The following is a 57671-nucleotide window of genomic DNA, read 5'->3' on the forward strand; positions in this document are numbered from 1 at the left end:
TTTTTTATGTATGACTGTACTTTAAGCCTTGGATAGCTTTCCTCGCCACTCACCCCAAAAAACTGTCCGGACTGTTGTAATTAGTTATTTGTTACCAATTACCAATGACTAATGACTACTGACTAATGACTAATGACTCTTTTTAAGCTCTTAGCTGAACAGGCATCACCAAGAATGTAGCATTGACTCCGCCCAAAGGCTGGAAAATTACGGGGGCCAAAGCACCGTTTAATTGCAGTTGAATTTCTGGGGATTGAGCCGTTTTTAAGATATCAACTAAGTATTTCACGTTGAAAGCAATATCTATGCTGTCTCCTGAAATCTGGGCCGGCATTGACTCTTTGCCGGAGCCGACATCTTTAGCATCTACCGACAAAGTGATTTCCTGATTCTCCTCGTCGATGCTGCATTTGAGAATATTATTTTTTTGGTCTGCAAACACGGCAATTCTTTCTACTGCTGCTAAGAGCGATCGCCTTTCTAAGGTAATTTGCCGCTCAAAGGAAGGCGGAATCAACTGCCTGTATGCGGGATATTGCCCTTCCAAGGTACGAGTTGTCAGCCGCTGGTCTGCCCATTCAAACACTACTTGACCGTGTTCAAAATGCAGGGTGACAGGTTCAGTCCACTGCCGCATCACCAGCATTCTTTCTACTTCGCGCAATGCTTTAGCGGGGACTGTCACCTCAAATTCTTCTTGGGTTTCTTCGCCTTCAGCTTTTTCATTGGCAGTTTGAACTACTGCCAATCTGTGGCCGTCTGTAGCTGCAAATTCCAAGCAATCTTGCAATACCTTTAAATGCACGCCTGCAAGTACCTGTTTTGCCTCGTCGGGGCTAGTAGCAAATAAAGTTCCTTTGAGTCCTTCTATCAAGGCTTCCGGCGGCAATTTGAGGATTGTTCCTGCTTCTATTGCGGGCAATTCTGGGAATTCTTCCGGGCCCATGCCTCTAACTTGGTAGCTGCCAGAACTGCAAGTGAGATATGCTACGGTGTCCCCCGCTTCGTCTTCTAAAGTAATCTCTCCATCTGGGAGTCTCGAAACAATATCGTTAAGTAATTTAGCGGGTATTGTAAAACTTCCGCCGCCAGTTACTTCTGCTGCGAAGCTGGTACGAATGCCCAAACTGAGATCGAAAGCTGTCAAGCTAACCCGCTGATTTTCCTCATCCGCTACTAAGAGCACGTTGGCGAGTACCGGATGTGTCGGGCGGGAGGGAACGGCCCGACTCACCAACGAGAGGTTGGCGTTGAGGTCACTTTGGGTGCAAACCAATTTCATGGTAGGAAGGTTAATTAACCGGATTTGAAACAGAAACAAATCGTATCACAGAAAGCCGGCGGGTCAGTTTTTCTGTGTGTAGGGCTTAAGCATGGGGCTAGAAACCGGGTTTCTAAGCAAAATTTTGCCTGTAAAAACGAGAAATCTTCGTAGAAACCGGGTTTCTGAGGTCAGCGCGCGTCGCGAACTATTTGTGTAGGGTGTGCAGAGATTGCCTGTTTTTTTTATTTATTGAATTATTTTTGTGTCGATCGCCCTGTGGAAACTGTGGAAAAAAAAGCTAACGGCTGGCTGGGCGTAACTTGTAGGTAATAAATACCTGTGGAAAACTTGTGGAAAAGCTGTCGAGGTCGATCGCCCATTTTTGTGCAAAAACTGTTTCGGGCGATCGAGTAAAGTTTTCCACAAACGGAGGGCAACTTTTCCACAGGTTTTTCCACAGGCAAGCTGCTACGCATAGAGATTTTCTGTTATCGGAGAGTTACCCCTTAGATGATGGGGATCTTGAAATCGCTGCATAGAGTCATTGGTGTGACAACTGACAACTGACAACTGACTAATGACTTCTTCTCAAGTTTTGCGGCTGACAACATTAATTCGATCGCTCAACTGACGCAAAGTTTGGGCCAAATTCGGGTCAGTGTTCCGCAACTGAGCAATTTTGTCACAACTGTAAAGCACAGTCGTGTGATCTTTGCCACCGAACACTTCGCCAACTTTCGGCAAACTCAAACCAGTATGCTGCCGAATTAAATACATCCCTATTTGACGGGCGAGACTAATTTCTCGCCTGCGGGAAATACCTTTCAAATCTTCAACAGAAACATCAAACGCCTCGGCCACAACTGCAATTACTGCATCTGGCGTCGCCTCTACGCTTTCAGTTTGCGGGTTCAAAACCGGGGTGATATTCTCCACAGTCATCGGCAAACCGGTAATTGAAAGATATGCTACCGCCCGAATCAAAGCACCTTCTAATTCCCGAACGTTGGAAGTGTAACTAGAAGCAATGTATTCAATGACATCTCGCGGCAGCCGCATATTTTCATACTCGGCTTTTTTCTGCAAAATGGCCATCCGAGTTTCCAAGTCTGGCAATTGAATGTCGGCAATTAATCCCATCGAAAATCGGGAACACAAACGCTCTTGCAGGCGGGGGATTTGCTGCGGCGGACGGTCAGAAGCTAAAACTACTTGATTTCCGGATTCGTGCAAAGTATTAAAAGTGTGAAAAAATTCTTCTTGAGTGTATTCTTTGCCTTCAAGAAATTGGATGTCATCTATTAATAAAACATCGGCTGCTCGATAATGATCGCGGAAAGTTTGCATACTATCTTTCCTAATTGCGGCGATTAAATCGTTAGTAAATTTCTCAGTAGAAACGTAAAAAATCTTGGCGTTGGGGTCAATTTCCAAGCGATAATGACCGATCGCCTGCATCAAATGAGTTTTGCCCAAACCGACGCCACCGCACAAAAATAGGGGATTGAATTCTCGGCCCGGAGACTCGGCTACCGCGAGGGAAGCCGCGTGAGCCATGCGGTTGTTGGAACCGACGACAAAGCGGGAAAATAGGTATTTGGGGTTTAAATTGGCGGGTTTGGGGGGGTGAAGCGAGTGGCTTTCGGGGACATCGGCGGCGATGGGGGACGGCCAAATCATGGCGGAGTCGCTGCTGCCGCCTGTTTCGTTTCCTCCGGCAATTGTCAAGTAAATGTCTACGGGATAGCCGAGAATTTCGTAGACTGCATCGGCAATGGTTTTGACGTAATATTTTTGCAACCAATTGCGAGCAAAGGGGTTGGGGGCGCTGACGATCAAACAGTTATTTTCGAGTTGTTCGGCCCTGGCAGTTTTGATCCACGTCTCAAAGCTAGGTCTGCTCAGTTGTACCTGGAGACGTTCAAGTATCTGATTCCACAGACTTTCGAGGGGAATGTCCACTGCTCACCTCTGCCGATCGGCATTCAAGATATTAATTCTACAGTCTAGAGAGTTTAGTCCTCAGATGCTAAAGTTTAAGGGAGTCTGCCGATCGCCCACAAATTTGGCGGCTCTGCAGTCCAAACCAGGTATCGGGGAGCTGCTCAGCAAATATTTAGATTTGGCAGGAAAGCCTTAAAACATGGCCATGAAGAGTTCTACTGGCAAATTTTGGAAGCAACCGGCAATTTACATATTGCTGCTGGTAACGGGAGCCGGGGCCGCCATGTTGGGCGATCGTCTGACGGTTTCTCAATTTCGTGGAAATTCTGGCGATTCGGGACAAAAGGCGCTGGAACCGAAATTGCAACTGCCTCCTAATACAAAGGATCGAGTTAGCAAAGTCTTGCCGCCGGCTTCGTTGTCGGGCGACGCGGCTAATGTGAATTTTATTGTGGCTGCGGTGGCAAAAGTTGGCCCGGCAGTGGTTCGGATCGATGCTTCGCGCCGGGTGAAACCGGGAAATAGAGGGCTGTCGCCGGAAGATTTTTTTGGCATAGAACCGAATTCGGGCGGCAGGGGCGGGATCGAACGGGGCACTGGTTCGGGTTTTGTCATTGGTGCCGACGGCGTGATTCTCACTAACGCTCACGTTGTAGAGGGAGCCGATACGGTAAATGTAACTCTCAAGGACGGCCGCAGCTTTCAGGGGCGGGTGTTGGGGGCGGATAAGGTGACGGATGTGGCTGTGGTGAAGATTGAGGCGAATAATCTGCCTGTGGTGCCGATCGGCAATTCGGATAAGCTGTTGTCTGGGGAATGGGCGATCGCGATCGGCAATCCTTTGGGTTTGGACAATTCCGTGACTGCGGGGATTATTAGCGCTACGGGGCGATCGAGCTCTGATGTGGGCGTGCCCGACAAGCGGATCGGTTTTATTCAAACAGACGCTGCAATTAATCCGGGGAATTCCGGCGGCCCGCTGCTGAATGCTTCGGGCCAAGTTATTGGCATGAATACGGCGATTATTCAAGGTGCTCAAGGATTGGGGTTTGCGATTCCCATTCAGGCGGCCCAACAGGTGGCGAAGGAACTGATTACGACGGGGAAAGTCGAACACGCTTATTTAGGCATTGAAATGGCGACGCTGAATCCAGAGGTTAAGCAGCAAATTAACAGCAATGCTAACAGCAGTCTGCGAGTTGCAGTCGATCGGGGTGTGGCTATTGTTAGCGTTGTTCCTAATTCTCCCGCAGCAGCAGCCGGTTTGCGCGCTGGAGATGTGATTCAAAAAATTAATAATCAGCCGATTATTCAGTCGGAAGCTGTTCAGGATTTCGTGCAAAATGCTAAGGTTGGCGGTCTGTTGCAAATGGAAATCAACCGCAACGGGCAAATAGTTAAATTGACTGTTAAACCGGGGAGTTTACCGGTTCAAAAAGTTGGATAAGAAGGAAGAAGGAAGAAGGAAGAAGGAAGAAGGAAGAAGGAAGAAGGAAGAAGGAAGAAGGAAGAAGGAAGAAGGAAGAAAAAAATGGTTATTTTTCAGTAGTTAACCACTAACAAATAACCACTAGCCAATAACGACTAACCAATAACTATGGCAGAAATATTACAAATCTCACAATTAGGAAATCCTGTGCTGCGCCGCCCGTCGCAAGTTGTCGAGAATATTCAGGACGATCGCATTCAGCAGTTGATTGACAGCTTAATCAGTACAGTACAGCAGGCAAACGGAGTGGGGATTGCCGCCCCTCAAGTGGCTCAGTCCGATCGCCTGTTCATCGTCGCATCCCGCCCCAACCTGCGGTATCCCCAAGCACCCAACATGGAACCCACAGCGATGATTAATCCCCGGATTGTGGCTGCATCAACAGAGACAGTCAAAGACTGGGAAGGCTGTTTGAGCATTCCGGGGATTCGGGGATGGGTGCCGAGAAGTAGGGCGATCGAGATAGAATACACCAGTAGAGACGGCAAACTCCACCGACAAGAATTGACAGACTTTGTGGCCCGAATTTTTCAACACGAACACGACCATTTAGATGGAATCGTGTTTTTAGACAGAGTGGAAAATACCCACGAACTGATGACTGAAGATGAGTACCAAAAGCAATTTGTCAACCTGCTGTAGCCGCAAGCATTCAGGGTACAAAGCCCCCGGATTCATTCGCAGGGTCAATTCTTCAATTATCCAATCTAAAATCTCAAATCTCAAATCTCAAATCGATAGATGAGTACCAGCAGCAATTTGTCAAGCTACTTTAACTAAAAGCATCCAGCGTACAAGCCCCCGGATTCATCCGCAGGGTCAATTCTTCAATTATCCAATCTAAAATCCAAAATCTCAAATCTCAAATCGATTGACCGAAAACGAGTATCAGCAGCAATTTGTCAAGCTGCTCTGACAGTTTGTATAATTGTTATCAGTAATATTACAGATTTTGCACGCAGGAGGGCGAATGTCTATCAATTTGGAAAAAGGCGGGAGAATCAATCTATCTAAAGAAGCACCCGGGTTGAAAAATGCCGGGATTGGTTTGGGATGGGATATCAACGCTACAGACACGGGCGCAGCGTTTGACTTAGATGCTTCCGTGTTTATGTTGGGGGCTACTGGCAAAATTCCCGGCGAAAAATACTTTGTTTTCTACAACAACAAGGAGTCGCCGGACACTGCTGTAATACATCTGGGAGATAGCAGAACCGGAGAAGGAGTTGGCGATGATGAAACCGTTACAGTCGATTTAGCCAAAGTCGATCCGGCGGTGCAAGAAATTGTGTTTGTGGTAACAATCGACCAAGCAGAATCGAGAAGGCAAAACTTCGGTCAAGTGCGGAATGCTTTTATCAGGATTTACGATACCACTACTAACACAGAAGTCATGAAGTACGATTTGGATGAGGATTTTTCTCGGGAAACTGCGATCGAATTTGGCAGACTCTACAAAAAAGACGGCGAGTGGAGGTTCCAAGCTGTAGGACAAGGCTACAATTCTGGCTTGCAAAGCTTTGTAGACAAGTATGCCGGATAAAAGGTCGATCGCTCCCAGCTAATTAAATCGAGGGGAAATTCGGAAGCAGGAATGTTTCCCTCGATTTTAAACAATCAGACTCATGAGGTGATAAACCAGATGGGAATTCAATTAAAGAAGGGCGAAAGATTTAATCTTTCTAAAACATCTCCAAGTTTAACAAAAGTTGCGATCGCCCTAGGTTGGGAAATAGCAACTGAACTAAATTTATCGAACTCAAACCAGCAAAGCTGCGATATCGATGCCTCGGTTTTTGCGTTAGGTGCGGACGGCAAGATTCCCGATGAAAGATACTTTGTATTTTACAATAACTCGCAGTCGCCGGACGGATCGATCGCCCATTCGGGAGATAATCAAACTGGTCAAACTCAAGGGGATGACGAGACAATTGATGTAGACTTAGAAAAGGTAACGGCTGCTGTTGAGGAAATGGTTTTTGTGGTCACGATTCACGACGCACAAGCTAAACATCAAAATTTTAGCCAAATCAGAAATGCTTTTATCAGATTGTACGATCGAACAACCGGCAGCGAATTAGCGCGGTACGATTTAACAGAGGCTTTTTCTGAAGAAACCGCGATCGAGTTTGGGCGGCTGTATAAAAAAGATGGAAACTGGAGATTTCAAGAAGCCGGACAGGGATACAAAGCAGGATTGCAGAGTTTTGTTGACAAATATCATTCGGAAATCAAAAACTCAAAAAATTCCGGAGAAATGCCACAAATAAAGCAAGTCACCCTGCCTAAAATAGAGAGGAATGAAGCCAGCAAAAAAACTCCAAAAGCTAGAGCAATCAAACTCGAAAAAACAGGCGATTCGCACAAAATAAACCTCAGTAAATTAGGGAGTTCGGAGTTGCTGGTAGTTCATGCCAATCTCGACTGGGAAGAACTAGAAAATAGGAGTGAATTTTGGGGAAAACAGCAGGGAGGAAATGGCACTCCAGATCTCGATCTTGGTTGTATGTACGAGATGGCTAACGGCGAAAAAGGAGTAATTCAAGCATTAGGAAAAAACTTCGGCTCAAAAACGTCTTCACCATACATTTTTCTCGATCAAGATGACCGCACCGGTGCAACAGAGGGAGAAAATATGTATATTCTTAGACCGGATTTGATTAAACGGGTGCTGTTTTTTGGTTTCATCTACTCAGGGGTTGGCGATTTTGAAACTGTGCGGGGACGAATGTTCTTCAAAATTAGCAACGGCGAAGAAGTACATATCGAACTCGACAACCCAAATAGAAATAGAAGTTTTTGTGGGGCGGCAATGATTCAGAATACAGGTTCCCAGATTGTAATTGTCAAAAAGGAAAGATACTTTAAGGGGCATGAAGAAGCCGATCGCTACTACGGATTTGGATTTAATTGGCATAGAGGTACTAAGTAGAGGTGGCAGTCGAGGAGAACTCATGGTGTTAAATAAAATGCTAGATTGGGAGTAAGCTTTGATCTCGAACGTCAACCTTAGAAAATCACAAAACTATGGCTATCAACTTGACAAAAGGACAATCGATCGTTCTCAGCAAAAGCGAATACGACTTGTCCAGACTAACAATGGCTTTGGGCTGGGATGTTGCACAAGCTAAAAAAGGTCTTTTCGGCAGAAGCAGCGGTGCCAATTTTGACTTAGATTCCTACGCTCTGCTGCTGGGAGAAAATGGCAAAATAAAGAACTACAAAGAGGATGTAATTTATTACTCTCATTTGGAGTCCAAGGACAAAACAGTTGTTCACTCAGGCGACAATCTCACCGGGGCGGGAGACGGAGACGACGAACAAATATTGGTGAAATTGAGCTCTTTGCCAGCACAATATCACAAAATTATTTTGGGAGTTAATATTTACGATGGGAAAGAGAGAAAACAGCATTTTGGTCTGGTAGAAAATGCTTTCGTAAGAGCTGTAGATGCCGCCGGGAAAGAAATAGCTCGCTATCGCTTGTCAAATGACCCATCTTATGAAGGAAAATTAAATATGTTGATGGGAGAAGTCTATCGAGAAGGCGGCGAGTGGAAGTTTAAGGCTTTGGGAAATCCTTTGGCTGAAGATTTGAACGGTGTTGTCGGTTCATTTATGCGGTGATATCAAAAATGTTTTTTTAACCGCAGATAAAGGCAGATAAACGCAGATGAAATTGCATCTGCGTTTATCTGTATTAATCCGCTGATATCTGCGGTTAAAAAATCCCCATGTACTTATTAGACCTCAGCAAAAAAGCTACTCCATTCAATCTTTGATCGGCCGCATTGTCGGGAACATCACCGCATCTCGGATGCTTTGGGTATTAGTTAAAAGCATCACCAATCTGTCTACGCCGATACCCATTCCCGCACAATTAGGCATTCCCAAAGATAGCGCTTGAATAAAGTCTTCATCCATTGGATGCGCTTCGTCATCGCCGGCATTTTTCTGCGCCAACTGTTCCTCAAACCGCTTTCTTTGCTCTTTCGGATCGTTCAATTCTGAGAATCCGTTCGAGTATTCTGTACCGTTGATAAAGAGCTCGAAACGTTCTACAAATCCCGGCTTGCTGCGATGTCCTTTTGCTAAAGGACTGACTTCGACGGGATAGTCGATGATGAATGTAGGTTGAATTAGTTTGGGAACAACTAATTTGTCAAAAACCGCAAACAGCACGTAGCCTAAACTCTGTTGTTCTAACTTAGACAGGTGCAATTCTAGCTTGGTTGCAGAGGCGATCGCACTTTCCAAGTCCAAACTGTCAAAATCCAGCCCAAACTCGTCTCTGACAGCTTCTACCATCGTTTTCACTTGCCAGTGTTTGCCCTTGAAACCGGGATACTTTTCGCTGTAGTCGAACTTGCGTTCTAAACTAATCGTTTCCCCCTGATTTTCAATTTCTTTGACATCCCCAAATACCGCGGCCGCTGCGAAACATATCACGTCTTCGACAACTGTTAAAATGTCGAAAACATCAGCATAAGCTTGATAAACTTCTAAAGAGGTAAATTCGGGATTGTGGGTGCTATCAATTCCCTCATTTCTAAAGGCTTTTCCTAGTTCAAACACTCGCTCGAAACCGCCGCAAATTGCTCTTTTCAAGAACAGTTCGGGAGCCACTCGCAAATACAAATCCACTTCCAAAGCATTGTGGTGAGTGATGAATGGCTTAGCAGCAGCACCGCCGTAAATAGCTTGCAGTGTCGGCGTTTCTATTTCGTAAAAATCGGCTTCCCAGAGATAGGAACGGATGCTTTGAACGATGCGGCTGCGGAGCATAAAACGGTTGAGCGCATCTTGGTTGCTTGCCAAATCCATTTCGCGGTGACGGCGGCAAACTTCGGGGTCGTTAATTCCGTAATAAGAATCGGGAAATTGAATGGTAGCTTTTGATAAAAGCTTTAATTCCCTCACTAAAATAGAAAGTTCTCCCCTGGGGGTGCGGCAGCCGATACCTTCGACGCCGACAAAATCGCCGACATCGAGCAATTTTTTAATTTGTTCAAAGCTCAAACCGACTTCGCCTGTGACGATTGCTTTCTCGATTTTGAGTTGAATTTTGTCTGTGGCGTCTTTTAAATCGATGAAACCAATTTTGCCGCTGTCTCGCTTGGAAGTGATGCGGCCGGCTAATCGCAGGGAAATTTCTTCGGGGTCACTTTCTCCGTTTGCGAGTTCTTTTCCCGGCTGACTAAATATTTCGCGAACTTGCTTGGCTGTGTACGATCGCGCGTAAGATTCACTGGGATACGGTTCTATGCCTTGCGATCGCAGTTCGTCTACTTTTTGACTGCGGACTTCGGCTTCACTGAGAGTCATTAGTTATTGCCTGATTAAAATTACAAATATCTGACATCTTGCACTATTCTGGCGCTCGTGCGATCGGGCGTTGCTTTGAGCAACACCTCACAAGAAAATTCACTCTTTGTGGAACAGGCATCTTGGCTGTTCGTGACAAAGCTGCAAGATGTCAGAAACACCAAACTCTATCATAACTGGGCGGCTTTGAGAGCCAATTTGCCAAATAATTAAGTTACACCCTATCGTAGCCGGATCGCAGAGATCCGCACTCGCCCCAGAAATATCTCCGATCGCAATTTACGATCGACTGCACAAAGCGACCGAAACATTAAAAAATTAAGTTGTCTGTCGATCGCAACTGGTGAGATGATATGTAGTGCAGCCTCACGGCAGTTCCACAGAAACTGAACAGCAGAAACGCGAGCGATCGAACTCGGCTGATCGCACCTCTGTCAGAATCGACCACACACACTCTCTCTTAACATATAAAAACCAGAATTATGGCTGTTGCAACTCAATCACTCGAAGAACTCTGCATCAACTCTATCCGCTTTTTGGCCATCGATGCGGTAGAAAAAGCAAAATCAGGACACCCGGGACTGCCGATGGGCGCTGCCCCTATGGCCTTCGTGCTGTGGGATCGGTTCATGCGGTTCAACCCCAAAAACCCCAAGTGGTTTAATCGCGATCGTTTCGTCCTCTCCGCCGGCCACGGCTGTATGCTACAGTACGCTCTCCTGTACTTGACCGGCTACGATAGCGTCACCCTCGACGACATCAAGCAATTTCGCCAGTGGGAATCCAGAACCCCCGGACACCCCGAAAACTTCATGACCGAAGGCGTAGAAGTTACCACCGGCCCCTTGGGACAAGGAATTGCTAATGCCGTCGGTTTGGCAATGGCAGAAGCTCACCTCGCTGCTAAGTATAACAAGCCAGACCACACAATTGTTGACCACTACACCTATGTCATCATGGGTGACGGCTGCCACATGGAAGGCGTTTCTGGCGAAGCTTGTTCTTTGGCCGGACACCTCGGACTCGGCAAATTAATTGCCTTGTACGATGACAATCACATTTCTATTGAAGGCGACACCAGCTTGGCCTTTACTGAAGATGTCGGCAAGCGTTTTGAAGCTTACAATTGGCACGTTATTACAGTAGACAATACCGCTCTAGACGAAGATACTAACCTAGAAGCAGTTCACAAAGCTATTGAAGAAGCCAAAAAAGTCACGGACAAACCGTCCATGATTAAAGTCCGCACCATCATTGGTTACGGTTCTCCCAACAAGCGCAATTCTTACAGCGCTCACGGTGCTGCTTTGGGTGGCGATGAAGTGAAAGCAACTCGCGATTTCTTGAAGTGGGACCACGCACCGTTTGAGATTCCTGATGATGCTTTGTCACACTTCCGCAAAGCAGTCGAACGTGGCGCTCAATCTGAGCAAGAATGGCAGAAAGCTTTTGATGCTTATAAAGCAGCATATCCTGCAGAAGCAGCAGAATACGAGCGCACGGTTGCTGGCAAACTTCCCGAAGGTTGGGATCAAGTTTTGCCGACATACAAGCCGGAAGATAAGGCAGATTCGACTCGGAATCATTCTGGAAAATGTTTGAATGCTTTGGCAGGTGTCTTACCTGAATTGATCGGCGGTTCCGCTGACTTGGCATCTTCTAACATGACTTTGCTCAAGGGTGAAAAAGACTTCCAAAAAGGTCAATACGAAGGACGTAACCTGCGCTTTGGTGTGCGGGAACACGGCATGGGTGCGATCGCCAACGGTATGGTCCTCCACGGCGGTTTAATTCCTTACTGCGCAACGTTCTTGGTGTTTGCTGACTATATGCGGGGAGCAATTCGCCTCTCTGCACTCTCGGAAGCTGGAGTTATTTATGTAATGACTCACGACTCCGTAGCCTTGGGCGAAGATGGCCCGACTCACCAACCAGTTGAAACTTTAGCTTCTCTGCGCGTAATTCCCGATTTGTTGGTAATGCGCCCTGCGGATGGTAATGAAACATCCGGCGCTTACAAAGTGGCAGTTGAAAGCCGCACCCGCCCAACTTTAATGGCTCTGTCGCGCCAAAACTTGCCTAACTTGGCTGGAAGTTCGATCGAAGGAACGGCCAAAGGCGCTTACATTTTGTCTGACGACGGCGGCAGTCCCGACATCATTTTAATCGGCACCGGCGGCGAAACATACCTCTGCGTTGATGCCGCTGAAAAATTGCGCGCCGCAGGCAATAAAGTGCGGGTAGTTTCGATGCCTTGCTGGGAATTGTTCGACTTACAAGATGCCGCTTACCGCGAATCTGTACTGCCAAAAGCTGTTACTAAACGCTTGGCAGTTGAAGCGGCTGCTAGCTTCGGCTGGGGACGTTATTTGGGCTCCGAAGGCGACAGCATCAGCATCGACCGATTCGGCGCTTCTGCACCGGGCCCCGTTGCTTTAGAAAAGTTTGGCTACACCGTTGAGAATGTAGTAGCTAAGGCTCAGGCGCTGTTGGGTTAATAGCACCAGCATAATTTTGGTGGGGCGGGCTTCTGGCTCGCCCCATTTTTTATAAAATTAAACCGGTTTAAAAAAGAATGCAACAGTAGACAAGCTCCAAATCCATACAAAATCAGTCATTCCCATTTATTTAATCTAAAATCTCAAATCTAAAATGGTATTAGTCCTAGACGCACGCTTTCTGAGGAAACCCGGTTTTGCCAACGAGGTATCTACGAAGAAACCTGGTTTGTAGCCCCCCGTGCGTCCAGCACTGTATATTTCAGAAATTTGAGATAAGTTATAAGTTATTGGGTTAAATTTCCCATTACCACTTCCACATTCCCAATTCTATTTATGATTTGGAACATTTTAAATAAGCTGTTATTCACCGGAAATTATATTCCTCACGGCCACTGTTACCTTTGGCAGCGAGAGTTAGTCGCGCTCCACATAGTGTCAGACTTTATAATTGCCCTGGCTTACTATTCAATACCGCTATCGCTAATTTATATTATCACTCAGGGAAAAGACTTGCCCTTTCGCAACGTCTTTTGGCTGTTCGCAGCCTTTATTATCTCCTGTGGCACTACTCATCTAATGGAAATTTGGACGCTTTGGCATCCTGTTTATTGGGTTTCTGGCAGTCTGAAAATTATTACCGCCGCGATTTCTGCTTACACAGCTTTTTCATTAATTCCTTTAGTTCCCCAAGCATTAACTCTCGTCACTCCAACTCAGTTAGAGATGCTCGCTCGAATACTGCAAAAAGAAATCATTGAACGCCGAAAAACAGAAGCTTGCTATCAAACTTTAACTGAAGCTTCGCCGGTAGGAATATTTTATGCAAACGCTTTAGGAGACTGCTTGTATGTCAACGAGCGCTGGTGTCAAATTTCGGGAATAGCCTGCGATGAAGCTTTGGGTAAAGGGTGGTTGCAAGCCATTCATCCAGAGGACCGCCAGCGGGTTTTTGCTGAATGGTATAGCGCCGCGCAGGAGAAATTGCCGTTTAAATGTGAGTACCGCTTTCAAGGCATTAATCACGCTAAAATCAGTTGGGTATTCGGTCAAGCAGTCGGTATAATCGGAGAAAATGGGGAGGTTAAAAGTTATGTTGGTACTATTACTGATATTACAGAACGCAAGCAGGTAGAAGCAGAAAATCGACTGCTCCATGAAACTCTGGAACATCGAGTTGCTGAGCGCATTGCTCAAATCGAAATTTCTCACCACTCATTGCCAGAAGAAATAGCCTACCGACAAAGAATTGCGATTACTTTGTTGGAATTGACGCAACTGCAAAATGCAATTCTTAACAGCGCTCACTACACAATTATTTCTACAGAGCCCGACGGTACAATTAAAACATTTAATCGCGCAGCACAGAAACTTTTAGGCTATTCCCCCGAAGAAGTGGTGGGGAAAGTCACGCTAGCAATAATTCACGATCCTGTGGAGCTCGGTAAAAGAGCTGAAATTCTTTCTCAAGAATTGGGAGTAAAAATAGAGCCGGGAATGGAAGTTTTGGTTGCTTTGCCGCGCCGGGGAATAGCTGACGAAAATGAATGGACTTACATTCGCAAAGATGGTTCGCGGTTTCCGGTGCAATTGTCGGTGACTGCCTTATTTAATCCTGAAGGAAATATCACTGGTTTTTTGGGTATCGCTCAGGATATTAGCGATCGCAAACAAGCTGAAAAAGAGCTGCGCGACCTCACCAATGCCATGCAAAATACTGTGGAAGGCATTTCACGGCTAGATATTGAGGGACGCTACGTGAATGTTAACCGAGCTTACGCTCATAGATGCGGTTACGAACCAGAAGAAATGCTCGGCATGAGATGGCAGCTCACCGTACATCCGGGCGATGTTGAGATGATGCTCTCAGCTTATCAGGAAATGGTAATTTCTGGTAAAGTAGAAGTTGAAACTAGAGGTGTGCGGAAAAATGGCTCGTTTTTTTACAAACAAGTAACAATGGTAAAAGCTTGCGACGAACAAGGGATATTTAACGGCAACCACTGTTTTATGAAAGATATCACCGAGCGCAAACTAACGGAAAGAGCGTTGCAGGAAAGCGAATTTAAGTACAGACAAATAGTTGAATTAGCAGAAGAAGGTATTTGGGTAATTGACAGCAATTCCCTCACTACTTACGTGAACCACGCAATGGCGCGAATGCTCGGCTATACTGAATTAGAAATGTTCGGGCGGTCGCTTTTTGATTTCATGGACGAACAGGAAAAACCACAAGCTATTGGTAATGTCGAGCGGCGCAAGCAAGGTATTGGTGAACAACACGAATTTAAATTCAAAAGCAAGGACGGCAAAGATATTTGGACTGATATGTCTACCAGTCCAGTCATGGACTCCCAGGGTAATCTGCTGTCTTGTTGCGCCTTGGTTTACAACATTACAAGCCGCAAAGAAGCCGAGCAGCAAATGCTGCAACTTACAGAAGATTTGAAGCGTTCCAACGAGGAATTAGAACAATTTGCTTATGTGGCTTCCCACGATTTGCAAGAACCGCTCCGAGCCGTTACCAGTTACACTCAATTGCTGGCCCAGCGCTATCAAGGAAATTTGGACGATCGCGCAAATAAATATATTAATTATATTGTCGATGGCGCTACCAGAATGCAACAGTTAATTAACGATTTGTTGGCGTATTCGCGCCTGGGAACGAGCGGTCAGGAGTTTGAGGAGGCGGACTGCAACGCTGCTGTGAAGCAAAGTTTGTCTAATTTGCAAATTGCGATCGCGGAAAAGAAAGCGGTCATCACTTGGGACGCGATGCCAACCGTGATGGCGGATGAATTTCAACTGGTGCAATTATTCCAAAATTTGATCGCTAACGGTATCAAATTTTGCCGCCAAGATACCCCGTTGATTCATATCGCTGCTGGTAGGCAAGAGAGCGAATGGCTGTTTAGCGTCCGCGATAACGGCATTGGCATCGATCCGCAGTATGCCGATCGCATTTTTATCATTTTTGGGCGCCTGCACTCCCGCCGCGAATATTCCGGTACAGGCATAGGTTTGGCGATGTGCAAGCGAATTGTTGAACGCCACGGCGGGCGCATCTGGGTGGAATCTCAGGAGGGAAAAGGAGCGACTTTTTACTTCACTATTCCTATAATTAGTACCTGAAGACTAAAAATTCAATTTTTTTTATAATCAATAAGGATACCCCGGTTATGAGCGATCGAAGCAGTGTTAAACCCATAGAGATTCTGCTGATTGAGGATTCTCCCAGCGATGCCGATTTGGCAATAGAAGCTCTCGGCCAGGGTAAAATATTGAATAACTTGCATTTTGTCGAAGATGGAGTCGAAGCAATGAAGTTTTTGCGCAGAAAAGAACCCTATCTCAGGGTACCCCGTCCCGACTTAATTTTGCTTGATTTGAATTTGCCCAAAAAAAGTGGCGTAGAAGTGCTAACAGAAATTAAAACAGACCAAAGTTTAAAACTAATTCCAGTAGTGATTCTCAGCACTTCAGCAGCCCAAGAGGACATTATCAAGTCCTACTCGCTGCACGCCAACTGTTATATTACCAAGCCAGTAGATTTCCTACAATTTACTAAAGTAATCAGGTTAATTGAGGAATTCTGGCTGGCAGTCGTCCAACTTCCTTTAAATTAAACGAAGAGATACTTTGCCGACCGGCGATATAAAATTTTTTAAAGGTCTTGACATTCTGCCGATGAAATATCCGCCCAGCGATGCTGATACCAGTAAAAAAAAATGCCACTGTATGCCCACGATCCCAACCCTGGTTGCGATCACTCATTTCCCAATCTAAAATCCTTCAACTGAGCCCTCATGCCGAAGTCTTAAATCTTAAATCTCAAAAGGTATGACTTGGCTTTAGAAAGTGTGGCGTCAAGCAAATTTTTTAACAAGTTGCACAATAATGGAAGATGGGGTGCGAGCAATTAATTTTTTAAATCAATAAGGTTTGTATGTGAACTTAGCCCCTCCCGATTTAATTCTGCTTGACTTGAATTTGCCTAAAAAAAGTTGTTGAGAATTGTTGCGAGAAATTAACTCAGCACCCAAGTTAAAAATGATTCCGGCGGTAATTATGACAACCTCAGCAGCGGATGAAGAGAGTCTCCAGCCTTATGCCCTGTTAGCCCGGTGCTGCATTCCTAAGGCTGTCGATTTTAGTCAAGTCGCTAAGCTGGTAAAATGGATTGAGGATTGGTGGCCGGTGGTGGTGACAGTTCCCAAATAATAATTTTCAAGTTGAAAATGGCAAGGGAAAGCAAAAAAGTTTAACCTGAGATGGGTAGAGAGAAAATTTTACAGTCACAAACGTATAAGCTATGTGGATTAAGATTCTGTTAGTAGAAGACAATCCTGCTGATGCTGATTTGCTTGCAGAACTGTTAGAAGTATCTGTGGGCGTCCAGTGGGAACTGGTGTCTGTTGAGTTCCTGCATGAGGCGATCGCACAACTGTGTAAACAACCCTTTGATGTAGTTTTGCTCGATCTTTCTTTGCCGGACAGCCGCGGTTTGGAAACCCTAACTCGCCTGCGAGAAGTTGCCCCGGATACGGCAATGGTGGTAATGACAGGCTGGGACGATGAAGCGATCGCACTTGAATCAGTTCGCTTGGGAGCTCAAGATTACATTGTTAAAGGTCAAATTACTACTCAATTATTAGTGCGGACGATCCGCTACGCGATCGAACGATCTCAAACATTTCAAATGCTGCGAGAAAGCGAGCGGCGTTTTCGGGCGATTTTTGACTCTTCGTTTCAGCTAACAAAGCTGCTGACTCCCGAAGGAATCGTGCTAGAAGTGAACGAGACAGCCCTCGATTTTGCCGGATTGCGATCGGAGGATATTGTGGGTCTGCCGATTTGGGAAATGGCGATTTGGGGTCAGTCGCAACAGGTTTGCGAACAATTGCAATGCGCGATCGGCAAAGCAAGTCGTGGCGAGTTTTTCCGCAGCGAAATCGACTTGTTAGCCAAAAGTGGTCAAATTATGACAGTTGATTTCTCACTGAAACCTGTTAAAAATGAGACAGGACAAGTTTTGCTCTTGATTGCTGAAGCCCGTGACATTAGCGATCGCAAACGAGCAGAAGCCGAAATTCTCAAAGCACTCGCACGAGAAAAGGAACTTTCAGAACTGCGAGCTAAATTTGTCACAATGGTTTCCCACGAGTTCCGCACCCCCTTGACAACCATCCAATTTTCGGCTGGATTGCTGCAAGATTACAGTTTTCAGTGGTCACAAGAGAAAAAAGCTACTCATTTTGTGCGGATTCAATTAGCCATTAAACGCATGACAGAGTTATTAGAAGATATCCTCGTAATTGGCAAAATCGAAGCAAATACGTTGCAGTTTCAACCGATTTCCTTAAACCTCGAAAAATTTTGCCGTCAACTGGTAGAAGAGCAGCAGCTCAACGACAGCAACCAACACCCGATCACCTTTCAACATGAAGGTGGCAACTGCGACGCTCAAATGGATGAAAAACTCCTGCAGCAAATCTTGGGAAATGTCCTCTCCAATGCCCTCAAATATTCTCCCGTCGCCAGTACAGTTTGCTTGCATCTCAAGTGTCAAAACAAAGAAGCTGTTTTCCAAGTTCAAGACCAGGGTATCGGGATTCCTCAAGCCGATCTAGAGCGGATATTAGAAACTTTTTACCGAGCTACCAATGTCGGCACTATTTCGGGCACAGGTCTTGGTTTAGCAATTGTGAAAAGGGCTGTGGAGCTTCACGGTGGCCAACTCGCGATCGATACTCAAGAAGGAAAAGGCACAACTTTCACTATTACCTTGCCTTTAATTTGCGCTAGCATATAACAACTGAATTATAGCAGAAGGCAGAAGGCAGTTCATCAACAGATTTGCTTTCTTCGGATGTAACGGATATAACCGAGGTCACCAACAAGGCTTTAGTTATCTAAGACAGAAGGAAAAAGCAATCGACCGCATAGGCAAAGGGCCATTAAGAACGTCCTCAGCGTCTTGGCGGTTGCTATATCAACTAAAAACATCCGCAGGTTAAGGATCGATTAAGTTCATAAATAAACAAATTTGTCAACTGTCGTAACGCAGGTTTTTTAAACAAACTATTAACTAAAAGGAGCAATAACCGTGGCAAAGATTTTGGTAATTGAAGACGAAGAATCGATTAGAGAAAATATTTTAGAGTTGCTCGAAGCCGAGAATTTTGAAGGAATTGGAGCGATTAACGGCAACGTCGGCATCAAACTGGCGATCGAACAAATCCCAGATTTAATATTGTGCGACATGATGATGCCGGAAGTTGACGGTCACTGCGTCCTCAAAGCTTTGCGTTCCGAACCTCTGACTGCCACAATTCCGTTTATTTTTCTCACAGCAAAAGCCGATAAAAGTGACGTTCGCACGGGCATGGAACTGGGAGCAGACGATTACATTACTAAGCCTTGTACGCCGCAAGAACTGCTCAAAGCAATTGCTATTAGACTTGAAAAACAGAAAACAATTAGCAGGCAATCTCAAAAAACGCTAGACGAATTGCGCACCAACATTAGTATGTCGCTCCCCCACGAATTGCGGACTCCTTTGAATGCAATTATGGGTTTTTCCGAGCTAATTTTGTCAGAATATCATGTCTTAGAGGAATCAGATATCTTAGAGATGATCGGTCAAATCCAAACTTCCGGCCATCGCTTGTACAGGCTGATTCAGAACTTTTTGCTGTATGCAGAACTGGAGATAGCAGCCACAAATCCCGAACTGCTAAAGGAGATGCGCAATAGCGAATTTAGCTGCGTAAAATCTTTGCTGACTCAAAAAGCGCGGCAGCAAGCGAAACACGCGAATAGAACAGACGATTTACAATTAAATTTGCAAGATTCGTCGGTGGCTATGGATGCTATCAGACTCACAAAAATTGTTGAGGAACTATTGGACAATGCCTTCAAATTTTCTTTAGAAGGAACGCCGGTTTTCTTAAGCACTTTGGTGGAAAACCAGACTTTTGTTCTATCTGTAAAAGACCAAGGCCGCGGCATGACTGCCGATCAGATTGCACACCTAGAAGCTTACAGACAGTTCGATCGCAAACTTTACCAACAAGCAGGTTTAGGATTGGGTTTGGCTATCGTTCAACGCCTTGCAGAATTGCACGGAGGAGGATTTAAAATAGAAAGTTTGCCGCAGCAAGAAACAATAGTTTGCGTTTTTCTGCCTGTCTAAACAATGATTATACCAGTTTCAAAAAAGAAGACAACTGTAGGCAAAGTCCAAATCCTTATGGAATAAATCATTCCCAATTATACAATCTAAATCTAAAATGGTATTATGCACGAGCGATCGCCCCTTTGAGACACCGCTGCATATAGATTTGAGCTACCTTATCCTTAGGGTTGATTTCCAAGCACGCCGAAAACAATCTTTTAGCTTCGACACACCTGTCACTATTGTAGAGTACCAAAGCTTGCTCAAAGATTGTCTTTGTCTCTAACTTTTTCAGTCGTAACTCTGCCGGATCGGCCGAAAATACTTCATAAACTGTTACCATTCGCGATTTGCCTTTAACTTTGACGCGATCGATCAACCTAAAATCATAAATATCGTTCAACTGTATAAAAGTATTGTGAGTAATTAACATCGAAACTCCATACTCTTTAGTCAAACATTCCACGCGGGAGGCTAAGTTTACCGCATCGCTAATCACCGTGCTGTCCATCCGGCTTTGACCGCCAACCGTGCCTAACATCAAAGAACCCGTATTGATTCCAATGCCAATTTGCAGCGGCGGGCGATCGGGTCTATTGCGACTAATATTATACTCGTTAAGGTGTTCTAGCATAGCAATTCCAGCTTTCACAGCATTGTCAGCACTGCCATCAAACAGCGCCATAATCGCGTCGCCAATGTATTTATCAATAAAACCAAAATTGTCAGTAATTGCAGGTTCCATCCGCGACAAATAAGCATTAATAAATTGAAAATTTTCTTCGGGATTCATTGTCTCAGAAAGAAAAGTGAAATTGCGAATATCTGAAAACAGCACCGACATTTCTTTCTGTACTTGATCGCCTAATTTTACTTCCAGAATACTTTCATATCCCAGAAAGTGGAGAAATTCGTGCGGCACAAACCGCCCGTAAGCATCTGTTAATTTTTCTTCCGCTGCTAAAGCTTTTTCCAACTCGTCTGTGAATTGGCGGCGCTCGGTTTCTACCTCTTGACGTTCTGTGATGTCTTGAAAAGCTGCGATCGCGTAAACTATGTTTTTCCGTTCGTCGTAGATTGGAGTCGCCCAAACCTCGATCGGCACACTCCTATCCGACCCATGAATTTCTAGATCGTCCATACGCACAAATTCTCCCCGCAACGCCCGAATAATCGGTTGGCGATCCCTCGGATACAATTGATTAGTTCCAGCGTCGTAAAAATGATAAGCTTCTGGAAATTGCTCAGTAACCACATCAGAAATTAAACCTTGGGCTAGTATCCTTTCGCCCCAAGAATTCATATAAAAAGGTTTACCCTTACCATCCACAACAAATATGCCCACAGGCATCGCTTCCAGGAATTGAGTCAATCGGCTTTCGCTTTCTGACAGCGCCTCGTTTAACTTTTCTTCGGCTGCCAAAGCTTTTTCTAAATCATTAGTAAACTTGATTCTTTCCAATTCCACCTGTCTTTGCAAACTAATATCCTTAGCAAAACCCTGATAGTAAAGCACTTCACCGTTAGCATCACAAACTGTGCGCGCATATTCAGAAATCCAGATAATGCTGCCATCTCGACAGTAAACCTGAGACTCAAACTCACACAGAGTACCGTGCTGTTTCATCAGCGCCAGAAACTCTTGACGGCGGTTTGGTTCCACGTACAATTGCTGCTGAATATCATTAATACTTTCTATCAATTCTGACGCGGAATCATAACCGTAAATTTCCGCAAGAGCAGGATTCGCACTAATAAAAAGTCCCTCTGGCGTCGTCTGAAAAATACCTTCGAGAGCATTTTCAAATATCCCGCGATACTTCTCTTCAGCTTGAATTAGCGCCGCTTCAGCTTCCTTGCGTTCAGTTATGTCACTAAAAGCAATAATCGCATAGGAAATGTCGCCTGTAGAATCATAAATTGGAGTCGCCCAACTCTCTACAGGAATAATCTTATTAGCTGTACGAATTTCTACACTCTCAGTCCGCACATTTTCGCCCCGAAGTGCCCGCATAATTGGCAAGTCTTCCACGGGGCATCTCTGATTAGTTCCGGCTTTATAGAATTGATAAATTGCTGCTTTTTGCTCTGAATTAATATGCGGCACAGTGCCTTTGCCAAATACATCCCGCGCCTTCTGATTAGCGTAGAAAGATTGCCCGTTTGCATCAAGTACACACACGCCCAAAGGGATAGCTTCTAAATATTGCGTCAAGCGGCTTTCATTTTCATGGAGTTTGGCAATCAGCATTGCCTGCTTGCGGCTTAATTTTACCAACTCCTGATTCATTTCCTGAAGTTCTCTTTGTTTTTCAGCTAATTGTTTATCTTGAAAATATCTATATATTGCCTCAGTAACAGTTAATTTTAAGTCATCACATTGCCAAGGTTTAGGTATGTATCGGTACAATTTAGCATAGTTAATAGCATTGGCTACCGCCTCCAAATCTGCCTGCCCTGTCAGCATAATCTTGAGACAGTTTGGCGAGATAGCATGAACGTTCCTTAATAGTTCGTCTCCTTTCATATTAGGCATGATATGATCCGAAATAACCAAAGGAACTTCATACTGTTCTGCTAAAAGTTCTGACAGCAACTCTAAAGCTTCTTCGCCACTTTGGGCCGTTTCAATTAAATATTTATCTTCAAAGGCTTTTAGCAGGTCTATTTCCAGACTATCGAGTATAGTCTGCTCATCATCAACACAAATAATGACGGGTTTTTTCATAAATTTGCTAAACCAGAATTAATCGCTTCAATTAATTCTTGATTTTCCCAAGGTTTTTGTATAAAAGCATGAAGATTTGCTTGAATTTTTGTTCGTTCGATTGCTTCTTTGTCTGCTTGTCCCGTCAGCATCACTTTCACAATTTGCGGATATTTTTGATGAATTATAATCAGCAGTTCATCTCCTTTCATTCCGGGCATCAACCAATCAGAGACAATCACTAGAATGTTAACATCAGCTTCACATAGCTCTTCAATAATCTCTAGGGCTTCGGCCGCACTTTCAGCAAATTCGCAAATATATTTACCGTTAAATGCCTGTTGCAGTTCAATTTCCAGACTTTCCAATACCCCTACTTCATCGTCAACGCACAAAATTGCTGGTTTAGACATCGCTAGTTTCCTTCTTTAGTGTGGCAGAGTCAACCCCGATGGGTAAGCACACCGTTTTCCAAATTCTACATCCCGCGCGGTTAGACTGCAAATTTTTAGCCCCAGACTTCAGTCTGCGGCGCTTTACCTACTCCGTTAAATTAATCGGCAAAGAGACTGTAAATGCTGTTTTACCGGGCACGGACTCCACATCAACTCTACCCTGATGTTTTTCAATTATTTTTTTGACAATATCCAATCCCAACCCGCTGCCTTCTCCCGCAGGTTTGGTAGTAAAAAACGGCTCAAAAATTTTCATAAAAATCTCCGGTTGAATCCCCTTACCGCTGTCAGTAATTTTTACTAGGATATTGGTATCTTGCTCTACCACGTCAAGTGTTAAAGTTCCTTGATTGTCCATCGCTTGTAAGGCATTGTGAATTAAATTTGTCCAAACTTGATTGAGTTCGTCGGGATAACACAGTACCGCAGGCAATTGAGATTGATAGTTTCGGACGACTTCTACACCCTGCTTTATCTGGTTCTGATAAAGAGTTAATACAGTTTCAATTCCCTCGGTAATATTCACCTGTATTTTTTCCCCATTTACATCGTAACGCGAATAATTTTTTAGGGCAAAGACGACTTTTGCAGCGCGTTCAGTAGCGGTAGCGATGGTTCGGGCGCTTCTGTGAATGCTAGCAAAGTCATAGGCTGTTTTTATAATATTTTCGCTGTCAGGATCTTTGAGCAACGGCAAGAATTGTTGCAGATTTCCATGCAATCCGATATTGACTAAAATGCTAGCAATGCTGTCAGCATTGTCAATCCCTTCCGACTCTAATTGCTGCTTCAGGTCTTTTTTCAATCCCCGTTTTTCTCGCGTAGATAAAGAGTAAGTTTGTTGGCTGGAACTGTACATCAAACTCACGAAATCCTGCTGGCGTTCGGTTGACAGTTCTTTGAAAAAAACTGGCAAACTTTCGAGATTGTTATCCAAAAAGCTGGTAATATTTCCAATAGACGATCGAATCGCCCCCAGTGGCGTATTAATTTCGTGAGCAATGCCCGCAATTAATTGCCCTAAGGCGGCCATTTTTTCCGATTGCACTAATTGACTTTGAGTAGCTTGCAGTTGGTCTAAAGTGACTGTCAGTTCATCGTTTTTCTGTTGGAGCTTTTTTTGCAACTGGCAGATTGCTAAATGGGTTTCTACCCTAACTAGAACCTCTTCCACGTGAAAGGGCTTGGTAATATAATCTATCCCGCCCACAGCAAAGGCTTTGACTTTATCTAGTACGTCATTAATCGCGCTAATAAAAATCACCGGAATGTCGCGAGTGCGTTCATCAGCTTTGATTTTTTCGCAAACTTCGTACCCATTCATTTCGGGCATCATAATATCCAGCAAAATCAAATCGGGAGGCATACCTTTTGCCGCCGAAAGCGCTAACTCGCCGCTAGGTACGGGGCGGACTTTATAGCCCTTGCCATTCAAAATTCCGGCTAGGAGGCGCAAATTAGCTGGGGTGTCGTCAACTACTAAAATATTACCGCGATCGGTGCTGAGAAGGTCGTTATTCATTTGATATTCTTTGAGAGATTAACTTTAAAACTTTGTCGTACTCGAAATTTTCTATACAATTCGCGATCGCACCAGCCGTTACAGCATCTTTTAATCGAATTTGCTCGATAGAGCTATCAATTAAATCCATATCAGCATTCAGTATCGCCAGCTTTAAATCAGCTACCAGCGAGTCAGGCAATTTCACGAAATCAGCCGCAGTAATTGCGCGATCGCCCTCTTTGATGCCCAATAAATTACCTTGACCCGGATCTTCATAAAGATAGCGCACTCCGATATGTTTGTGCATAGCATCAAAAATATCCGCTTCCCGGAAAGGTTTCCGCATAAAAGCATCGCAGCCCGCCGATAAGATAACTGCCCGTTCTTCCTCCAAAACGCTCGCAGTCAGTGCAATTATCGCAGTAGCTTGACCTTTAATAGTGGTTTTAATGTATTGCGTCGCTTCGTAGCCGTCCATCACGGGCATTCTCATGTCCATCCAAATTAAATGCGGTTCCCAACTGTCCCAAATCTCAATAGCTTCTTGACCGTTAGTAGCTTCTTTCAGTTCAAAACCCAGAGGATGAAGAATTTTAATTAACAGTTGGCGGTTGAGCGGTTTATCGTCTACTATCAAAATTCTATAGCTGTGTTGGTTTGGTTCCAGGGCAATAACATTGCGGGTCGGTTTTCGGCTTTCAATATCAGCCGCATCGACCGCAATAACTTGAATGTCAAACTTAAAATTACTTCCCTTGCCAACAGCAGAACAGACACTCATTTCGCCGCCCATTAATTCCACAAATTTGCGGCTAATTGGCAATCCCAAGCCTGTACCTTCTTGCGAATCTTTGCCTGTCTTGGTTTGGACGAAAGCTTCAAAAAGATTGTCTAATTCATTGGTGGCAATACCGGGGCCAGTATCTTCGACTTCAAAATGGAGGAAGAAGGAAGAGGCAGCTTCTGCTTCGTCATGTTTGGTGGCAAAAATTGCGTTTTTAGATTGATTTAATTGGGAAAATTCCAGATTATTACTGGCGGAAACTTCTCTATTATTTTTTAATGATACTGAGAGATAAAGATTTTCCTCTTCTCTATTCTGATTTCTGCCTGATGACTGCTTGCTAACTCTGACCGATACACCGCCATTCTCGGTAAATTTAAGAGAGTTATTGAGCAGATTAATTAAGATTTGCCGCAACTTTAAATCGTCAGTTTCTACGAATTGTGGCACCTCGGGACTGCGCTCAAAAACTAACTGCAAATGCTTGTCATCTGCTTTGAGTTGAAACATATCTTCCAAGTCGTTGAGAAGGCGATAAAGGTCAATTTTTTTGTGATTGAGGGTAGTGCGCCCAGATTCAATTTTAGATAAATCTAGTACGTTATTAATCAGGGTGAGTAGGTGTTCTCCGCTGCTGCTAATTATGCTAATATTTTCTTGATGTTCTAAAGATAGAGTTTGGCTGCGAGTCATCAGTTGGGAAAAGCCGAGAATTGCATTGAGAGGCGATCGCAATTCGTGGCTCATGTTAGCAAGGAAGGTGCTTTTAGCTTGATTTGCTACTTCCGCTTTGTCTTTAGCTACAGCCAATTCCGCCGTCCGCTCATGCACTCGGTGTTCTAAAGTTTCAAAAGATTGTTGCAGTTGTTGAGCCATGCTGTTAAATGACTTGGCTAATTCCCCCAATTCGTCGGATCGTTCGCTTTCTACTGTTTGGTTCCATTCACCTTTAGCAATATTTTTGGCGGCTGTATTTAAGCTCAATATAGGATTTGTCACCCACCGAGAAGTCAGAATGCCGATCGCCACAGCTACTCCTAAAGCTGCAAAACAAAGCAAAACCGCTGTGCGGGTATTGGCATCGATTTCTTTGGTGAAATCTGCTTCGGGAACAACTACTACAATCAGCCAGTCTAAACCTTTGCCGTCTTGGAACGGCAGGACTTTTAAAAGTTGTCGCTTGCCATCTATTTCAAATTCCAATAACTCTGATTTTTTAATTTGGTCTAATTTTTGAAACTGTGCCGTCAAATATTTAGCTGTCGCTTGAGTAAAAGGGTTGCTGCTTTCTTCCACTTTAAACAATTGTTTTTGATTATCTTTGGTGCGAAATGGTTTTTCGGTGGTGGAAGTTGCTAACAAAGTACCCTGGCGATCGATAATAAATGTTTGACCGGATTTGCCAACTTTGAGACTGTTGAGAAATCTCCCAAGATGGTCGAGACGCAAGGCAGCACATAATACTCCTTCTAGCTGATATTTTTCGCTGTATACTGGTTGGAGAGCGTTGATAATTAATGTCGGTTCTAGTAAGGAAACAAAAACCGAACTCCAAGTTGGTTTACCTGATTTTACTGCACTTTTGTACGCAGGATGCTGTCGGTTATCAAAATTTTTTACAACGGTAACAAGTGTAGTGCGATCGCCGTTTTTATCTGTATTATAAGAATAAAAATTTAACCCCGTAGATTTCTCTATCACATTAATCGTTCGGGAACCGTTAGACAGTTGTTCGCCGGATCTATAATCTCCGTTCTCGTTGCCAACCGAGGTATAATTGATATAGGGATATAATTGTACTTGCCGCCAAAGATATTTCTCCCAAGCTGATAAGTTTTCCATCTTTAACAACCCGAGCTTGACAGCATCCAGCTTAGTTTGATTGATTTGATGGGGAGTTTTCAGGTAAACTTGCAGGTTTTGCTCTACACGCAAACTCACCTCGTTCATTAACTGACTGGCAAGGTTATTAACTGCTTTTTGTCCGTTTCTAAAAGACAGATATCCTACGAGTCCCACGGCTCCCACGATTTGCAGTACAAAGGGAACTATGAGAACAGTTCGCAGCGGTAATTTGTCTAAAATTTTAGAAACCATAAGATTGAGAGGTGTGGTGAACTTAGTCTACAACCGTATTTGCACAACCGGTCTTAACAGCAGCACCATTTATTTACTGCCGATTAGCTAGGAGGAATTGATGCGGGCTATTTTAGCTGTGGTAGATGCTCGACCCCGATCGAATGTGAACCTAATGTTTGCTAGATTAAAGTCTATTATTTTACCCATTGTCGTATTATTGTGACCTTTTAGATAAAATTTGCAGTCTCTGGGTTCGAGAAGTACCTGATATCCGATCGCGCAGGCGAGTTGAACCCGCATGGGTCAAGCGGTTTGCAGTCAGGCCAGGAAATTTGCGATCGGCACTCGCCATTTTCCGCAACACGTGTTATACTCAGAAAAGTCGAGGGCACGTAGCTCAGTGGATAGAGCATCAGGTTCCGGTCCTGAGGGTCGGGGGTTCAAATCCCTCCGTGCTCATTTAAATTTATAGAATGACTGACTTGGAGAGACAGAGGACAAATTTTTGTCCTCTGTCTCAATTATTGTGATTTAAGCGTCAGTGTCAAAAATCGAATCGCCGCTGTAGTCGCCGATCCCGGACTGATTGCGCCCCTGTTCCTTGGCACGATAGAGTGCACGATCTGCGATCGCAATTAAGTCAGCCGATGATAGTTCCGAAATCGGAATCAAGTTGGCGATACCCATACTAATAGTAACTAGGTCGCTCACATCAGAGGTTTTGTGAGGAATATTTAAAGCTTGAATAGCAGCGTGAATCCGTTGCGCCACCGAACTCGCTCCTTTAAGATCTGTATTAGGCAAAATGATGCCAAATTCTTCCCCGCCGTAACGCGCCACCAAATCCGCCGGACGGTACACCACCTCTTGCACAGTCTGAGCAAGTTTGAACAGACAATCATCCCCCATTTGATGACCGTAGCAATCATTATAACGTTTGAAATAATCCACATCAAATAACAAAAGAGAAATAGGTTTTTGTTCGCGGTAGAGCCGCTCCCATTCACGCTCTAAGCGGTCATTAAAACAGCGGCGATTAGCAATTTGAGTCAGCCCATCAATATTTACGACTTGTTGTAAGAGGTGAGTAGCGCGGGCTAGTTCTTCGTTAGAGAGTGCAAGTTGTTGATTAATTTCTCTCATGCGCGCTTGTGCCTGCTGCCTTTCTGCCAATTCCTCCTGCAACTTCTCAAAAACATCTGCTTGTTTAATGGCGATTGCTAACTGATTAGCAATTTGTTTAACAAGGTCAACTTCAAATTCTTCCCATTGCCGAGGAGCAGAACATTGATGAATACATAACAACCCCCACAAATCTTGTCCATTGAGCAACGGCGCAACTAAATTAGCCCGAACCGGAAATTGTTTCCAAATATCTCGGTAACAGTGTTGAAGGTCAATATTATTGATATCTTCTACTACCTGCATTCTAAATTCTTGATATAAATTAGGGTAGAGTTCACCACAAGAATGGTCGTTAAATTGATTTCTGCTTACCAATTTACATCCTTCGCCTACGGATTCTGAAACAAACTCACCATATCCCAATTTACTGTCAGGATAGAACTTAAATATGCCGACGCGCTCGGCATCAAGAAACAGGCGAATCTCCTGCGAAGCAATCTCAAAAATTGTACACAAATCAAGAGATTGACGGATGTGTTGAGTAATTTCTTGAAGTAATATAGCCTTGTCGTACTGTTTCCGCAGAGCTATTTCCGCTTGCTTTTGGGCGAGAATAGCTGCCTCTGCTGCTTTTTTTGCTTTAATAATTTCACCTTCGTACATGATACGCTGGCGGATACAGATCAAGATGCAATCGTTGACGAAGTTTTGTCCGTTCTTCCGACGCACAGCGTTGATCAGCATGGGTATATCACTACCCTGCTTTGACCTTAATGAGAAGTAAATTTCCTCTACTTTACCGTGGAGCTTCAACAGGGGGAAGAAATGGGTTTGAAAGAAAATCCGGCTGGCGGTCGGCAGAATGGAATCCATTTTCCGTTCCCGCAGTTCATCGGTTTCGTGTCCGAGTAATTGCAGTAATGTGGCGTTGACCATTACGATCGTACCATCGTCAGTAAACGAGAGGAATCCACAGGGTGAAATGTTGAGTAGCTCGTCTATGTGGTCGGTCATGTTTGCCATACAAATCAGGTAGTATGAGTTACACTCAAATACTCCTTAATCATCTCGATCGTCTCTTGTGGATGACTCATGTGCGGGCAATGTCCCGTAGCTTTCATCAGCCCTAGCCTACTTTTAGGCAGGTGGCGGTGGAGGTAATCCCCTACCTCGGTGGGAGCGATCACGTCATCAGCACATTGCAATATCAGTGAAGGTACTGACACCTTGGGTAAATCACTGCGATTGTCCGAGTAAAAAGTCACCTCGGCAAAGCGACTTGCAACCACCGGGTCGGTGGAGCAAAAACTTGCCTCAAGCTCATCACTTAACTCAGGACGATCCTGATTCTGCATCACAATTGGCGCCATAAAGCTTGCCCAACCAATGTAATTTTTCTCCATGATATCGAGGAGATCCTCAATATCTTTGCGCTCAAAACCTCCGTAATAATTTGGTAAATCATTAATGTAGCAGGGTGAAGGCCCTAGGAGAATCAGGCGATTAAAGTAATTAGGAGCTTGAATTGAGGAGAGAAGACCGATCATACTGCTGACAGAATGGCCGACAAAAATCACATCAGTCAAGGCTAATTCTCTACAGATATCGAGGACATCCTGAACATAGCCATAGAGGTCGCTGTAACGTTCAGAACTGTAGGCACTAATATCAGATTTTCCAGAACCTACATAATCAAATAGGATAATTTTGTAGTCCTTCTCGAAGGCCTGTGTCACGAAACGCCACATATTTTGATCGCACCCAAATCCATGAGCAAACATCAGGGTCTGGGTGCCTTGTCCAAACACTTTTATATTATTCCGCAAAAAAATATTTTGAGTCATGTGATCGACACGAGCATTAAGTTGATTATAAGACTTTTGGGCGCTTTTATAAGGATTGCTGATCCCAAATAGGGATAGACAACAATTCAGGATGTCAGATTAATTGAGTGGCAACCTCAGCACGGACAGGCGGGCTAAACATATAACTCTGACCGACTTCACAGCCGAGCACTTGTAACTATTGCAATTGCGCTGGGATTTCAATTGCTTCGGCTATTGTGCTCAGATTTAAGCCATGTGCCATTGCAAGTAGGGCTTTGTCAATTCCGCGATCGCTCGGAGCGCTGGCTAAATCGTGCACAAATGAGCGATCGATCTTGAGCGATTTCACCGGAAAATTTTTCTGGTAGTTAAAATCAGCATAGCCAGTCCCCAAATCATCGACATAAATCCGAATATCACGCTCTGATAATAGGGTTAAAACATTGTATGTAATGTCAAAATTAAGCATGATTGCCGTTTCGGTAATCTCTAGCTCTAGATATTTCGGATTAATATCGGTGCGCTCAAGAATGCGATCGCTCTTAGTGATTAAAGTTAGTTGGATGAGTTGACGTGCCGACGGATTTACCGCGATTTTCTGAAAAATTAGTCCGGCTCCTAGCCCCTGCTGATATTGTCAACAAGCTTGGTCTAAAATTTATTTTCCCAATGGCAAAATCAATCCTGTTTCTTCGGCGATGGGAATAAATCCATCGGGAGGAATCCAACCTAGTTCATGAGAATGCCATCCTAGGATAACTTAAACACCAGCAAGGCTACTTATTTGCAAATAGAGCTGAGTTGATAATACAGCAAGCATTCGCCTTCCAAGCACAATTCAAGCGATTTTCGATCGCCAATGGCGAGGGTATTCGATTCGGGCGAAGGTATTGTTACTGTCTAAAAACTATAGGTATTGCGCCCTGATCCTTTAACACGATTTAGGGCAATATCTGCATTGTTGAGCAAGGTATCAACATTCATTGCATCTTGTGGATATAGGGAGATATCAATACTGCTAATGACGTGTAAATAATGATTTTTGATAATAAAATTAGTTCTAATGTTTTTGTATAGGCAATTCCCCGTGGTTCCCCTAATCTAGGGGTAGTAGGGATAGGTACTACGCGGCACTAAGCTGCTAAGTCAGAAAGATTTTCTGTTATGTTCAAAAGTCGGATGGGGACAGGATTTTATGATTTTTGAGATGTCATTGAAATATACAATTTAGAGGCACAACAGCTTACCCCTAGATTTTTACCACAACCTATTTAGTGCGATTGCTATAGCAAAATGGGCTTATTCAGAAGGCAATAAAAGCTCATATTTCAGCAATTAAGAACCTCCCAAACATTGTCGCGGTTGCTATAAATGTTCACAAACTCCTCAAATTAAAAAAGTTGGGTTTCCTAGCTCAACCCAACCTCATTTTAACGACGAATCACTGCGAACTCTCAAATATCCTCATCCTCTTGACCTTGTACACCCTGGAGAATCCGCGATAGCTCATTCTTCTCATTAATGGTAATCCGAGTCGGAGAACCGCTAATAATCCGTTCGTAACCACGGAACGAATCTTTAATTTGTGGCCCTCTTTCAGTAATCGTGTATTCCCGAATCCCTTTGTCGTGCCACGAACCGCGCATCTTAAAGACATTAATTGCCCGGGACATTTCTCCTCGGATCTCTACATACTGCAGCATAATAATCGTGTCAGTAATCGTAGAAATATGGGAGTCCGTAATCGAATTAGAACCCATAAACTGGTCGCTTGTATTCGTAAAAAAGCCAGTTATTTCTTCCTGCTTCGCAAAACCTGTCACTCCGATCACAAATTGCCTGAAAGCATTATTGCTGACACCCCTAGCTAAGGCCGACAGCGAGTCTATAGCAATTCGAGAAGGTTTGAACTCAGCAATTTCTGATTTAATAGTCTGCAAGTGGTCTTCCAAACCGGCAGATTCCGGGTAAGTACACAGCAGCTTTAGCAGTCCTTTCTGTTCCATTTCCTCAAAATCAATGCCCCAAGAATAAGCATTGCGGAACAACTGAGCCCGCGACTCTTCATAGGCAAAAAGCAGCGCCCGATTGCCGTTCATACAAGCATTCTGCAAGAACTTGCTCACCAACAGCGTTTTGCCGGTTCCCGTTGCACCCGTAGCCAAAATAATCGAGTCTTTGAAGAAACCGCCACCGCACATCTCGTCAAGAGTTTTATCGCCCGAAGAAACCCGCACGTTTGAAGACTTTTGAGTTAATCGCATCGCCCCCAGTGGAAAAATATTAATTCCGTCATTAGTCATAGTAAAAGGATATTCGCCCTTCATGTGAGTTGTACCCCGCAACTTCAAAATTTCGATGGTGCGGCGGCGGCGTTCTCCTTCCAATACGTTGCGAACAATCACCACATTATCCGACACAAACTCTTCCACTCCAAACCGAGCTACCGGGCCGTATTCTTCCACCCGTTCCGTAGTCATAACTGTAGTTGCTCCTACTTGTTTGAGGCGCGCAACTAAGCGAAAAATTTCTCGGCGCACTACAGATGCAGCGTCATATTGCTGAAATACGGCTGTCACCGAATCTATAGAAACCCGCTTGGCTTTGTACTTGCGAATGGCGTACTGAATTCGCTCGATTAAGGCTGACAAATCAAAATTTCCTACGATATCTTGACCTTCAGGATCGGGGGAAGCATCCAAAATAAATAGCTTGCCTTCATCGATTAGCTGTGCGAGATCCCAACCGAAACTGCAAGCATTTTTAATAATATCTGTCGGAGATTCTTCAAAAGTTACGAACACTCCAGCTTCGTCAAAATGGGTAATTCCGTTATAGAGAAATTGTACGGCAAATAAAGTTTTTCCCGTTCCTGACGTGCCGCTGACTAGGGTGGTTCTGCCGACCGGCATTCCGCCGTGACTGATGTCATCGAAACCCTCAATCATCGTGCGAATTTTTTCAACTCCTGCCGTTACCAATCCTTGTCGTTGAACCGTTTGACTAATTTCATTCATGTCGATTTTTGTCAACTCTCAGTATTCTTTAGTTGTCACTCATTAACCGCCGATCATGAGTCTTTGTACCCAGCTTTTAGTTTTGGCTCTTGCTCAATAACTAATGACTGCTGACTGCTGACTAATGACCCCGCCCAAAAACAGATACCGTGCCACGTACTCCTGTCGTGGAGAGATCAAAATTTTAGACTCTTGTTCAAGCTCCCAGATGCATCTGTGGAGTAAATCTAAAATCTCAAATCGTTCGACTGAGCGCGACTCGACGGCTAGACTGAGCGCTCGCCGAACGTCTCACGCCGAAGTCTCAAATCTAAAATCGACTGGCTCTCACCTGATTATCTTATGAATTCAGGTCTTCTTCGCGAAGTTCTTCATAGAGCAAATCTAATCCTATCAGAACTTTCTCGCGATCGGACAAATCGCCAATAATTTTTCGCACCGGCGGCGGCAGGATTTTTGACAGCGTTGGGGTTGCCAATATTTTGTCCTCTTCTGCTAGCTGAGGATTTTTGAGAACGTCTATGACTTTCAGCGCATAGACTCCTTGAAATTCTTGTTCTAAAATGTCCTTGAGGGTTTTTAAAGCTCGCACGGAGTTGGGAGTATTCCCCGCAACGTACAGCTTCAGAACGTAGGTTTTCTTCAGAGAACTCATGAACTTTTTTTAATGTTGAGTATTAGTTGTCAGATGTTAGTTATAGTTGTTATTTCTCTTGAATCCGCTGTTCTTTGTTATTTTATAATAATTTCAGCCTCGCGATCGCGCGGCCGTTTGTCTTTTCCTTTCTTCTTTGTTAAATTCTCTTTTCTACCTTGTTTTTTCTTAAATTCTGCCCAATCCCTTCTACCTCTTACCTTGAGATGCCTCTTTCGGAATAGATCGCCTGTACATCTCGCACATATGAGCGATCGCGTCAATCAGAGTCAAGCGGTAATCGAGCAATATTTCCTCGTTGCGCCCTTCTAATTTTAGCTGTTTAGCAAACTCGTCCATCAATTCCATGTGAATTTCAACAATTTGAGTGACGGGAACGTCAGCAAAAAAAGCCAAATTCACAAATTCATCTATTTGATTGTTGACCGCAGTATCTTGAGAAAAATAATTTAAAAGGATGTGGCGATAACTTGACTTGAGTTGCTCCAAAAACTTTTGCTTATCTGATTCAGACAGATTTCGCAAAAAAATCTGGGAATTTCTTTTATAATAAATGCCCAAATATCCTAATCGCTCGCGTAATTTTTCCGCCAGTCGCCGCTGCTGTCGGCTTAGCAAACTTTGAGCAGTTAATTGGGCCGTTGCATCGACCGTTGCGGATTGGTAATTGACAGGAACCGGAGTTGAAAGTTTCAGGAATTGTGCGATCGCCCGATCGATACCTGAACCTATTTCGCTCGATCGAGCGATTGCCAGTTGCACCTCAGCAGGGTGATAAAAAAAAGCACAGCTTTCCTCTTGGCTATTGTTGGCGCTACTGGCTGCGGTCTCAAAACCATCTGAATATGATGATGGTGCTTCGGGCATTCCTTCCACCCCGGGCTGGGGCGAAAAAATCACCGCAGGCAAAAAGATCGATCGCTCTTGCAGCTTGCCCAGAAGCGATCGCAGATCCCCATCCACCTCAAAAATCAAACAATCAAGATGGTAATTCTGCTTAAGGAACCCCAAGAACTCCGCGACCGACTTAATGTGCGTTAAAGCATAGCGATCGCCCCTCAAAAGCTCGATCGCGGAGGCTGCGATTTCCTGAGAGCGGACAAAAATACCGATAGACAGTTGGGGAAGCAAAGCTGTAGGTACACCACCTAAGTTGCCCGAAAGTGCTGGATCGCTCAGAGTTGATATCTCCTTTACAAAAAACTTAACATTTTAACAATCATCTCAACATTTATTTTAACCAATCTTAACCGCAAAATAAGCGATGTACTTGCATCACAGGAATAATCGGACTGTACTCCTTTGTTTTTGTGTCAAGCACCCTGAGCTTGATTTCTGCAATTAAGCTTAAGCCTTAAAATAATTGCTAGCCGCCTCAAATCAGGTGCAGGCATCGAACTCCCAGGTTTCGGTGCAGATCCCCGGCATACTAGCAAACTGATATAAAACAAATAAGGTACAGAAATCCTCAGCTACATTACGTCTCAAAAATATTACTGCTATGTATAGCAGACTCTCAGGTTTGTTATGTCAACCACCAGCCCCAGTCTCAAAAATTTTATCGAGCCAGTGCCGCTGTGCCTCCAAACTGCGGCGCTAGAATCGCTGCAGTCAATTTTCAGATCCAGTAACTGCGATCGAGTCGCAGTAGTCAACGAACAGCTACAGCCCCTGGGATTAGTTTACCTGCGCAGCCTTTGGGCCCGCGCGACCGATCGTACAAACGACGGGCAGCAACCTTTGTCAGAAAGCCAGATCGCGATCGAACCAGTCAGGGCATTACCCGCAGCTCTGAGCGTCAGCGAATTCTGGCAGTACCTGCAAACAGAAGAACTGAACACCCCAGCCGGGCCAAGCCCCCAAACCGCCTGCTGCTCCTCAAACAGCCCGATCGCCCTCACAGATGCCGGCGGTAAATTTTTAGGAATGCTAGACAGCCTGAGCCTGCTGCAATTCGCCGCACTCAACAGCAGCTCGATCGGCAGCCTCACAGAGCCGCCAACAGCAGTCAAAGAAATCGAATTAAGGCCGATTTCCGAAGCCATCGCCACTGCCCTAGACGCTCAAATGCGCTTTCTAGAAGCAGGATTGAAACCCTCGGAAAACCTCAACTCCCTCGTCCAACTGTTGGAAAAACTGCCCCTGCCCCTGAGATTGCAAACCCCCACCGCACAAATAGTCAGCCAAAACGCAGCGTGGCGGATTTTGCTGGGAGCAGGCCCGGAACCAGTTCCAGAACCCGCAGCAAATTTGGGCAAACACTCGCCCCACAAACCCAGCCATTTAACAACCGAATACAAGAGCCTGCAGGTAGATCCCATCACCCAAGAGTGCATGAGCATAGTAGGAGCAAGTAGATCGGGCGATCGCGATTCAACCCCAGCCACCAGTTGCCCGCTGCCCTTGTACGCCGCCGCATCCCCCTCAACCTTAACCGCTCCAGCTTGGTGCCCCACTGCCGGCAAACCAGACACCTACATTTGCGAGTGCCCCGTACAAAAAGGTCAAGAACGGATCTGGCAATTTGTCAAACAGCCGCTCTCAGACAAGCTAATTTTAGTAATGGGACAAGATGTCACAGAAGAACATTTAGTCGCCAAAGAACTAGCAGCGAAAAACGCAGATTTAATCCACCTCAACCGACTCAAAGACGAATTTTTATCCTGCATCAGCCACGAACTAAAAACCCCGCTCACCGCCGTCCTCGGTTTGTCGAGCCTCCTCAAAGATAAATTGATCGGAGAACTCAACGACCGCCAAACACGCTACGCCAAACTAATCCATAAAAGCGGGCGGCATTTGATGACAATAGTTAACGACATTTTAGACTTGACCCGGATGGAAACCGGGCAGCTCGAACTAATTCCCGAACCGATAGAAATAGCAGCTACCTGCAAAAGAGCCTTTGAACAAGCAAAACAACTGCAACAGCAAGAAGAAAAAAACCCTCCGGAGCCGAGCAAAACAAACGGCGCAGCAAACGCAGAACCCTCCGCCCAAATAGAATTTACACTCGAAATAGAACCGGGACTGAGCCACTTAATTGCCGACGAACTGCGACTGCGGCAAATGCTCGTTAACCTCCTTTCCAACGCCCTAAAATTCACCGAAGCCGGCGGCAAAATCGGATTGAAAGTAAATGTTTGGGAAGGCTGGCTTGCATTCACAGTTTGGGACACCGGCATCGGCATCCCCGCCGACAAACAGCACCTGATCTTTCAGAAATTCCAACAACTAGAAAGCCCCCTCACCAGACGCTTTCAAGGAACAGGACTGGGACTGGTACTGACTCAACGCCTAGCTCGGCTCCACGGCGGAGACGTTTCGTTTATTTCCTCAGAAAACCAAGGCTCTCAATTTACCCTGCTACTGCCGCCAAATCCTCCGGGAAAGAGCGAAGAAGTCCCGGCATCTGGAGCCGCCGAGGAAGAATTATTAAAACCCCAATATCAGATTCCGATCGCCAATTCTCGCTCTCGTTTAGTATTAATAGTCGAAGCAGTTCCTAAATATATCGAAGATTTAACCAACGTCCTCTCTGGTTTGGGCTACCAAGTAATAGTCGCCCGTTCCGGCACCGAAGCCTTGGAAAAAGCCCGCAGGTTTAGTCCCGAAGCGATTTTCCTCAACCCGCTGCTGCCGCTGCTGTCCGGTTGGGACGTGCTGACGCTGCTCAAGAGCGACCCGGATACCCGATCGATTCCGGCGATTGTCACGGCCACCAGAGGCGAAAAAGAACGGGCCAGTGTCAACCGAGCCGAAGGCTTTTTGAGCTTGCCGATCGAAGAACCCGCTTTGCGGCGGCTGCTGGCCGACTCGATCGGCCACAGTAATAGCAGTACCGCCAAGGTGAGGAGTTCTTTAACTGTATTGTGGCTCAGCCCGCAAAACAGTTCCTCTCAAGGCTCCGCTTTACTCCTCAACCCCACCCACTGCCGCGTTTTAGAAGCAGACGACCTCGGCCAAGCAGAAGTCGTTGCCCGAATTTGGCGGCCCGACGCGATAGTTTTGGACGGTACGAGTCAACTGCAAAACCCCTTAGCTTTTATCGAACAGTTAAGTCGGTCTCGAAATTTGGGTTCTCTCCCCTTGGTGACTTTAGACCCCGCAACTACGCAACTGGCAAATCAAGTCAAAGGATTGTCCGTATTTCCCTGTTTGGCTACCCGCTGTCCCGACGACAGTGAAACTTCAGGTACTGGGTTGGTGGCCAGTGCATTGTGGCAAGTGATTCAAGTCGCTGCAGGCATGAGTTGGAAGCCCAGCATTTTATTTGCCGACATTTCGACTTTACCCGATTTGCACCGCACTGCTGGGGGGAACCAGACGGGAGAATTGGAAAATCGCGATCGATCGACCAATGCCCAGATTCCTAATTCCAATTCCAAGTTTTCTACTCCCAACCTTCAAGCTTTGATTCAGTACATCCAAACAGCAGGATTTCGAGGGTCGATCGCTCCCTGCTGGACTGAAGTTTTACAGCAGTTGCAATATCAAAGCGTTGACTTAGTTTTGCTGTGCTTGCGAGATGCCCCCTCAGAATCAACCGCTATGCTGCAGGCGCTGTCGAACCTCCGGGAAATGCCAGTAAAATTGCCGATTTTAGTCTGGGATTATCGGTCTGCTGTAAATTCGGAATCCGAGGCGATCGACTTTCTGCTGCAAGAAGTATCTGCCAAGATTTTGCCTTCTTCCTTGTCGGCAGCACAATTATTAGACAAAATTCAACAGACTTTATTAACTCACTCAAGTTGCTAAAAATGAAGAATTTACCCGGTTTTTAGAGAAGACTTCAGTCCTCTCTAAACCAGTAAAGAAAAACTATTATTCCTGAGTGCAAACAGAATTTGGGAACTATTTAACTGAAAACCTTGAAGCGTTGCGAGTCAGGAAGCAATATCAAAACTCAAAAATATGGGTTATTATAGGCGATCGAGAAACCTTTATATTTTTTGCTGGGGCTGATCGCGTGCCTAATCGGATTCCTCTACTATTATCTCTGCTACTCGCACTCGGTTTGGGAGCAATGCCCGAGCCTGCTGCCTGTCAGGCACTCCTGCCTTACACCCTGAAAATTGACTCGGCCCAACTCGAACAAACGGCCTTGAGCCTTGCAGAAGAAGCCGTCCAGCTAGCCAGACTCCAGCAGTACGAACTTGCCGTACCCAGAGCCGAACTCGCGACACAGTTAGCCCCCAAGAATGCTCAAACTTGGACTTTGTTAGGCAGCTTGTATCTTCAAGTCGAGCAGTTTGACAAAGGCATTGAAGCTTTGGGGCAAGCTCAATCTCTGTCGCCAGAAAATGCTTCAATTAAATTTGTATTGGGTGAAGCTCACTTTCGGAAAGCGAACTACGAGAAAGCAGCCGAATATTTGCAAGCAGGGTTGAAATTAAAACCAGACACTCCAGGTGCATTATTTGATTTAGGCAATGCTTTTTATAAGCTAAAGCGGTTCGATCGGGCGATCGCCCAATACGAAAAAGCCTTTGCTTTAGAAAAAAACCTGTGGCCCGCTATTAATAATATCGGATTAGTCAAATACGAAATGGGAGATGCCGATGGCGCTATCAAACGCTGGGAACAGGCGATCGCGATCGACGACAAAGCAGCAGAATCAATGCTAGCTCTAGCAGTGGCACTCTACACCAAAGGCGACCAAGAAAAAGGTTTAGCGATGGGAGAAGCCGCTCTGAAATTGGACAAACGCTATGCCACTGTAAATTTCCTCAAAGAAAACCTCTGGGGCGATCGCCTGATCGCAGCTACCCAAAACTTCCTGGCCACCCCCCAAATTAAAGCAGCACTCGCCAAAATTGAAGACGCGCCACCGTCTCCGCAAATGTCGCCTTAATTCTAGTTACGTTTGTAGTGAGGACTTGAGTTCTCAAAGCCTTTTTTAACTCAGAACCAACTATCTTATTCAGGAGTAAGACCAAAAAATAGTTGAATGCGCTATGGGTAGGGGTAAGGTGCGCACTGCGCACCTTACAAATAGAGTTGGTGCGTAACTTCTATTATTACCGCGAAGAAATCGCTGTCTTCAATTCTCCACTCTAAAATCTAAAATCTAAAATCTAAAATCTAAAATCGCATGACCCCCCTAAGCTGGACAGAATTAGAAGCCCTCACAGACTTTGAAGTCGATCGCGTCAACGGGCCAACCAACGCTCAATCCCGCTTGCGCCTCTTCGGTAAAACTGAATCCGATGTGCGAGTCACCCTGTACCGCGACAACCACGCCTGGTGTCCCTATTGCCAAAAAATCTGGCTGTGGCTGGAAGAAAAACAAATCCCCTACCGTATTGACAAAGTTACAATGTTCTGCTATGGGGAAAAGGAAAGTTGGTACAAGCGGAAAGTGCCATCGGGAATGCTACCGGCGATCGAACTAGACGGCCGCATCATCACCGAAAGCGATGATATCTTAATCGCCCTGGAACGAGTCTATGGCCCCTTGGGTTTGGGCATGGAAAACCCCGCAGTAATACCCATGCGGCGGTTAGAGCGACTGCTATTTAGAGCCTGGTGCTCTTGGCTGTGCTACCCAGCAATTTCAGCCAAAGTAGAACAGCACAACCGCAACCAATTTATCAGCGTCGTCACCCAAGTAGAAAAAGCTCTGGCTAGCACTCCGGGGCCTTATTTCCTCGATGAATTTGGCACTGCGGATGTGATATTTACGCCCTACGTGGAACGGATGAATGCCAGTCTTTACTACTACAAAGGCTACTCGATGCGCGAAGAAAACCCGCGCTTTGCTGACTGGTTTGCGGCGATGGAAACCCGCCCTACCTATCGCGGCACTCAGAGCGATTTTCACACCCACGTCCACGATTTACCGCCTCAGATGGGCGGGTGTTATGAAAACGGCGAACCTCAGATGCTACTCAACAAAGCCCGCGTGGATAATGGGCCTTGGGCTGGACTGCCGGATGTGATGTATCCAGAACTGGAAACCTCCCGCGCTGAAGCACTTCACCGCGTCATTAAGCACCAGCGCAACATCGTTCGAGTCAATCCTGCTGATGACAAGTTATTCGATGAGGCTTTGCGTTGTGCTTTAACTTTGATGATGACGGGCGAAGTTTGTACGCCGCCGGCTGGTTCTGATGCCGCTTTGCGGTATTTGCGCGATCGGGTGAATGTGCCCCGCGATATGTCGATTTACGCGGCCAAGCGATTGAGGGAAGCGTTGGAGGAAACGGCGGCTTTGGTGGGTGATGGCCAAGGTTCTCCGATTCTGCTGAAGCATCGGCGAGATCAAGATCCGGCTAATTTTGTGTAGGATTCTAGGGCGATCGCGTGTTAAATTAACTTTTGGTAGCATGGTTAGTGATTACTTTTGCCAGCGCGATCGCATCCAAAAACAAAATAATATAGTCAATTTTGCTTGAGAATACGATTATTGAAGATATATTTTTGGGGTAACAGTTGGGGGCTATTCAAATGCTTCTCTTAACACTGTTTGCATCAATTCTTCTGCTAGTTGTTTTCGGTGTTTGATTTGTGCTTCTAGTTGGTCTATTATTTTCATTAAATAATTTTTTCACACGGATTTTTTTAATTGAAAATTGAAGTTTTCTGAGTCGATTTAGCAGACTTCTGCTATTTGCTTTGAAATCTATTTCAAAGCTATATTAAAACGTGGAAACCTTAACTTTTCTTGAATTTTAATTCAAGAGTAATAGCTAATTTCTGCTAAAGCGACTGAGAATTTTTTATAGTATTTCCCAGGCTTATGAGGTATAATATCAATGGGATTCTACTGTGAGTTAATCTGAAATGGCTTCTTGTAAAATTGCCTGTTTCAGTTGAGAAATATATAATTCTTGCTTTTTGTTTTCATTTTCTAATTTTTGCCAACAGGATAAATAATCAAAAGTTGATTTTACAGACTTAGATAAATATGCCTGAATTAATGAATAGTCAACTTCTTTTGTTCGCTCAAGATTTGACAAAAAACGAGCAATATTTTTTTGTAATTCTTCCTCTACAATTGGAAACTTAGTATCTTTAATCACTTTTTGACTTATATTTGGTTGTGCGCCACCACGACTAATATTAATGTAATAAAAACGATTTGCTCGAAAAAACCAAAATAAAAAATCTCTATTTGTATTTTTGTCTTTTGGTATAACTGCACATACAGCTTGATTTGTAGAAGCATCAATATCCAAAATTCCTGTTTTACCAGCCGTTGCTCCATACATGGCGACTAATAAAGTCCCTTTAGGAAAAATTTTAGCAGAAGAATTATTTAATCCTGCTTCTGTAATAAATTCTTCTGATTTTGTAATCAAAGAATCATTCATTTCTCCAGATTTCAACCAAGGAATTTGACCACCATAATAACTTTGATTAGTTCTGCTAGGAGTTCCACCGCTTGAAGTATTTACAACTTCAGATAATGGTAAAAGATTATGTGTTTTCTTGAGACTGTTAAAAATTATCTCAGCTATAACAACTGAAATATCACTCTTTTTTACATGGTCACTATAAGAAATTTTACCCATTTTTTAAACCTTGTTTTAATACTTCCAACAGTTGATCACTCTCTTTAAAAGAATCATGCAACATCCCCAACAACTCAACCGAACTATAACCCCTTTTAACTTCCGAAATATGCGGATTTTTAACATCTAAATTAAACCCATTTTTCTCCAACTCCTCAAAATTTACCCGCCATGCTTGCGGATTTTCCTCCCGTTTATGCCACCATTTTTTTAAAGACTTAAACTCATTTTTATTAATCGGTTTCGTCTGAGAATACGCCTTCACTCCTTCGGGTAATTGATGTTCCCAATACCAGATTTCCTTTGTCGGTTTACCCTTGGTAAAAAATAACAAATTTGTCGCCACAGACGCATAAGGTTTAAACACCGAATTAGGTAAACGGACAATAGTATGGAGATTACAAGACTCTAATAAATGCTGACGAATCCGCGCCTTTACCCCATCCCCCGTTAATGATCCATCAGGTAAAATAATAGCAGCCCGTCCGCCATTATGTAAATACCGCACCATCAATAATAAAAACAAATCTGCGCTTTCTGTAGTACGATAACTCATGGGAAAATTATCCTGTACCCCATCAGTCACCCAAGCCCCAAAAGGAGGGTTAGCTAAAATTACATCAACCCGATCTTTATCACCAATAGAAGTATATTCCCGATTTAAACTATCAGTATATTCAATATTCGGAACTTCGATTTCATGGAGAAATAAATTTGTCACCGCTAACATAAACGGTAAAGGCTTAAATTCCATCCCCTTAATCGTTTTTTCTAATGTTACTAAATCCCGTACATCATCCAAACCTTGCAGACGTAAATGATTAATCGCACAGGTTAAAAAACCACCCGTACCACAAGCAGGATCGAGTACAAATTCTCCTAACTGGGGATTAACCATTTCTGTCATAAATTCAGTTAAAGCGCGAGGCGTGTAAAACTCCCCATAAGCGCCCGCTGTCTGAAGTTCCCGCAAAATAGTTTCGTAAATATCACCGAATAAATGCCGATCTTCCGAACTTTCAAAATCAATTTCATTGAGACTATTCAACACCTGACGAATAATAGTCCCATTTTTCATGTAATTATTCGTACCCTCAAAAATCTCTCGGACAATCATCGCCCGTTTATTCCCGGTGCTAATATCAAGGGTTCTCAAAGTCGGAAACAATTTTTGATCGATAAAATTCCGTAATTCATCCCCCGTCATTCCTTCCTTATCCGCCGCCCAATTACACCAGCGCAACCTTTCAGGAATCGGGGAAACAAAATCATCCCTAAGCAATTCTAACTCTTTATCACTAGCATCAAGAATTTTGAGAAATAGTAACCAACCTAACTGTTCGATCCGTTGTCCATCGCCAGACACCCCCGGATCTTTCCGCATAAAATCACGCAGACTTTTAATATTACCGCCCAAATTTTTCATTACGCCGCTACTTGATACAATTCAGACATCAATTCCCGCAAAGCTGAAACATATTGAGGTTTACCCCCAAATCGTTTAACGATCTCCCCTGGAGATCCAAATTGCTTAAGCGGTTCTAATTTTAGCACAGAAAGCTCCTCTATATTCTCGATCCCATCGGTAGCATATTTTTCTAAAAGGGCATCTAACACGGCCTGCGCCTGTGGGCCATACTGAGTAAAATAATCTCGTTTTCTGACATTTTCTGCCCGTTCCCTCCGAGTTAAGGGGGGACGATCCCAAGCAATATGACAAATCAAATCGAATAAGTCCAAATCTTTTTTAATATCCCTCTGTAAATTCTCAACAATAATATCATGTTCTCGCAGTTCTGCAATCAAAGCACTTTTTTTATCCGCTTCATTCCAACGGGCTAAAAATTGATCTAAACTGCTAAATTCTCGCAGCAAGTTCTGTTTAGTATAATCTTTTAAACTCGTTGTCACCAAATCTCCATGATCATTGAGATATTGAATCCGCTCATTTAAAATGGTCACATCTACCCCAGCAATATAAACTTTCCCCTGTTGTTCTGTAGTAATTTCACCAGCAGAAATAATTGTCGGTTTTAGCTTTTCAGGAATATCATTATTTTGGTCAAAATCAACTATTTCGCCCGTCTCCTGATCAATAATTTCACCTGTCAGATCACCGATAATATTCTCTGGTGTAAATTCCTCATCATCCCGTATTTCCTTAATCATCACCGGATCACCATCAAATGCTCGATCCGAAAACAGATCCGTCACATTTCTAAAATCCATAATCGTGAAAAATCGTTTATCAAATTGTTCATTAATTCTTGTTCCTCGTCCAATAATTTGTTTAAATTCAGTCATAGAACGAATATTAGAATCCAGTACAATTAATTTACAGGTTTGAGCATCAACACCCGTCGTCATTAACTTAGAAGTTGTCGCAATCACCGGATAACGTTCTTCTGGATTAATAAAGTTATCTAATTCCAGTTTACCTTCCTTATCTTCTCCAGTAATTCGCATTACATATTTATAATTTTCCCTGACTAAATCTCCGGCTTCATTACTAATAGCTTGTCGCATTCTCTCCGCGTGTTCTACATCAACACAAAAAATAATAGTCTTTGAGTAAACATCTGTTTGTCGCAAAAAATCCATCACTCTTTTAGCAACAGCTTGTGTCCTTTCATCAATGACTAAATTCCGGTCAAAATCCTTGGAATTATAAATCCGATCCTCGACTAAATCCCCTGATTTATCTAGCTTACTCGCTTCGGGGCGATATCCTTCTAAATCAACATTTAAACCGACACGAATCACCTTATAGGGGGCGAGAAAACCATCATCAATTCCTTGTTTGAGAGAATAAGTATAAATCGGATCGGCAAAATATTCAATATTAGAAACTTCCTTAGTTTCCTTTGGAGTTGCCGTTAATCCGATTTGAGTTGCCGAACTAAAATACTCTAAAATATCTCGCCATTTACTATCATCAGCAGCGCTACCTCGATGACATTCATCAACTATAACTAAATCAAAAAAATCGCGGCTAAATTCTCGATAAGCATCAGCATCTTCATCATCATAATTAACCAAACCCTGATACAAGGATAAATAGATTTCAAACGCGGTGTCAATTACTTTCTTTTTAATCACTGTCATTTTATTTTTAAAATGCTTAAAATCACCCCGTTTGGTTTGACTAATTAAAGAGGTGCGATCGGCTAAAAATAAAATTCGTTTTTTGATGCCATTTTTCCATAGCCGATAAATAATCTGGAAAGCGGTGTAAGTCTTACCCGAACCAGTTGCCATCACCAATAGTAAACGATTCTGACCTTTCGCGATCGCTTCTACAGTCCGATTAATCGCGATCTGCTGATAATAGCGCGGCTGGCGACCTTGAGAATCAAAAAAGTAATCAAAGCTGGCTATTTCTTCCGCTTCAGACGTTTCAATCTGCTTAAATTTCTTGTATTTTTGCCAAATCTCATCAGGACTCGGAAAATTATCAAGGCTTAATTCTCGCTCAATCAAACTAGAAAAGCCCGATTTATCATGCTCTAAAAAACCATCCCCATTAGAACTAAAAGCGACAGGTAAATCTAAAATATCTGCATAGTTTAAAGCCTGCTGCATACCAGCACCAAGAGGATAAATATTTTTTTTAGCTTCAATAACAGCAATCGGTATATTCGGTTTATAATAAAGAATGTAATCAGCCTTTTTAGCCTTACCCCTTTGGGTTAGATTCCCTTTAACATAAATTCGACCATCAGTAAAATAAACCTGTTCTCGGACTTGCTTGCTAATATCCCACCCCGCTCGAACTAAAGCAGGTAAAATATACTGTGTACAAATATCCTGTTCTGAAAGCTCTCGTTTATTAGTCATCTTTTATGTCACCGATCTTAACTATAGGAGGAAGAATTTCTACTGATTGAAAAGGATTTAATACCAATAAATCCAAATCACCCGTAACAATTACCTTGGCATTACCACTAACAGCCAACTCTAAAAACTTATTAGCATTGTCACCTCCCTAGCAACCGCCACCAAGACAGTAAGGACGTTCTAGATCGCTCAAACAATTGCCTGGAATTGCATTTTTACATCGACTTCTTCCTTCTTCCTTCTGCTATAAATCCACTCAGAGTGTTAATCACCCTAATTTGTCTAGTTTTTTATAATCGGTAAAAAGTTAAGCTTTTAAGCTTAACTTTTTACGGACTGATATTCAAGTAGCCTCTACGAACACACCGCTGCGAGCAAACTCCTCTTCTTCAGGACTAAAGACTGGAGCTTGATCCACAAGGTCAGGGTCAAAGTAGTATGTCTCTTGTAGGAATTGTCCCGTGACGATCGCCTCCTCCAACTCCTTGATGTAATCTTGGGCAACTGAGCAAGCCTCCTTGATGCCTTCCTCATCCCTCTTATCCAACAGCTTTTGCAATGTTGCTCTCACACCTGTAAGTCGTGCCGCGGGCTTGAGCATACCGTAGAGGCGGTACATCCGATCGGTGGCAATGCTAATGTGTTTGAGGGCGTTGGCTCGTGCTAGCTCAGAGTCAATGCTGGGCCAATAACGAGTGGTATAAAATGCTTTCTCATCCTTGTGATACCACTCCTCCGATCGCGCAATTGATGAGGAGACAGTATTGTGCAGCTTCCAGAAGAATAAGCGCAGGGAAGCGCCATCTACTACGGTGGACAGCTTCGCCTCCATTGATACCTCAAAGTCATTCAGACGCGGGTCGCGCCCAAGCACGAGGTACTCCACAGGGTACATTTCCACCTCTTTATTCTGCACGACATAGGCGTTGAGGTGGTGGCGGCAGTAGGGGCAGGGATACATAGTGGCAAACAGCTTGAAGAAGTCCTTGAAGATTGCCACCAGAGTTTTTTGCTGTTTGGGGGTCTTAGTAGAGACGATTTCAGCCGTAGTGTGAAAGAAACGCCACACCGCAGGGCCAATATAATACGGGAAGCTGACGCGCATTTGTGAATTCTTTATTTCACTGCGATCGATATAAACGTCAATGAACGATACATATTGCGAGAGTTCGCCAGACTCGCGTCCAAACTCCAAGCGTTCGCGCCGTTTCTGTACCCCGTTGAGGTAGTTGTGCGTCAAGCGCCATGCCTGTTTGAGCATTAGCTTTTGTTTTGGAGCGCATTTGGGAAAGCTTTCTACAATATCCGCCCCATAGCGCCCAAATTCCCCTGACGTTTTAGTGGCTTCGTACCACTGGTTTAAAGCTGTTTCGTCAGCCACCGTGTTCAAGGGGATGTCTGCTGCTGTGCTGACGCTGAAAGCAGCCAGCAGCTTCGGCATAAAGTCTTCATACCAATAGGCGACTGGCATCATCGCACCATCGATTTCCTCTGAGGCATCCGAGAGGATAACGCGGTTCCACTTCTTCAGGTACTCTTTGGGATCTCCCTCGGATTGGGCCGGTGGCGGTGCCATTTCCTCACTCAGTTCCATTTTTCTCAATCGGTTGAGTTCGTTGACGGCAAGCACACCCTCGGCGATGTCCCGCAAGTTAAGACTTTTCTTCTTGATGGTGATTGCAAACTCCACTCCCGCCGCAAACTTTTCCTTGGCGCTGGCAGACTTACCCCGCGCTTCCAACATGGCTTTTTGTTCTGCCAACATTTCTGGAGTTTTTTCTATAGTCTTCCACTTTTTGATGCGAGCTTGCAGTCTGGCATATTCATCTTCGATCGATTTCACTACTGCATCCAGTACAGGGTTGCACGCAGACTCTACTACACCTAATCCTTTATAAAGCGCGATCGCACTCCTGACAAATTGCACGAAATCAGCGATTCTGTATGGCAAGTTTCTCACCCGCAGGTGAGTCTCGTGGTTGGCGGAAAAACTCTCGCGGAAGCTGCGGTAGGCTGCTCCCTGGATCAGACGAAACAAACCAATCTGCATCTGCAAGCGGGACGTACCGCGCTTGTTCTCAGCTTGTGGGTGTTGGGCGAGAAGTTCTTTTAGCCGCGCTATTTCTGGATTGCTATCGGTGGGCGCTTCTTCTCGATTAGGTTCAATAGTGGCAGAATCTGCCTCGTTGATAGCAGTTGCTGTAGTTGCGATCGCAGCCGCTGTACTGTCTGAAATCTCGGTTGTCTGTGTGCTGACAATCGGAACGGGTGAGTCTTGATATCCGGTTGTGAGCTCTGACTCATCCGGTACCAGTTTGCAGAATTCCTTAAAGTCAATTGAGGCATCGCCGTCATGGTCTACCTCTTTGACGATCTCATCGAGCTCTTGCTCTGTCAGCCCAAACTGGCTCATCACACCCTGCATCTCGTTTTTAGTGATTTGACCGCTGCCATCCTCATCAAATACACTAAATGCCATTTTGAGACGACTCTGGCGATCGCCCTGCTGGGACACCATCAGCATTTTGAATTCCTCAAAATCGATACTGCCCGACAAGTCTACGTCTACTTCCTTGATCATGTCGCGCAGCTCGGTTTCGTTAGGATTCTGGCCTAGCGATCGCATCACTTGACCGAGTTCTTCTGATGAAATACCACCGCTCCCGTCCGCGTCAAATACTTTGAAGGCTTCCCATAACTTTGCCACATCTTCTTCAGTCATGGCTTTTTTTTCAAGCTCCACAGATGTCATAACTAAATTTTCCCTGATTTTTTTATTGGCTGTCTATTGATTACGACCAATATACTTTAATTCCTGATGAGTTACGCAACGGTATTGTCAAATCCAAGGGGATTGCCGATATCTCCCACTTTGGCTTGTGACAGTCGATCTATCAGTTTGATATTACTCCCAGTAATTTTCCCAATCATCCTTAAAAGCTTCCTGCAATCTCTGCATATACGCATCAGTCTTAATCTTCACCATCCACAGATTATTAGTATTGCGGCCTCCCTTGCACACAACACCTTCATCCACACCGTATTTCCCCTCGCGAAGATCGTCCATAAACTTGCCCGTCAGTTTGCCGCGATAAATCACTCGCGCAATATTTAATTTACCAAAGTCCTGAATGAACCGATCGGGAATAACCATACCGCGAGCGGTTTCCACATCAAAAAGCACCAATTGTTTGCGATCGTCCTTTTGGTGCATTCCCGCAAACGAATTAGCACCAAAAAACTCTGTAAACACAGTAATTTCAGCGCAGTGATACTGTTCGTTCTCTCGAAATATAGACTCTAACGGACTAGCAAAATCTATCTTAAATATTTCAGGTGCTGCTTCTAAACCTGGATGTGCAGCGTTAAATTCTGCAATTCCCATCTCATCCAAATCAAATCTACTGCGGCGCGTACCAAAAGCATACCAACCGAGTTCTACTTCCCAAACCCAATGCAAATTAGTACCATCGTACTTTTCAAAAGCTATACACTGTTCATTAGGGCAATTTTTACTATCTGGAATTTTGGGATAGGCAAGTTGAATTCGTGTCATATAGAGGAAGGAAGAAGGAAGAAGGAAGAAGGAAAGGTTTTCTAACAGTTTCCCCCCTTCCTCTTCACTTCTAAAAATCTTGCAATTGAGCAGTTTGAACGGCGACTTCTTTAATCTGGGCACCGCGGCGCACCTTCAGTTTTAGAATTTGACCGATTTCACTGTTGTCCACCAAACTTTGCAACTGTTCGGCCTCAGTCACTCCCTCACCGTCAATTTGAACTATCACATCCCCTTTGCGAATCCCTGCTTTCTCTGCCGGCGTATTTGGCACAACTCGCATCACTAACACTCCGTTAACTTCCGGCACAATTAAAGGAGCATTGGGGTCAGCATTATTCTCTCTGGCCATTTCAGGAGTCAAAGCAATCATCTGAATCCCCAAAAACGGATGGCTGACTTGTTCTCCCTTGGCTAACTGCGCGTAGATGGCCTTGGCTTTGGCGATCGGAATCGCAAAGCCTATACCCATTGCGTCAGCTCGAATCGCGGTGTTGATGCCAATCACTTCTCCTCTGCTGTTTAACAGGGGGCCGCCGGAATTGCCGGGATTGATGGCGGCGTCGGTTTGAATGAAATCGAGCCGCTTGTCGGGAATGCCGACGGCTGCACTAGAGCGTTTGAGGGTGCTGATAATGCCCAAGGTGACGGTGTTGTCAAATCCGAGGGGGTTGCCCACGGCGATCGCCCAATCTCCCACTTTCACCGCGTCGGAATCTCCCAAGGTGGCAGTCGGTAAGTCTAATTGCTTAGTATTAATTTTGACAACCGCCAAATCTGTTACTTCGTCAGTACCTTGCACTTCACCTGGAAATGTCCTGCCGTCGTTTAAGGTGACAGTCACTCGATCGGCTTTGTCAACTACGTGAGCGTTGGTTAAAACAATCCCGCTTTTGTCAATGATGAAGCCGGAACCTTGACCGCGCAAGCGTTCTTGCCTGGGGGTCATGCTGCGCAAATCTTCTCCCAAAAATCTGCGGAAGAAGGGATCTTCCATTAAGGGGTCGAGGTTGCGGCTGACTGTGCGCTCAGTATCAATACGGACAACTGCCGGCCCGACTCGATCGACGGCGGCCGTGACAAAGCTGCCGGTATCCCCCGGGAGTTCCGGACTCCGCAGCGCTAACAGTTGCGGATTCGCGGCGGTGGCTGGGGAACTCTGGAACTGTAAGTTGGGCGGATTTTTGCCGTCAGCGGCGGTAGCGGGTGCAGCATTGATTGCTAAAGCACTCAGGGCGATGGTCATTCCTAAAATTAGTGCGAACCAAGGAGCAACGGTTCGGGGCGCGGGGCGAAAAAACTTAAATAGTGGCATAGCGTCAATCTTGGTTACTCTGGGTTAGTCTAGTAAAGGTATTCGATCGTGCGGAATCAATAATCTGTCGCTATGAAGATCCTAAATATATTTTGACAGTTACAATACAACAGTTACAATACATGAGCCAGGAGCCAGTACAAACTCAACATATTCTCAATTCTAACTTTTTCTAACTTTTAAAATTGCCCTTGTAACCCCGATGATTATATCTGATACTTCTACTGACAAATCCGTAGCCTCAAATTCCCACCACCATCACGACGATAAATCAGCCCACCCTCACCTTCACAATGAAGAATCCATGCGGCGGCTGGTCAATCGCTTGTCTCGGATTGAGGGACACGTCCGCGGCATCAAAACTATGGTGCAAGAAAACCGTCCCTGTCCCGAAGTTCTGGTGCAAGTTGCTGCGGTTCGAGGAGCGCTCGATCGCGTAGCGAGAATCATTCTCGACGAACATTTAACTGAGTGCATCGCCAGAGCCGCGAAAGAAGGCAATATTGATACCGAAATAGAAGAGTTGAAAGCGGCTTTGGATCGATTTTTGCCTTAGCCACTGCCAATTTTTACATCCATATAACAAAACCTGCAAATTAGACAAAACTTGCAAGTTATGATTTATGGCGCATTTTTTAAACATTTTTCACAAACGCGGGAAAAGCGTCAAATTTTCTCCCCCTCACCCCAATCGCCACCGCATATAATTTCTATGCCCCGCAGTGTATGAGAGCGCGTTTTGTTAAAAAAGAATTAGCCAGGTTTGTCGTGACGGCGGAACTACTCAAAAGCTTCAAAAGCTAACTGCAAACCATTAGATAATCGGTGATTAATCGGACTTGGTATCAAGTCTCTAGACTTTGGTCAGCTTGGCTTTTAGGTGGTATCTGACTGTTGCGTAAACCGCTTTATAGGAAGCTTCAATGCTGTATTCCTCCTGCAACCACTCTTGAATTTCTCCATAGCTTTTAAAGCCTTTCTGAGGGTCGCTGAGGCGCATTGCCAAACTAGCGCGGGCCAGATGAGGAATGGCCGGCTTGCGGCCGCCGCTGTGCTTTGTTTCGAGGAGTCCTTCGAGTCCGTCAGATCGGTACTTTCTCAGCCACCGCTGCACTGTAATTCGGTTTACCCCGATCGTCATTGCCAATTCTTTAACTGTCTTAACATGAGAAATTTTGAACAGGTAAAGTGCTTGAATTTTTTGAAAGCCACTTGCCGTTTTTTGTTCATTTAACAAGTTTTTTAGTTCTTCACTTGTCTCTGTGATGCTAAGTTTACATACTCCAGCCATATCAATTACCTCACGATTAGGGTTATACAATACCTTTGTTTGACAATGGAGCAAAATTCGCTCCTAAATGCTCGCCTTTTGTTTGCCATCAAGCAATACAAAAAAAGCGCTCTCATTAAATTTTTTGATTCCTGGACGCACTGAAACGATCAGAAAGCGGATTTTTTTTAACCTGGAGCAAGGATTGCAACGAAGTTTTTCGGTAAAAAACCGGGTTTCTGGGTCAGTTTTGTATTTGATAGACAAGCATCATTGCTAATACTGATAGCCGTTAACCGAGCGACTGTAACATTAGCGGGAATAGGTGACTTTTAAGGAATACAATTTGTGTTCTTATTGTTAAATATTTATATCATGGTTTTTTTGTATTTATTTATTGGTATTTTTTGCGAACGTATGGGTGATTTTTACTCGTTAGATGATAGCAAACAGGCTTTGTCTGTACATGAGCGAGCGCATTTTTATACAGACATTCTCCTACTACCAGAAGTGCATTTCTGACTTTCGCTGTGCGAGAAATCCTGATATATCTACTCTCCGATCGCCCGGAGCGGCTAGCGCCGAGTGACGTTGCAACCGACTTTCACAGCAAGCGGACAATTATCTGTGAAACTACTTGCTCGATCGCCAGTTGAGTAAAACACGACGAGGGTGGCATTGTCAATTTCTCAGCATTCTTGTATAAGTATCGGCTATTTTTTCCAGCCTGCTGTGATCGAAATTGTGGTTCCTATGTGATACTACTAACACCAATTAGTGATCTAAATCACGTTAATACTCAGTAAGCTCAACTAGCCACAAAAAGTTATGGGTTCGATCGGACTTTCCACCTAAAACCTTGCAGATTGAGGGAAGTCTCACCATGAGTCTAAATCTTTCAGAACCTAAAATCTAAAATTGCAGAACATCCGGTGTAACCAGCTTGCTGACAGTATTCTTCATTTAAAAGGTGTAGAGAAGCCACAATGAACGTTGACGAACTGCTCAAGCTATACGCAATAGGAGAAAGAAATTTTAGCGGGGTCTACCTGCACGAGGTGTACCTCTACGAAGCCGAATTGATTGGAGCCAATCTGTATGAAGCCGACTTGATTGGAGCCAATCTCAGCAAAGCCAAACTCAACAGAGTCAACTTTGGCAAAGCCAATTTGTGCAAGATTAATTTGAGCAGAGCAGACTTAGGTGGAGCCGACCTCACAGAAGCACTTTTAGCTGAAGCTAACCTGAATCGAGCTGAGTTGATGGGAGCGAACCTCAGCAAAGCAGACTTGAGCGGAGCTTCCCTGATACAAGCAACTTTAATTGGAGCCAACATATCTCGCGCAACACTCAGCCGTGCAGACTTGCACGGAGTAAATCTTTACGGAGTAAACTTGCGCAGGGCAGTGCTCACAGAATGCGATTTAATTGGCGCAAACCTGAGCAAAGTAGACCTCAGCGGCGCCGACTTAATGGGGGCGAATCTAATTAGGGCAGACTTGACTGAAGCGATTTTAAGTGCGTCAGACTTAAGCGGCGCAAACCTGTTGGGAGCAAACCTTACAAAAGTCAACCTGAGCGGAGTATATCTTAAGGGTACGACGATGCCCGACGGCACGATTCACGAGTAATTTATTTGTTAATTTTTATGCTTGCCGAGAACCGCGGCTAAAGGGTAATGAGTAATTCATTACCCTAATTTATTGGCAGGGAAGTGTTTATTTGACACTAAGGTAGGCGGATAACTTCAATGTAGGGTGCTGATGGCGCACAGAACTCCTACATACGGCGAGCCAAAGGATTTGTTGGTTAACTCGTGTTATGGTGATTTTCAATTGCTTCGATAAAAGCTATTTTAGATTTAATATTTTGGATTTTGGACGGTTAAAATGAAACTCAGAATCCTCGCTGCTGCAACGCTGCTGAGCGCGATCGCCCCGATCGCTCCTGCACCCGCCGAGAACATCCAACACACGCAACAATTACTAGCCACCCGAGAGTGCCCCAACTGCGACCTCAGCAGTGCGGGCTTGGTCTTAGCGAATTTAACAGGAGCCAATCTCAAAGGTGCTGACTTGAGGTTGGCTAACCTCAGCCGAGCCAACCTCACCGGGGCTGACCTCAGCGGTGCCAACCTCAGCGGCACCAGCTTGTTTGGCGTCAACCTGACGGGTGCCAACCTCAGCGGTGCCAACCTCAGCGGTGCTGATTTGAGAAGTGCCTATCTCAGCGACGCCAATTTGCTCAACGCCAATTTAACTAACGCGCAACTGCTCGGAGTTAGAGGAATGCCAACCAATATCGGCACGGCTGAAGACTTCTACCGGTTGGGAGTGCTGGAAGCTCAAGCGGGAAACTACAGAAACGCCATTGATTATTACAATCAAGCCCTGAATCTGAAATCGGATTTAGCAGCCGTTTATTTTGCGCGGAGTATGTCTCGCGCTGACTTGGGAGACTTCGCCGGCGCGACTCTAGACGCCGATCGAGCTAAGGAACTCTTTGCAAGTCAAGGAAATCCCCAAGGTCAGGAATTGTCAAAGCAGTTAGCCGAAGCAATTGTTGCGCGCCAAAAGCCTACGGAACCCCGCACGGGCGGCGGTGGCAACTTTATGAGTCTTCTGGGTTCGATCGGTTCTGTGCTGGTGAAGTTGATCTTGCCTTAACAGTTACCTAATTCAGTGGAATCTCGATCCTGAATTCTGTACCCTGACCAGGTATAGAATCACACTTGAGTACGCCTTGGTGTTTCTCAACTACTATTTGGTAACTGATAGACAGTCCTAAACCCGTGCCCCGACCGACGGGTTTAGTAGTAAAAAACGGATTAAAAATGTGAGAGATTAACTCTTTGGGGATGCCGTGACCGTTGTCGGCAATATAAATTCCTACCCTTTTTTCATCGATTAATTCTGTGCGAATCCGAATGCAAGGGGATGGGAAATCAGGAATCAAACATTCGGTGCTGGCATTTATATCTAGTGGCTCGACAGCCAGTTTTTGCGAGCTTAAATGTGTCGCCGCTCCACTTGCCACTGGAAAGGGAAGATTCATAACTCGCTCTCTTTGTCTCATTTCTAGGGCGTCAAGGGCATTGCCGATCAGATTCATAAATACCTGATTGAGCGAGCTGGCATAGCATTCTACTAAGGGCAAATTGCCGTATTCTTTAATAATTTCTACGGTGTTGCGATCGGAATTGGCTTTAATCCGGTGCTGCAAAATCAACAGGGTACTGTCGATGCCCTCGTGAATGTCAACAGCTTTTTTCTCGGCTTGATCGCTCCTAGAAAAATTGCGCAAAGATACAACTAACTGGCGGATGCGGTCAACTCCGACTGTCATGGAACCCAAAATTTTTGGCAAATCTTCGGCAAGAAATTCGATGTCGATTGCTTCGGAGCACTCGCTAATTTCTTGGTTGGGATTGGGGTAGTGCTGGCGGTAGAGTGCCACCAAGCAGAGCAAATCTTTGGTGTATTCGCTGGCGTGGGACAGATTGCCGTAGATAAAGTTAACGGGGTTATTGATTTCGTGGGCGACTCCCGCCAGCAGTTGTCCGAGACTGGACATTTTTTCGGTTTGAATCAGTTGGGCTTGGGTATTGTGCAGTTCTGTGAGGGTTTTAGCTAGCTGTTCGGCTTTTAATCGATCGGCAGTTGCTGCATCGAGACTTTCTTGATAAAGTTCTGCTTGGTGAATGGCGATCGCAGCTTGAGCCGCTAAATGTTGCACCAATTCCTGTTCTGCTGTTTGCCAAACTCTGGGCCCCGAACACTCATGGGCAATCAGCAACCCCCACAATTGGGAATCTTTGCCCCTCATGGGCACAATTAAACTTCCTCTCACCTGCAAATCTTCCAAAAATTCGCGGTGACAGGCTGTTAAATCCTCAGTATAAATATCATTAATTGCTCGCACCCGCCCGGTTTGAGAAAAGCAGTCTGAGGCTTCGGTAAAGCATTCTTGTGGAGATGTGATACCTAAAATTGACCGCCACTGGCCGCAAACAGCTTCGACAACTACCTCGCCCTGTTTGTCTTCTGCAAACTGGTAGATTACCGTGCGATCGGTATCCAACAAAAGTCTGACTTCTCGCACAATAGTTTGCAGTATGGTTTTTAAATCTAAGGTGCTGCGAATCTGGTCTCTAACTCGCGTCAATACTTGGGCAAAGTCCAAGGATTTTTGCAATTGGGCGGTGCGTTCTTGAACTTGACGCTCCAAGTTGGCATTTAGGGCTTGCACTTCTTTATAAAGAACGTACTGCCCAATTGCCGCACAAAATTGGCTGCCTATAGCTAAAGCTTGCTCTATATCCTCCAACTTCCACTCTGGTGACTGACCTTTTTTAATTTCTCGCCAGAGTTCAAAGGATTGTCTGGGAAGCCTTTGTGCAGCGCTGCTATCAAAGCGCCCCGCCCACATTTTTTCGGTATCAATTTCATTGCGAAAAATGGTCAAACAGCCGACTATTTTTTGTTGGTAGTGGAGCGGAATTACCAGCAAACCCCGAATTTTAGTAGTTTGGAAAGCGGGAACTAAAACTCTAAATAAAGGTTCTTTGTATAAGTCTGTAATTATCCAAACTGGAAATTGAGCATTAGTAATAATTGGGAATTTGGGAAGTTCTTCGGTATTTTTGAATCCTTTGGTTAGCCATTGCTGCCAGAGAGGATGAGCTTCGATCGCCTTGACTGTTTCCCAGTCGGGAAGTGTGGGTTGTTCTCCTGTGGCGAACAGTTCAAAGGTAGCATCACTTTGGGCAGGGGGAATGGAAAATGCTCGATCGATCTTGGGAACCGATAACTTTTCACCCTTGATGTTGGGGGGGTTGAGATAGAGTCTGCCGCCACTGCCGCCCAAAGCGGTGACGGTGGCTTCTAAACCTTGTTGCAGTTGAATGTTAGCGTGACCGTACAACAGGGCTGCTATGCGGCTCAGGGTAGCTTCCCGGGTGGCTTGAGAGCGGGTTTGCTGGAGGAGGAGCGCGTGGGCGATAGCGCTAGACAATTGATCTGATACGAGCTGAACTACTTCTAAATCTGCTGGTGAAATATTGAGGGGGGCACAGTGGTGAGACACTAAAAGTCCCCACAGTTCTATGTGAATTTTTTGATTGTTTCCTGGCTCGTATCGAGTCAAGCAGGTCCGGGCATCGCAGATATCTATGTTGCTGTTTTCCGACGCGATCGTGCGGTGCAAAATCGGGACGACTAAGGAAGATTGCACTCCCATTGCCATCAGGTAAGCTGTGTGGCAAGGATCGAGCGCTCGGTAGTGCATCTCTTCATTTACTAAAGGTTGACCGGTGTCTGCAGCATCAAG

General features: G+C 44.7%; 42 protein-coding genes and 1 tRNA gene (1 of these 43 running past the window's edge). 19 read left to right on the forward strand and 24 right to left on the reverse strand.

Annotated elements, in window-relative coordinates:
* Positions 1-142 precede the first annotated feature (142 nt).
* The 3 genes from dnaN to dnaA form a co-directional block, all read right to left on the reverse strand.
* Positions 143-1282, reverse strand: a complete 1140-nt coding sequence (dnaN, locus tag QUA13_RS02135) for a DNA polymerase III subunit beta (RefSeq protein ID WP_172186367.1) — start codon at positions 1280-1282, stop codon at positions 143-145.
* A 236-nt stretch (positions 1283-1518) separates the two neighbouring features.
* Positions 1519-1740: a hypothetical protein gene (locus tag QUA13_RS02140; protein ID WP_333196275.1), complete on the reverse strand. Its 222-nt coding sequence runs from the start codon at positions 1738-1740 to the stop codon at positions 1519-1521.
* A 112-nt stretch (positions 1741-1852) separates the two neighbouring features.
* The gene (gene dnaA, locus QUA13_RS02145; RefSeq protein ID WP_172186369.1) at positions 1853-3226 is read right to left on the reverse strand and encodes a chromosomal replication initiator protein DnaA; all 1374 of its coding nucleotides are present in this window, start codon (positions 3224-3226) and stop codon (positions 1853-1855) included.
* Positions 3227-3413: 187 nt separating this feature from the next.
* Here dnaA and QUA13_RS02150 point away from each other — a divergent pair, with 187 nt between their 5' ends.
* The 5 genes from QUA13_RS02150 (at position 3414) to QUA13_RS02170 (ending at position 8324) form a co-directional block, all read left to right on the forward strand.
* Complete coding sequence (locus QUA13_RS02150; RefSeq protein WP_333196276.1) at positions 3414-4655, forward strand: HhoA/HhoB/HtrA family serine endopeptidase; 1242 nt, start codon at positions 3414-3416, stop codon at positions 4653-4655.
* Positions 4656-4805: 150 nt separating this feature from the next.
* Entirely contained in the window at positions 4806-5339 is a 534-nt protein-coding gene (gene def, locus QUA13_RS02155) for a peptide deformylase (protein ID WP_333196278.1), read from the forward strand.
* A gap of 328 nt (positions 5340-5667) precedes the next feature.
* Positions 5668-6240 (forward strand): TerD family protein, encoded by a 573-nt coding sequence (locus QUA13_RS02160; protein WP_333196279.1) that lies wholly within the window; start codon positions 5668-5670, stop codon positions 6238-6240.
* A gap of 99 nt (positions 6241-6339) precedes the next feature.
* Positions 6340-7629 carry a TerD family protein gene (locus QUA13_RS02165; RefSeq protein WP_333196282.1) on the forward strand — a complete coding sequence of 430 codons (1290 nt, stop codon included), beginning with the start codon at positions 6340-6342 and terminating at the stop codon, positions 7627-7629.
* Positions 7630-7724: 95 nt separating this feature from the next.
* Entirely contained in the window at positions 7725-8324 is a 600-nt protein-coding gene (locus QUA13_RS02170) for a TerD family protein (protein WP_333190886.1), read from the forward strand.
* Between the two features lie 144 nt (positions 8325-8468).
* On the opposite strand, the gene lysS is transcribed toward QUA13_RS02170, so the two are convergent.
* The gene (gene lysS / locus QUA13_RS02175; protein ID WP_333196284.1) at positions 8469-10022 is read right to left on the reverse strand and encodes a lysine--tRNA ligase; all 1554 of its coding nucleotides are present in this window, start codon (positions 10020-10022) and stop codon (positions 8469-8471) included.
* 57 nt (positions 10023-10079) lie between these two features.
* Between lysS and QUA13_RS02180 the strand changes: the two genes are divergently transcribed.
* A complete protein-coding gene (locus tag QUA13_RS02180; protein ID WP_333196286.1) occupies positions 10080-10235 on the forward strand; it encodes a hypothetical protein in 156 nt (51 codons plus the stop codon).
* 97 nt (positions 10236-10332) lie between these two features.
* On the opposite strand, the gene QUA13_RS02185 is transcribed toward QUA13_RS02180, so the two are convergent.
* Positions 10333-10470: a hypothetical protein gene (locus QUA13_RS02185; protein ID WP_172186377.1), complete on the reverse strand. Its 138-nt coding sequence runs from the start codon at positions 10468-10470 to the stop codon at positions 10333-10335.
* 34 nt (positions 10471-10504) lie between these two features.
* On the opposite strand from QUA13_RS02185, the gene tkt reads away from it, so the two are divergent.
* From tkt to QUA13_RS02215, 6 genes are all read left to right on the forward strand, one after another.
* Positions 10505-12520: a transketolase gene (gene tkt, locus QUA13_RS02190; RefSeq protein WP_333196288.1), complete on the forward strand. Its 2016-nt coding sequence runs from the start codon at positions 10505-10507 to the stop codon at positions 12518-12520.
* Positions 12521-12856: 336 nt separating this feature from the next.
* Positions 12857-15652, forward strand: coding sequence for a PAS domain S-box protein (locus tag QUA13_RS02195; RefSeq protein ID WP_333196290.1), 2796 nt, complete (start codon positions 12857-12859; stop codon positions 15650-15652).
* Positions 15653-15699: 47 nt separating this feature from the next.
* Positions 15700-16146, forward strand: a complete 447-nt coding sequence (locus QUA13_RS02200) for a response regulator (protein WP_172186380.1) — start codon at positions 15700-15702, stop codon at positions 16144-16146.
* 388 nt (positions 16147-16534) lie between these two features.
* Positions 16535-16741, forward strand: a complete 207-nt coding sequence (locus QUA13_RS02205) for a hypothetical protein (protein WP_333196292.1) — start codon at positions 16535-16537, stop codon at positions 16739-16741.
* A gap of 91 nt (positions 16742-16832) precedes the next feature.
* Complete coding sequence (locus tag QUA13_RS02210) at positions 16833-18332, forward strand: ATP-binding protein (RefSeq protein ID WP_333196294.1); 1500 nt, start codon at positions 16833-16835, stop codon at positions 18330-18332.
* 294 nt (positions 18333-18626) lie between these two features.
* The gene (locus QUA13_RS02215; protein ID WP_333196297.1) at positions 18627-19715 is read left to right on the forward strand and encodes a response regulator; all 1089 of its coding nucleotides are present in this window, start codon (positions 18627-18629) and stop codon (positions 19713-19715) included.
* 103 nt (positions 19716-19818) lie between these two features.
* Here the strand turns inward: QUA13_RS02215 and QUA13_RS02220 are convergent, their stop codons facing one another.
* From QUA13_RS02220 to QUA13_RS02235, 4 genes are all read right to left on the reverse strand, one after another.
* Complete coding sequence (locus QUA13_RS02220; protein ID WP_333196299.1) at positions 19819-22425, reverse strand: PAS domain S-box protein; 2607 nt, start codon at positions 22423-22425, stop codon at positions 19819-19821.
* Positions 22422-22817, reverse strand: a complete 396-nt coding sequence (locus tag QUA13_RS02225; RefSeq protein WP_333196301.1) for a response regulator — start codon at positions 22815-22817, stop codon at positions 22422-22424. The genes QUA13_RS02220 and QUA13_RS02225 overlap by 4 nt, the downstream gene beginning before the upstream one ends.
* Before the next feature lie 127 nt (positions 22818-22944).
* Entirely contained in the window at positions 22945-24381 is a 1437-nt protein-coding gene (locus QUA13_RS02230; RefSeq protein ID WP_333196303.1) for a response regulator, read from the reverse strand.
* Positions 24374-27244 carry an ATP-binding protein gene (locus QUA13_RS02235; protein WP_333196305.1) on the reverse strand — a complete coding sequence of 957 codons (2871 nt, stop codon included), beginning with the start codon at positions 27242-27244 and terminating at the stop codon, positions 24374-24376. The genes QUA13_RS02230 and QUA13_RS02235 overlap by 8 nt, the downstream gene beginning before the upstream one ends.
* Before the next feature lie 368 nt (positions 27245-27612).
* Between QUA13_RS02235 and QUA13_RS02240 the strand changes: the two genes are divergently transcribed.
* A tRNA-Arg gene (locus QUA13_RS02240) sits at positions 27613-27685 on the forward strand.
* Between the two features lie 72 nt (positions 27686-27757).
* Here QUA13_RS02240 and QUA13_RS02245 read toward each other — a convergent pair.
* The 7 genes from QUA13_RS02245 to QUA13_RS02270 all read right to left on the reverse strand — a co-directional run bounded on the left by QUA13_RS02245 (position 27758) and on the right by QUA13_RS02270 (position 34980).
* Complete coding sequence (locus tag QUA13_RS02245; protein WP_333196306.1) at positions 27758-29374, reverse strand: diguanylate cyclase domain-containing protein; 1617 nt, start codon at positions 29372-29374, stop codon at positions 27758-27760.
* A 5-nt stretch (positions 29375-29379) separates the two neighbouring features.
* Positions 29380-30195, reverse strand: a complete 816-nt coding sequence (locus QUA13_RS02250; RefSeq protein WP_333196307.1) for an alpha/beta hydrolase — start codon at positions 30193-30195, stop codon at positions 29380-29382.
* Between the two features lie 178 nt (positions 30196-30373).
* Positions 30374-30784: an EAL domain-containing protein gene (locus QUA13_RS02255; protein WP_333196439.1), complete on the reverse strand. Its 411-nt coding sequence runs from the start codon at positions 30782-30784 to the stop codon at positions 30374-30376.
* Positions 30785-31077: 293 nt separating this feature from the next.
* Positions 31078-31278: a diguanylate cyclase domain-containing protein gene (locus tag QUA13_RS32660; RefSeq protein WP_445242668.1), complete on the reverse strand. Its 201-nt coding sequence runs from the start codon at positions 31276-31278 to the stop codon at positions 31078-31080.
* Between the two features lie 353 nt (positions 31279-31631).
* Positions 31632-33194, reverse strand: a complete 1563-nt coding sequence (gene kaiC / locus QUA13_RS02260) for a circadian clock protein KaiC (protein WP_333196309.1) — start codon at positions 33192-33194, stop codon at positions 31632-31634.
* Positions 33195-33534: 340 nt separating this feature from the next.
* On the reverse strand, positions 33535-33849 hold the full coding sequence (kaiB, locus tag QUA13_RS02265) for a circadian clock protein KaiB (RefSeq protein WP_172190796.1): 315 nt from the start codon (positions 33847-33849) through the stop codon (positions 33535-33537).
* A 189-nt stretch (positions 33850-34038) separates the two neighbouring features.
* Positions 34039-34980: a circadian clock protein KaiA gene (locus QUA13_RS02270; protein WP_333196310.1), complete on the reverse strand. Its 942-nt coding sequence runs from the start codon at positions 34978-34980 to the stop codon at positions 34039-34041.
* 396 nt (positions 34981-35376) lie between these two features.
* Between QUA13_RS02270 and QUA13_RS02275 the strand changes: the two genes are divergently transcribed.
* From QUA13_RS02275 to QUA13_RS02285, 3 genes are all read left to right on the forward strand, one after another.
* Positions 35377-38607 carry an ATP-binding protein gene (locus QUA13_RS02275; RefSeq protein WP_333196312.1) on the forward strand — a complete coding sequence of 1077 codons (3231 nt, stop codon included), beginning with the start codon at positions 35377-35379 and terminating at the stop codon, positions 38605-38607.
* A 211-nt stretch (positions 38608-38818) separates the two neighbouring features.
* Positions 38819-39703 carry a tetratricopeptide repeat protein gene (locus QUA13_RS02280; RefSeq protein WP_445242669.1) on the forward strand — a complete coding sequence of 295 codons (885 nt, stop codon included), beginning with the start codon at positions 38819-38821 and terminating at the stop codon, positions 39701-39703.
* A 240-nt stretch (positions 39704-39943) separates the two neighbouring features.
* On the forward strand, positions 39944-41137 hold the full coding sequence (locus QUA13_RS02285) for a glutathione S-transferase family protein (RefSeq protein ID WP_333196313.1): 1194 nt from the start codon (positions 39944-39946) through the stop codon (positions 41135-41137).
* Positions 41138-41624: 487 nt separating this feature from the next.
* Here QUA13_RS02285 and QUA13_RS02290 read toward each other — a convergent pair whose 3' ends face one another.
* The 6 genes from QUA13_RS02290 to QUA13_RS02315 form a co-directional block, all read right to left on the reverse strand.
* Complete coding sequence (locus tag QUA13_RS02290; RefSeq protein WP_333196315.1) at positions 41625-42365, reverse strand: restriction endonuclease subunit S; 741 nt, start codon at positions 42363-42365, stop codon at positions 41625-41627.
* Positions 42358-43791, reverse strand: a complete 1434-nt coding sequence (locus QUA13_RS02295; protein ID WP_333196317.1) for a class I SAM-dependent DNA methyltransferase — start codon at positions 43789-43791, stop codon at positions 42358-42360. Before QUA13_RS02295 ends, QUA13_RS02290 begins: the two co-directional genes overlap by 8 nt.
* Complete coding sequence (gene hsdR, locus QUA13_RS02300) at positions 43791-46202, reverse strand: EcoAI/FtnUII family type I restriction enzme subunit R (protein WP_333196318.1); 2412 nt, start codon at positions 46200-46202, stop codon at positions 43791-43793. Before hsdR ends, QUA13_RS02295 begins: the two co-directional genes overlap by 1 nt.
* A gap of 343 nt (positions 46203-46545) precedes the next feature.
* A complete protein-coding gene (locus tag QUA13_RS02305) occupies positions 46546-48954 on the reverse strand; it encodes an EF-hand domain-containing protein (protein ID WP_333196321.1) in 2409 nt (802 codons plus the stop codon).
* Between the two features lie 153 nt (positions 48955-49107).
* Positions 49108-49758 carry an RNA ligase family protein gene (locus QUA13_RS02310; protein ID WP_333196323.1) on the reverse strand — a complete coding sequence of 217 codons (651 nt, stop codon included), beginning with the start codon at positions 49756-49758 and terminating at the stop codon, positions 49108-49110.
* A gap of 70 nt (positions 49759-49828) precedes the next feature.
* On the reverse strand, positions 49829-51073 hold the full coding sequence (locus QUA13_RS02315; protein ID WP_333196324.1) for an HhoA/HhoB/HtrA family serine endopeptidase: 1245 nt from the start codon (positions 51071-51073) through the stop codon (positions 49829-49831).
* A gap of 202 nt (positions 51074-51275) precedes the next feature.
* Here QUA13_RS02315 and QUA13_RS02320 point away from each other — a divergent pair, with 202 nt between their 5' ends.
* Complete coding sequence (locus tag QUA13_RS02320; protein ID WP_172190877.1) at positions 51276-51629, forward strand: metal-sensing transcriptional repressor; 354 nt, start codon at positions 51276-51278, stop codon at positions 51627-51629.
* A 297-nt stretch (positions 51630-51926) separates the two neighbouring features.
* Here the strand turns inward: QUA13_RS02320 and QUA13_RS02325 are convergent, their stop codons facing one another.
* Positions 51927-52364 carry a helix-turn-helix domain-containing protein gene (locus QUA13_RS02325; RefSeq protein WP_333190912.1) on the reverse strand — a complete coding sequence of 146 codons (438 nt, stop codon included), beginning with the start codon at positions 52362-52364 and terminating at the stop codon, positions 51927-51929.
* A 965-nt stretch (positions 52365-53329) separates the two neighbouring features.
* On the opposite strand from QUA13_RS02325, the gene QUA13_RS02330 reads away from it, so the two are divergent.
* Positions 53330-53974, forward strand: coding sequence for a pentapeptide repeat-containing protein (locus QUA13_RS02330; RefSeq protein WP_172190875.1), 645 nt, complete (start codon positions 53330-53332; stop codon positions 53972-53974).
* Positions 53975-54232: 258 nt separating this feature from the next.
* Positions 54233-55009 carry a pentapeptide repeat-containing protein gene (locus tag QUA13_RS02335; protein ID WP_333196325.1) on the forward strand — a complete coding sequence of 259 codons (777 nt, stop codon included), beginning with the start codon at positions 54233-54235 and terminating at the stop codon, positions 55007-55009.
* A 7-nt stretch (positions 55010-55016) separates the two neighbouring features.
* Here QUA13_RS02335 and QUA13_RS02340 read toward each other — a convergent pair whose 3' ends face one another.
* On the reverse strand, positions 55017-57671 hold the 3' portion of the coding sequence (locus QUA13_RS02340; RefSeq protein WP_333196327.1) for a GAF domain-containing protein. Its footprint extends 351 nt past the window's final position; only the last 2655 of its 3006 coding nucleotides appear in the window; its start codon lies beyond the right edge, outside the window; its stop codon occupies positions 55017-55019.

Origin of the sequence: Microcoleus sp. S28C3 (assembly GCF_036700785.1) — a bacterium.
Taxonomy (GTDB): Bacteria; Cyanobacteriota; Cyanobacteriia; order Cyanobacteriales; family Microcoleaceae; genus Microcoleus; species Microcoleus asticus.

Bases quoted from the DNA above. Each gene is read 5' to 3' on its own strand.
- dnaN (WP_172186367.1), bottom strand. From the start codon at position 1,282: ATGAAATTGGTTTGCACCCAAAGTGACCTCAACGCCAACCTCTCGTTG.
- QUA13_RS02140 (WP_333196275.1), bottom strand. From the start codon at position 1,740: ATGCGTAGCAGCTTGCCTGTGGAAAAACCTGTGGAAAAGTTGCCCTCC.
- QUA13_RS02150 (WP_333196276.1), top strand. From the start codon at position 3,414: ATGAAGAGTTCTACTGGCAAATTTTGGAAGCAACCGGCAATTTACATA.
- def (WP_333196278.1), top strand. From the start codon at position 4,806: ATGGCAGAAATATTACAAATCTCACAATTAGGAAATCCTGTGCTGCGC.
- QUA13_RS02160 (WP_333196279.1), top strand. From the start codon at position 5,668: ATGTCTATCAATTTGGAAAAAGGCGGGAGAATCAATCTATCTAAAGAA.
- QUA13_RS02165 (WP_333196282.1), top strand. From the start codon at position 6,340: ATGGGAATTCAATTAAAGAAGGGCGAAAGATTTAATCTTTCTAAAACA.
- QUA13_RS02170 (WP_333190886.1), top strand. From the start codon at position 7,725: ATGGCTATCAACTTGACAAAAGGACAATCGATCGTTCTCAGCAAAAGC.
- lysS (WP_333196284.1), bottom strand. From the start codon at position 10,022: ATGACTCTCAGTGAAGCCGAAGTCCGCAGTCAAAAAGTAGACGAACTG.
- tkt (WP_333196288.1), top strand. From the start codon at position 10,505: ATGGCTGTTGCAACTCAATCACTCGAAGAACTCTGCATCAACTCTATC.
- QUA13_RS02195 (WP_333196290.1), top strand. From the start codon at position 12,857: ATGATTTGGAACATTTTAAATAAGCTGTTATTCACCGGAAATTATATT.
- QUA13_RS02200 (WP_172186380.1), top strand. From the start codon at position 15,700: ATGAGCGATCGAAGCAGTGTTAAACCCATAGAGATTCTGCTGATTGAG.
- QUA13_RS02210 (WP_333196294.1), top strand. From the start codon at position 16,833: ATGTGGATTAAGATTCTGTTAGTAGAAGACAATCCTGCTGATGCTGAT.
- QUA13_RS02220 (WP_333196299.1), bottom strand. From the start codon at position 22,425: ATGAAAAAACCCGTCATTATTTGTGTTGATGATGAGCAGACTATACTC.
- QUA13_RS02225 (WP_333196301.1), bottom strand. From the start codon at position 22,817: ATGTCTAAACCAGCAATTTTGTGCGTTGACGATGAAGTAGGGGTATTG.
- QUA13_RS02230 (WP_333196303.1), bottom strand. From the start codon at position 24,381: ATGAATAACGACCTTCTCAGCACCGATCGCGGTAATATTTTAGTAGTT.
- QUA13_RS02235 (WP_333196305.1), bottom strand. From the start codon at position 27,244: ATGGTTTCTAAAATTTTAGACAAATTACCGCTGCGAACTGTTCTCATA.
- QUA13_RS02245 (WP_333196306.1), bottom strand. From the start codon at position 29,374: ATGGCAAACATGACCGACCACATAGACGAGCTACTCAACATTTCACCC.
- QUA13_RS02250 (WP_333196307.1), bottom strand. From the start codon at position 30,195: ATGACTCAAAATATTTTTTTGCGGAATAATATAAAAGTGTTTGGACAA.
- kaiC (WP_333196309.1), bottom strand. From the start codon at position 33,194: ATGAATGAAATTAGTCAAACGGTTCAACGACAAGGATTGGTAACGGCA.
- kaiB (WP_172190796.1), bottom strand. From the start codon at position 33,849: ATGAGTTCTCTGAAGAAAACCTACGTTCTGAAGCTGTACGTTGCGGGG.
- QUA13_RS02275 (WP_333196312.1), top strand. From the start codon at position 35,377: ATGTCAACCACCAGCCCCAGTCTCAAAAATTTTATCGAGCCAGTGCCG.
- QUA13_RS02285 (WP_333196313.1), top strand. From the start codon at position 39,944: ATGACCCCCCTAAGCTGGACAGAATTAGAAGCCCTCACAGACTTTGAA.
- QUA13_RS02290 (WP_333196315.1), bottom strand. From the start codon at position 42,365: ATGGGTAAAATTTCTTATAGTGACCATGTAAAAAAGAGTGATATTTCA.
- QUA13_RS02295 (WP_333196317.1), bottom strand. From the start codon at position 43,791: ATGAAAAATTTGGGCGGTAATATTAAAAGTCTGCGTGATTTTATGCGG.
- hsdR (WP_333196318.1), bottom strand. From the start codon at position 46,202: ATGACTAATAAACGAGAGCTTTCAGAACAGGATATTTGTACACAGTAT.
- QUA13_RS02305 (WP_333196321.1), bottom strand. From the start codon at position 48,954: ATGACATCTGTGGAGCTTGAAAAAAAAGCCATGACTGAAGAAGATGTG.
- QUA13_RS02310 (WP_333196323.1), bottom strand. From the start codon at position 49,758: ATGACACGAATTCAACTTGCCTATCCCAAAATTCCAGATAGTAAAAAT.
- QUA13_RS02315 (WP_333196324.1), bottom strand. From the start codon at position 51,073: ATGCCACTATTTAAGTTTTTTCGCCCCGCGCCCCGAACCGTTGCTCCT.
- QUA13_RS02320 (WP_172190877.1), top strand. From the start codon at position 51,276: ATGATTATATCTGATACTTCTACTGACAAATCCGTAGCCTCAAATTCC.
- QUA13_RS02325 (WP_333190912.1), bottom strand. From the start codon at position 52,364: ATGGCTGGAGTATGTAAACTTAGCATCACAGAGACAAGTGAAGAACTA.
- QUA13_RS02330 (WP_172190875.1), top strand. From the start codon at position 53,330: ATGAACGTTGACGAACTGCTCAAGCTATACGCAATAGGAGAAAGAAAT.
- QUA13_RS02335 (WP_333196325.1), top strand. From the start codon at position 54,233: ATGAAACTCAGAATCCTCGCTGCTGCAACGCTGCTGAGCGCGATCGCC.